Source organism: Streptomyces sp. NPDC031554, from assembly GCF_055580685.1.
The window spans coordinates 1-55,952 of the sequence record NZ_JBVIKX010000013.1 but is presented as its reverse complement, the minus strand read 5'-3'; the positions used below and the strand labels follow the sequence as shown (position 1 = coordinate 55,952).

55 protein-coding genes, 1 rRNA gene and 1 riboswitch (1 of these 57 running past the window's edge) are annotated in these 55,952 nt (G+C 72.3%); of the genes, 16 read left to right on the top strand and 40 right to left on the bottom strand.

Annotated features, from left to right (window positions below):
* Window positions 1–407: the 5' portion of an AI-2E family transporter gene (locus tag ACZ5FU_RS28575; RefSeq protein WP_451781450.1), read on the bottom strand. 709 nt of this gene lie to the left of the window's left edge; 407 of the gene's 1,116 nt are visible here — the first part of the coding sequence; its start codon is at window positions 405–407; its stop codon lies beyond the left edge, outside the window.
* Between the two features lie 200 nt (window positions 408–607).
* Here ACZ5FU_RS28575 and ACZ5FU_RS28570 point away from each other — a divergent pair, with 200 nt between their 5' ends.
* Window positions 608–1,084, top strand: coding sequence for a nuclear transport factor 2 family protein (locus ACZ5FU_RS28570; protein ID WP_469047341.1), 477 nt, complete (start codon window positions 608–610; stop codon window positions 1,082–1,084).
* Between the two features lie 91 nt (window positions 1,085–1,175).
* Window positions 1,176–2,741: an apolipoprotein N-acyltransferase gene (gene lnt, locus ACZ5FU_RS28565; protein WP_451529934.1), complete on the top strand. Its 1,566-nt coding sequence runs from the start codon at window positions 1,176–1,178 to the stop codon at window positions 2,739–2,741.
* On the opposite strand, the gene ACZ5FU_RS28560 is transcribed toward lnt, so the two are convergent.
* A complete protein-coding gene (locus ACZ5FU_RS28560; protein ID WP_469047413.1) occupies window positions 2,659–3,570 on the bottom strand; it encodes a Gfo/Idh/MocA family protein in 912 nt (303 codons plus the stop codon). The genes lnt and ACZ5FU_RS28560 overlap by 83 nt on opposite strands.
* Window positions 3,571–3,867: 297 nt before the next feature.
* Between ACZ5FU_RS28560 and ACZ5FU_RS28555 the strand changes: the two genes are divergently transcribed.
* Window positions 3,868–4,380, top strand: a complete 513-nt coding sequence (locus ACZ5FU_RS28555) for a DinB family protein (RefSeq protein ID WP_451529935.1) — start codon at window positions 3,868–3,870, stop codon at window positions 4,378–4,380.
* A gap of 617 nt (window positions 4,381–4,997) precedes the next feature.
* On the opposite strand, the gene ACZ5FU_RS28550 is transcribed toward ACZ5FU_RS28555, so the two are convergent.
* From ACZ5FU_RS28550 to ACZ5FU_RS28520, 7 genes are all read right to left on the bottom strand, one after another.
* Window positions 4,998–5,477: a hypothetical protein gene (locus tag ACZ5FU_RS28550; RefSeq protein ID WP_451529936.1), complete on the bottom strand. Its 480-nt coding sequence runs from the start codon at window positions 5,475–5,477 to the stop codon at window positions 4,998–5,000.
* A 99-nt stretch (window positions 5,478–5,576) separates the two neighbouring features.
* Window positions 5,577–6,260, bottom strand: a complete 684-nt coding sequence (ung, locus tag ACZ5FU_RS28545) for a uracil-DNA glycosylase (RefSeq protein ID WP_451529937.1) — start codon at window positions 6,258–6,260, stop codon at window positions 5,577–5,579.
* Between the two features lie 79 nt (window positions 6,261–6,339).
* On the bottom strand, window positions 6,340–7,920 hold the full coding sequence (locus ACZ5FU_RS28540) for an ABC transporter substrate-binding protein (RefSeq protein WP_451529938.1): 1,581 nt from the start codon (window positions 7,918–7,920) through the stop codon (window positions 6,340–6,342).
* 205 nt (window positions 7,921–8,125) lie between these two features.
* Window positions 8,126–8,887 carry an SDR family oxidoreductase gene (locus ACZ5FU_RS28535; RefSeq protein ID WP_451781460.1) on the bottom strand — a complete coding sequence of 254 codons (762 nt, stop codon included), beginning with the start codon at window positions 8,885–8,887 and terminating at the stop codon, window positions 8,126–8,128.
* A 19-nt stretch (window positions 8,888–8,906) separates the two neighbouring features.
* On the bottom strand, window positions 8,907–9,668 hold the full coding sequence (gene fabG / locus ACZ5FU_RS28530; protein ID WP_392242531.1) for a 3-oxoacyl-ACP reductase FabG: 762 nt from the start codon (window positions 9,666–9,668) through the stop codon (window positions 8,907–8,909).
* Window positions 9,669–9,837: 169 nt separating this feature from the next.
* Window positions 9,838–10,254 (bottom strand): DUF3037 domain-containing protein, encoded by a 417-nt coding sequence (locus ACZ5FU_RS28525; RefSeq protein ID WP_451529940.1) that lies wholly within the window; start codon window positions 10,252–10,254, stop codon window positions 9,838–9,840.
* Window positions 10,251–11,006: a HipA family kinase gene (locus ACZ5FU_RS28520; RefSeq protein ID WP_451529941.1), complete on the bottom strand. Its 756-nt coding sequence runs from the start codon at window positions 11,004–11,006 to the stop codon at window positions 10,251–10,253. The genes ACZ5FU_RS28525 and ACZ5FU_RS28520 overlap by 4 nt, the downstream gene beginning before the upstream one ends.
* A 197-nt stretch (window positions 11,007–11,203) precedes the next feature.
* Here ACZ5FU_RS28520 and ACZ5FU_RS28515 point away from each other — a divergent pair, with 197 nt between their 5' ends.
* Both ACZ5FU_RS28515 and ACZ5FU_RS28510 read left to right on the top strand, forming a co-directional pair.
* Window positions 11,204–11,692 (top strand): Rieske (2Fe-2S) protein, encoded by a 489-nt coding sequence (locus tag ACZ5FU_RS28515; RefSeq protein WP_451781462.1) that lies wholly within the window; start codon window positions 11,204–11,206, stop codon window positions 11,690–11,692.
* 151 nt (window positions 11,693–11,843) lie between these two features.
* Window positions 11,844–12,311 (top strand): pyridoxamine 5'-phosphate oxidase family protein, encoded by a 468-nt coding sequence (locus ACZ5FU_RS28510; RefSeq protein ID WP_451781463.1) that lies wholly within the window; start codon window positions 11,844–11,846, stop codon window positions 12,309–12,311.
* Window positions 12,312–12,386: 75 nt separating this feature from the next.
* Here the strand turns inward: ACZ5FU_RS28510 and ACZ5FU_RS28505 are convergent, their stop codons facing one another.
* A complete protein-coding gene (locus ACZ5FU_RS28505) occupies window positions 12,387–13,289 on the bottom strand; it encodes a LysR family transcriptional regulator (RefSeq protein WP_451529944.1) in 903 nt (300 codons plus the stop codon).
* A gap of 75 nt (window positions 13,290–13,364) precedes the next feature.
* Here ACZ5FU_RS28505 and ACZ5FU_RS28500 point away from each other — a divergent pair, with 75 nt between their 5' ends.
* Entirely contained in the window at window positions 13,365–14,372 is a 1,008-nt protein-coding gene (locus ACZ5FU_RS28500; RefSeq protein ID WP_451529945.1) for a DMT family transporter, read from the top strand.
* A gap of 205 nt (window positions 14,373–14,577) precedes the next feature.
* Here ACZ5FU_RS28500 and ACZ5FU_RS28495 read toward each other — a convergent pair whose 3' ends face one another.
* Window positions 14,578–15,909, bottom strand: a complete 1,332-nt coding sequence (locus tag ACZ5FU_RS28495; RefSeq protein ID WP_469047338.1) for an aminotransferase class I/II-fold pyridoxal phosphate-dependent enzyme — start codon at window positions 15,907–15,909, stop codon at window positions 14,578–14,580.
* Window positions 15,910–15,944: 35 nt separating this feature from the next.
* On the opposite strand from ACZ5FU_RS28495, the gene ACZ5FU_RS28490 reads away from it, so the two are divergent.
* On the top strand, window positions 15,945–16,646 hold the full coding sequence (locus tag ACZ5FU_RS28490; protein ID WP_451529947.1) for a pyridoxamine 5'-phosphate oxidase family protein: 702 nt from the start codon (window positions 15,945–15,947) through the stop codon (window positions 16,644–16,646).
* Window positions 16,646–17,281 carry an FMN-binding negative transcriptional regulator gene (locus tag ACZ5FU_RS28485; RefSeq protein ID WP_451529948.1) on the top strand — a complete coding sequence of 212 codons (636 nt, stop codon included), beginning with the start codon at window positions 16,646–16,648 and terminating at the stop codon, window positions 17,279–17,281. Before ACZ5FU_RS28490 ends, ACZ5FU_RS28485 begins: the two co-directional genes overlap by 1 nt.
* A gap of 82 nt (window positions 17,282–17,363) precedes the next feature.
* Here the strand turns inward: ACZ5FU_RS28485 and ACZ5FU_RS28480 are convergent, their stop codons facing one another.
* From ACZ5FU_RS28480 to ACZ5FU_RS28455, 6 genes are all read right to left on the bottom strand, one after another.
* A complete protein-coding gene (locus ACZ5FU_RS28480) occupies window positions 17,364–18,368 on the bottom strand; it encodes an EamA family transporter (RefSeq protein WP_451781488.1) in 1,005 nt (334 codons plus the stop codon).
* A gap of 76 nt (window positions 18,369–18,444) precedes the next feature.
* Window positions 18,445–19,068, bottom strand: coding sequence for a hypothetical protein (locus ACZ5FU_RS28475; RefSeq protein ID WP_469047336.1), 624 nt, complete (start codon window positions 19,066–19,068; stop codon window positions 18,445–18,447).
* Between the two features lie 242 nt (window positions 19,069–19,310).
* The gene (locus ACZ5FU_RS28470) at window positions 19,311–19,952 is read right to left on the bottom strand and encodes a PadR family transcriptional regulator (protein ID WP_468838878.1); all 642 of its coding nucleotides are present in this window, start codon (window positions 19,950–19,952) and stop codon (window positions 19,311–19,313) included.
* 126 nt (window positions 19,953–20,078) lie between these two features.
* Window positions 20,079–20,921, bottom strand: coding sequence for a class II glutamine amidotransferase (locus ACZ5FU_RS28465; protein ID WP_451529951.1), 843 nt, complete (start codon window positions 20,919–20,921; stop codon window positions 20,079–20,081).
* A 439-nt stretch (window positions 20,922–21,360) separates the two neighbouring features.
* Window positions 21,361–21,783 carry a DUF7144 family membrane protein gene (locus tag ACZ5FU_RS28460; RefSeq protein ID WP_451529952.1) on the bottom strand — a complete coding sequence of 141 codons (423 nt, stop codon included), beginning with the start codon at window positions 21,781–21,783 and terminating at the stop codon, window positions 21,361–21,363.
* Window positions 21,784–22,168: 385 nt separating this feature from the next.
* Window positions 22,169–23,098, bottom strand: a complete 930-nt coding sequence (locus ACZ5FU_RS28455) for an NAD-dependent epimerase/dehydratase family protein (protein WP_451529953.1) — start codon at window positions 23,096–23,098, stop codon at window positions 22,169–22,171.
* A 227-nt stretch (window positions 23,099–23,325) separates the two neighbouring features.
* On the opposite strand from ACZ5FU_RS28455, the gene ACZ5FU_RS28450 reads away from it, so the two are divergent.
* Window positions 23,326–24,135, top strand: a complete 810-nt coding sequence (locus ACZ5FU_RS28450) for a PhzF family phenazine biosynthesis protein (protein WP_469047334.1) — start codon at window positions 23,326–23,328, stop codon at window positions 24,133–24,135.
* A 33-nt stretch (window positions 24,136–24,168) separates the two neighbouring features.
* Here ACZ5FU_RS28450 and ACZ5FU_RS28445 read toward each other — a convergent pair whose 3' ends face one another.
* Window positions 24,169–24,957, bottom strand: coding sequence for a CPBP family intramembrane glutamic endopeptidase (locus ACZ5FU_RS28445; RefSeq protein WP_451529955.1), 789 nt, complete (start codon window positions 24,955–24,957; stop codon window positions 24,169–24,171).
* A 136-nt stretch (window positions 24,958–25,093) separates the two neighbouring features.
* A complete protein-coding gene (locus ACZ5FU_RS28440; RefSeq protein WP_451529956.1) occupies window positions 25,094–26,611 on the bottom strand; it encodes a glutamate-cysteine ligase family protein in 1,518 nt (505 codons plus the stop codon).
* Window positions 26,612–27,191: 580 nt separating this feature from the next.
* Here ACZ5FU_RS28440 and ACZ5FU_RS28435 point away from each other — a divergent pair.
* The gene (locus ACZ5FU_RS28435) at window positions 27,192–27,776 is read left to right on the top strand and encodes a hypothetical protein (protein WP_451529957.1); all 585 of its coding nucleotides are present in this window, start codon (window positions 27,192–27,194) and stop codon (window positions 27,774–27,776) included.
* Between the two features lie 360 nt (window positions 27,777–28,136).
* A complete protein-coding gene (locus tag ACZ5FU_RS28430; RefSeq protein ID WP_392242502.1) occupies window positions 28,137–28,343 on the top strand; it encodes a DUF5999 family protein in 207 nt (68 codons plus the stop codon).
* A 136-nt stretch (window positions 28,344–28,479) separates the two neighbouring features.
* Here ACZ5FU_RS28430 and ACZ5FU_RS28425 read toward each other — a convergent pair whose 3' ends face one another.
* The 8 genes from ACZ5FU_RS28425 to kdpF form a co-directional block, all read right to left on the bottom strand.
* Window positions 28,480–29,541: an endo-1,4-beta-xylanase gene (locus tag ACZ5FU_RS28425; RefSeq protein ID WP_451529958.1), complete on the bottom strand. Its 1,062-nt coding sequence runs from the start codon at window positions 29,539–29,541 to the stop codon at window positions 28,480–28,482.
* Window positions 29,542–29,599: 58 nt separating this feature from the next.
* Window positions 29,600–30,364, bottom strand: coding sequence for a carbohydrate ABC transporter permease (locus ACZ5FU_RS28420; RefSeq protein WP_363092998.1), 765 nt, complete (start codon window positions 30,362–30,364; stop codon window positions 29,600–29,602).
* A 62-nt stretch (window positions 30,365–30,426) separates the two neighbouring features.
* Window positions 30,427–31,425, bottom strand: coding sequence for a carbohydrate ABC transporter permease (locus ACZ5FU_RS28415; RefSeq protein ID WP_451529959.1), 999 nt, complete (start codon window positions 31,423–31,425; stop codon window positions 30,427–30,429).
* Between the two features lie 6 nt (window positions 31,426–31,431).
* Window positions 31,432–32,724, bottom strand: a complete 1,293-nt coding sequence (locus ACZ5FU_RS28410; protein WP_451529979.1) for an extracellular solute-binding protein — start codon at window positions 32,722–32,724, stop codon at window positions 31,432–31,434.
* A gap of 286 nt (window positions 32,725–33,010) precedes the next feature.
* The gene (kdpC, locus tag ACZ5FU_RS28405) at window positions 33,011–33,643 is read right to left on the bottom strand and encodes a potassium-transporting ATPase subunit KdpC (protein ID WP_451529960.1); all 633 of its coding nucleotides are present in this window, start codon (window positions 33,641–33,643) and stop codon (window positions 33,011–33,013) included.
* Between the two features lie 24 nt (window positions 33,644–33,667).
* Complete coding sequence (gene kdpB, locus ACZ5FU_RS28400) at window positions 33,668–35,749, bottom strand: potassium-transporting ATPase subunit KdpB (RefSeq protein WP_468646620.1); 2,082 nt, start codon at window positions 35,747–35,749, stop codon at window positions 33,668–33,670.
* Between the two features lie 32 nt (window positions 35,750–35,781).
* Window positions 35,782–37,443 carry a potassium-transporting ATPase subunit KdpA gene (gene kdpA, locus ACZ5FU_RS28395; RefSeq protein ID WP_468646621.1) on the bottom strand — a complete coding sequence of 554 codons (1,662 nt, stop codon included), beginning with the start codon at window positions 37,441–37,443 and terminating at the stop codon, window positions 35,782–35,784.
* Between the two features lie 8 nt (window positions 37,444–37,451).
* On the bottom strand, window positions 37,452–37,541 hold the full coding sequence (kdpF, locus tag ACZ5FU_RS28390) for a K(+)-transporting ATPase subunit F (RefSeq protein ID WP_451529963.1): 90 nt from the start codon (window positions 37,539–37,541) through the stop codon (window positions 37,452–37,454).
* A 381-nt stretch (window positions 37,542–37,922) separates the two neighbouring features.
* On the opposite strand from kdpF, the gene ACZ5FU_RS28385 reads away from it, so the two are divergent.
* From ACZ5FU_RS28385 to ACZ5FU_RS28370, 4 genes are all read left to right on the top strand, one after another.
* On the top strand, window positions 37,923–38,318 hold the full coding sequence (locus tag ACZ5FU_RS28385) for a TOBE domain-containing protein (RefSeq protein ID WP_451529964.1): 396 nt from the start codon (window positions 37,923–37,925) through the stop codon (window positions 38,316–38,318).
* Between the two features lie 141 nt (window positions 38,319–38,459).
* On the top strand, window positions 38,460–39,332 hold the full coding sequence (modA, locus tag ACZ5FU_RS28380) for a molybdate ABC transporter substrate-binding protein (protein ID WP_451529965.1): 873 nt from the start codon (window positions 38,460–38,462) through the stop codon (window positions 39,330–39,332).
* Window positions 39,329–40,162, top strand: coding sequence for an ABC transporter permease (locus tag ACZ5FU_RS28375; protein ID WP_451529966.1), 834 nt, complete (start codon window positions 39,329–39,331; stop codon window positions 40,160–40,162). Before modA ends, ACZ5FU_RS28375 begins: the two co-directional genes overlap by 4 nt.
* Complete coding sequence (locus tag ACZ5FU_RS28370) at window positions 40,159–41,331, top strand: ABC transporter ATP-binding protein (protein WP_468646623.1); 1,173 nt, start codon at window positions 40,159–40,161, stop codon at window positions 41,329–41,331. Before ACZ5FU_RS28375 ends, ACZ5FU_RS28370 begins: the two co-directional genes overlap by 4 nt.
* 64 nt (window positions 41,332–41,395) lie before the next feature.
* Here the strand turns inward: ACZ5FU_RS28370 and gcvP are convergent, their stop codons facing one another.
* A complete protein-coding gene (gene gcvP, locus ACZ5FU_RS28365) occupies window positions 41,396–44,281 on the bottom strand; it encodes an aminomethyl-transferring glycine dehydrogenase (protein WP_468646624.1) in 2,886 nt (961 codons plus the stop codon).
* A 181-nt stretch (window positions 44,282–44,462) separates the two neighbouring features.
* Window positions 44,463–44,558, bottom strand: a riboswitch (glycine riboswitch).
* A 117-nt stretch (window positions 44,559–44,675) separates the two neighbouring features.
* Here gcvP and ACZ5FU_RS28360 point away from each other — a divergent pair.
* Window positions 44,676–45,047 carry a PRC-barrel domain-containing protein gene (locus tag ACZ5FU_RS28360; RefSeq protein WP_398103323.1) on the top strand — a complete coding sequence of 124 codons (372 nt, stop codon included), beginning with the start codon at window positions 44,676–44,678 and terminating at the stop codon, window positions 45,045–45,047.
* Here the strand turns inward: ACZ5FU_RS28360 and ACZ5FU_RS28355 are convergent.
* From ACZ5FU_RS28355 to rrf, 12 genes are all read right to left on the bottom strand, one after another.
* On the bottom strand, window positions 44,969–45,442 hold the full coding sequence (locus ACZ5FU_RS28355) for a nucleotidyltransferase domain-containing protein (RefSeq protein WP_469047331.1): 474 nt from the start codon (window positions 45,440–45,442) through the stop codon (window positions 44,969–44,971). The two genes, ACZ5FU_RS28360 and ACZ5FU_RS28355, sit on opposite strands and share 79 nt — an antisense overlap.
* Before the next feature lie 93 nt (window positions 45,443–45,535).
* Window positions 45,536–46,957, bottom strand: coding sequence for a DNA polymerase IV (locus tag ACZ5FU_RS28350; protein WP_468838846.1), 1,422 nt, complete (start codon window positions 46,955–46,957; stop codon window positions 45,536–45,538).
* A gap of 55 nt (window positions 46,958–47,012) precedes the next feature.
* Window positions 47,013–47,696, bottom strand: coding sequence for a MerR family transcriptional regulator (locus ACZ5FU_RS28345; RefSeq protein WP_469047329.1), 684 nt, complete (start codon window positions 47,694–47,696; stop codon window positions 47,013–47,015).
* A 238-nt stretch (window positions 47,697–47,934) separates the two neighbouring features.
* Entirely contained in the window at window positions 47,935–48,408 is a 474-nt protein-coding gene (locus ACZ5FU_RS28340) for a bifunctional nuclease family protein (protein ID WP_073494403.1), read from the bottom strand.
* A gap of 85 nt (window positions 48,409–48,493) precedes the next feature.
* A complete protein-coding gene (ftsR, locus tag ACZ5FU_RS28335; RefSeq protein WP_451529972.1) occupies window positions 48,494–49,231 on the bottom strand; it encodes a transcriptional regulator FtsR in 738 nt (245 codons plus the stop codon).
* Window positions 49,232–49,274: 43 nt separating this feature from the next.
* Window positions 49,275–50,162 (bottom strand): FHA domain-containing protein, encoded by an 888-nt coding sequence (locus ACZ5FU_RS28330; protein ID WP_469047410.1) that lies wholly within the window; start codon window positions 50,160–50,162, stop codon window positions 49,275–49,277.
* Between the two features lie 82 nt (window positions 50,163–50,244).
* A complete protein-coding gene (locus tag ACZ5FU_RS28325; RefSeq protein WP_469047328.1) occupies window positions 50,245–51,186 on the bottom strand; it encodes a DUF881 domain-containing protein in 942 nt (313 codons plus the stop codon).
* A gap of 5 nt (window positions 51,187–51,191) precedes the next feature.
* Window positions 51,192–51,524, bottom strand: a complete 333-nt coding sequence (locus ACZ5FU_RS28320) for a small basic family protein (RefSeq protein ID WP_003988855.1) — start codon at window positions 51,522–51,524, stop codon at window positions 51,192–51,194.
* On the bottom strand, window positions 51,521–52,426 hold the full coding sequence (locus ACZ5FU_RS28315; RefSeq protein ID WP_451781485.1) for a DUF881 domain-containing protein: 906 nt from the start codon (window positions 52,424–52,426) through the stop codon (window positions 51,521–51,523). The genes ACZ5FU_RS28320 and ACZ5FU_RS28315 overlap by 4 nt, the downstream gene beginning before the upstream one ends.
* Window positions 52,427–52,524: 98 nt before the next feature.
* A complete protein-coding gene (locus tag ACZ5FU_RS28310; protein ID WP_451529975.1) occupies window positions 52,525–55,020 on the bottom strand; it encodes a sugar phosphate nucleotidyltransferase in 2,496 nt (831 codons plus the stop codon).
* Between the two features lie 119 nt (window positions 55,021–55,139).
* Window positions 55,140–55,748, bottom strand: coding sequence for a CDP-alcohol phosphatidyltransferase family protein (locus tag ACZ5FU_RS28305; protein ID WP_451529976.1), 609 nt, complete (start codon window positions 55,746–55,748; stop codon window positions 55,140–55,142).
* A gap of 109 nt (window positions 55,749–55,857) precedes the next feature.
* A 5S ribosomal RNA gene (gene rrf / locus ACZ5FU_RS28300) occupies window positions 55,858–55,952 on the bottom strand; the annotation flags it as partial.

Here is a 55,952-nt window from a genome sequence, read left to right as displayed (position 1 = left end):
AAGGCCTTGTCGATCTGGTCGTCGCCGATGTTCAGCGGCGGCCCGGAGGCCCATTCCCGCACCCTCTGCAGGCCTTCGACCACCCCGTCGGTCAACTCCCCGGACTGGGAGGCCACCGGCAGCGCGATCAGCGCCACGGTGCCCGCGGCGACCAGCAGGAACAGGACGGTCACCAGCGACGCGGCGAGGGCGGGCGGCCAGCCGCGCCGGCGCAGGTGGCGCGTCGGAGGCCAGGTCAGGGTGGTCAGGAACAGGCCGACGACGAGCGGCCACACGATCGACCACATCTGTCCCAGCAGCCACAGCGCGACCGCGAGCCCCACGAGGAGCAGCAACAACTCGGCGGATATGCGTGCCGACGCGCGGAGCGCGGCGCGGGTCCTCGTGGAACTCAACGTGTCAGACATGGGGTTCACCCTATGGGTACGCCGGCGGGAGGTACGCCGGTCAGGACCGTGCGGGACCGCGGACCCGCACGGTCCGGTTCCGGCACGGAAGGTGTCCGGCGCTTCGACGCGCGGGACCGGGGCGGTCGTGGCCGCACGGCTCCCGGTGTCGTACCCGCACGGCCCTTGGCGTCGCGCCCGCCGTGCCCAACACTCGGGGCATGACGCAGCGTGTGGAGCTCGCGGCCGTGATGGACCGCCTGGCCGTCGACGGTCTGATCACCGACTACGCGGTCGCCGTCGACGACGGCGACTGGGCGGCCTACCGGGCCTTGTTCACTCCCGACGGGCGGGCGGACTACCGCTCGGCCGGCGGCATCGAGGGAGGGGCGGGGGAGGTCGCCGACTGGCTCGAGGAGAGCATGCGGCCGTTCCCGACGCGTCAGCATCTGATCGTCAACCGCCGGCTGCGCTTCGGAATCCTGGAGCAGGACCGGGGCGACACCGCCCGGGTACAGGCCGACTACGTGAGCCCGATGCGGCTGGCGGACGGGGAGGAAACCGCCGGGGCGCCGGACCTGGTGTGCGGCGGCCGGTACGCCTTCGCGCTGCTGCGGACGGAGGACGGCTGGCGGGTGCGCGAGCTGGTGGTCCGGGAGAAGTGGCGCCGGCCGCCGGGCCGGCACGTCGCCGGCTGACCGGACGATCTCCGCCCGCGCCGAAGGCCGTCCGGCAGGAGATCGTCCCGGACGCGCACACTGGAGCGACCACGGGGTAGGGAGGTGCCGTATGAAGACGTTCGGTCACTGGCTCTCCTCCCCCTGGCGGCGCTCGGCCCTCGTGGCCGCGGCGGGCGCGCTGCCCGTCCCCGCCTTCCCGGCGCCCGGCCTGTGGTGGTGGGCGTACGCCGCGCTGGTCCCCTGGCTCCTGCTGGCGCGTTCGGCGCCCACCGGGAGGCGGGCCCTGTACGACGGCTGGGCCGGCGGATTCGGGTTCATGCTGTCGATGCACGTGTGGCTGCTGCCGAGCCTGCACGTCTTCACGCTGGTCCTCGCCGCCCTGCTGGGCGCGTTGTGGGCGCCGTGGGGCTGGCTGGCGCGCCGGTTCCTGGGCGGGGTGCCCTCACGGGGCCGGGCCGGAGCCGCGCTGCTGGTGCTGCCCTCGGGCTGGCTGGCCGTGGAGCTGGTCCGTTCCTGGCAGGGTCTGGGCGGGCCGTGGGGGGTGCTCGGGGCGAGCCAGTGGCAGGTGGAGCCGGCGCTGCGGCTGGCGTCCGTGGGCGGGGTGTGGCTGCTGAGCCTGCTGGTGGTGGCGGTGAACGTCGCCCTCGCCCTGCTCGTCGCCGTGCCGGCACACCGGGTGCCGGCCGTCGCCGCCCTGGTGGCGACGGCCGCCGCGACCTCCGCCGCATGGATGTGGTCGCCGCGGCCGGAGACCGGCGGGCGGGCCCGGGTGGCCGTCGTCCAGGCCGGTGTCGTCGACGGGCCCGAGCGGCGTTTCGACCGGGAGGAACAGCTGACCCGCCGACTCGTGGGGCAGGACGTCGATCTGATCGTCTGGGGCGAGAGCAGCGTCGGGCACGACCTGGCCGACCGGCCCGACCTGGCACGCCGGCTGACCGCGCTGTCGCGCGCGACCGGCGCCGGCATCCTGGTCAACGTGGACGCCCGCCGGTCCGACCGGCCCGGCATCTACAAGAGTTCGGTCCTGATCGGGCCGGACGGACCGACCGGCGACCGGTACGACAAGATGCGGCTGGTGCCGTTCGGTGAGTACGTCCCCGCCCGGTCGCTGCTGGGCTGGGCCACGTCCGTCGGCAAGGCGGCCGGCGAGGACCGGCGGCGCGGCACGGAGCAGGTCGTGATGGACGCCGGCGCGGGCCTGCGCGTCGGCCCGCTGGTGTGCTTCGAGACGGCCTTCCCCGACATGAGCCGCCGTCTCGTCGAGGACGGCACCGACGTCCTGGTCGGCGAGTCGTCGACGTCGACGTTCCAGAACAGCTGGGCCCCCGCGCAGCACGCCTCGCTGGGCGCCCTGCGGGCCGCGGAGACCGGCCGCCCCTTCGTGCACGCGACGCTGACGGGCGTCTCGGCGGTGTACGACGCGAGCGGCGGGCGGCTCGGCCCGCGGCTGGGGACGGACGCGAACACCGCCGCCGTCTACGAGGTGCCGCTCGCGGACGGCGTCACCCCGTACGTCCGCTTCGGCGACTGGGCGGTCCACGCCGCCCTGCTCGTCCTGCTCGGGCTCGCTCTGGTGGAGGGCGGGCGGGCGGTCAGGCCGCGCCGGAGCGCTCCCGCACCGCTCGGACCACCCGCTCGCACAGTTCGTGAGTCGCCAGCGCGTCCCGGGCGCTGAGCGTCCTTCCCCCGCGGACGGCGTCGAGGAAGGCCAGTACCGCCTGCTCGATGCCGCGCTGGCGGGCCACCGGCACCCAGTCGCCGCGCCGCCGCACGGTCGGCTGTCCCTTGTGGTCGACCACCTCGGCGAGGTTGACCACCTGCCGCTTGGTGTCCTGGCCGGACACCTCCAGGATCTCCTCGTTGGACCCGCTGAGCCGGTTCATCACCCCGAGCGCGGTGAATCCGTCACCGGAGAGCTGCAGGACGACGTGGTGCAGCAGCCCGTCCTCGGCACGGGCCCGCACCGTCACGTCCTCGACCGGTCCCGGGACGAGGAAGCGCAGGGTGTCGACGACGTGGATGAAGTCGTCGAGGATCATCGCCCGCGCCTCCTCGGGCAGGCCGACGCGGTTCTTCTGCATCAGGATCAGCTCGCGCGGGTGGTCGGCGCACTGCGCGTACCCGGGGGCGAACCGGCGGTTGAAGCCCACCGCGAGGCCGGTCCCGCGCTCCTCCGCGAGCGCGACGAGCCGCTCGGAGTCGGCGAGGTCGTACGCCAGCGGCTTGTCGACGTAGGTCGGGACACCCGCTTCCAGGAGCCGGGTGACGATCTCGGGGTGGACGGCGGTGGGGACGTGCACGAAGGCGGCGTCCAGGCCCCGGGCGAGCAGCGCGTCGAGGTCGCGGTGGCGCTGCCCGGCCGGCAGGCGCAGACCGTCGGCGACCCGGTCGAGGGTGGCCGGGGTGCGCGTCTGGAGATGGAGTTCGATCCCCGGCAGCGCGCCGAGCACCGGCAGGTACGCCTTCTGCGCGATGTCGCCGAGTCCGATGCAGCCGACCTTCAACGGGGGCTCCTTCACTGCTGGTCCGCACCTGCCCGCAGGGCAGCATACGGGGCCCGCGGCGGCGGCCGGCGGGCGCTCCCGTCGAAGGCCGCGGCAGGATCCCCGGCCGGGGCGCGGGGCACGCCGTCGCGTACGGCGCCGACGGCGGGGCGGACACGGAGCGTCCCGGCGGGCGGGGCCGCCGGTGCTGCGTCCGGCGGCGACCACGGCGTACCCGCCGGCCGGGACGCTCCCCCGCCGGCCTCCGCCCGGGAAAAGACGTGGTGGCGGCGGGGCCGGCCGGGCGACCATGGGGCCATGACGACCGAACGCAGCGAGCCCGACCGGAACGCCGACGAACGCACCATGCTGGAAGGCTGGCTGGACTACCACCGGCAGACCCTCGCGTGGAAGTGCGAGGGCCTGACCGACGCCCAGCTGCGCACCGCCTCCGTGCCGCCCTCCGCGCTGTCCCTGATGGGGCTGGTGCGGCACATGGCGGAGGTCGAGCGCGGCTGGTTCCGCAGGACCCTCGTGGGTGAGGAGGCCGGCCCGCTCCATTACGACGACGAGGACCCCGACGGCGAGTTCCACCTCACCGAGGAGGACACCTGGCAGGAGGCGTACGCCTCCTGGCAGGCCGAGATCACGATCGCCCGGCGGCACGCGGCCGGCTTCGGACTGGACGAACTCTCCCGCGGAAGGAGCCGGTTGACCGAGGAGCCGTTCAGCCTGCGCTGGATCTACACGCACATGATCGAGGAGTACGCGCGGCACAACGGCCACGCCGACCTGCTGCGCGAGCGGATCGACGGCGTCACCGGCGACTGACGCCACGTCACCCCCCGTCCTCCGCGCGCCCTCCACGGGAAGGACGGGATCACCCGTGCGGGGCATCCTCCGCCGGTCCGTCGTGCCTCGGCGGCCCGGAGGCAGCAGAGTGGCCCGGGTGCAGCGAACGACGACTACCGCAACGCTTCTGATGACCGTGGCCGTCACGGCACTCTCCGGGTGCGTGACCGTCCGGCACTCGCCCGTGCCCCACCCGCCCGCGGTGCCGGCCCAGTCGGCCGTGCCACGGCCCGACGGGAGGGCCGGGACGCCGCTGGTGCAGGCGCCGGCCCAGGAGGCACTGGAGAAGGTCGGGACGGATCCCGGGCGGGAGCCGGACGCCTCGGCGTCACCCCGGCGGGCCGCGTCCGCGGCGCCCGCCGGGCAGCCCCCGTCCGCCCGTCACCGCCCACCGGCCCCGGCGCGCCCCGGTCCGGCCCGGCCGGAGGGCCGTCGTCCCGCGTTGCCGCGTGTCGAGGTACCCGGCGGGAAGGAGGGGGCGCGGGGGAACGCCGACGTGTGCGGTCTGGGCAGGAAGTACGGGGGCTGGGGACTGGACAGCCCGGAGTCCGTGATCTGCGAGGGCGCCTACGGGCGCTGAGGCCGCGCCGGCCCGCCTACTCGGGCCGGGGGTGGTCCGGGCCGCCCTCCCCCAGCCGCAGCTCCATCCGGCTGATGGCCGCCCGCACGCCGTCGCCGTAGGTGTCGTCGCCGAGCCCCCGGGCCGCTCTGCGGGCCTTGCGCACATGGGTGCGGGCGGCTTCCGTACGGCCGAGTTTGACGTAGTCCGCCGCGAGGTTGAGGTGGAGCGAGGGGTACAGCGCCCGTACGGCGGGCGCCCGCTCGTGCTCCTCGGCCGCGGTCAGCGCCCTGAGGTCCCAGGCGAGTTCGTCGAAGGGGTCGTCCTGGGTGTCGGCGAGGTAGTGGGCGACGGTGCAGCGGTGCAGCGGGTCGCCGTCCTCGCCCAGCTCCTCCCACAGCTCCAGCAGGCGCCGTCCGGCCTCCTCCCGGTCTCCCCCGTGGTGCAGCATCACCAGCTGCCCGATCCGGGTCAGCACGGCGTCCGGCGCCGCCTGTCCCTGCCGATGCTCCGCCACGAACCCTCCTTGCGTTGTTGCGAAGACGCTAACCGCAGGCACCGGAGATCCCGGTCAGGCGGCACCGGGCCGGTCCGCCGGGGACCGGCCCGGTGGGGATCAGGCCAGGTCCGGCACCGTCCAGTCGATCGGGTCGTGGCCCTGCCGGGCCACCGCCTCGTTGATCTGCGTGAACGGGCGGGAGCCGAAGAACTTCTTCGCCGACAGCGGTGAGGGGTGCGCGCCCTTCACGACCGTGTGCCGGGTCTCGTCGATCAGGGGCAGCTTCTTCTGCGCGTAGTTCCCCCACAGGACGAAGACCGCCGGGTCGGGCCGCTCGGCCACGGCCCGGATCACCGCGTCGGTGAACCTCTCCCAGCCCTTGCCCTTGTGCGAGTTGGCCTCACCGGCGCGGACCGTGAGGACCGCGTTGAGCAGCAGCACGCCCTGCCGGGCCCACGGCATCAGATAGCCGTTGTCCGGGATCGGGGTGCCCAGCTCGGCGTGCATCTCCTTGTAGATGTTGCGCAGCGACGGCGGGATCCTCACCCCGGGCCGCACCGAGAAGCACAGGCCGTGTCCCTGGCCCTCGCCGTGGTAGGGGTCCTGGCCGAGGATCAGGACCTTCACCCGGTCGTAGGGCGTCGCGTCGAGCGCGGCGAAGACCTCCTCGCGCGGAGGGTAGACGGGCCCCTTCGCCCGCTCCTCCTCGACGAACTGCGTCAGCTCCTTGAAGTAGGGCTGTTCCAGCTCGTCGCCCAGGACCTTGCGCCAGGTCTCGGGCAGCATGGCGATGTCGGTCACGTCAACGTCCTCCGTCGTGCGATCACTTACCGGGCACAGAACCTACAGGTGACCACTGACAACGGCGTCCGCGACGTGTCTACCAGCTGGTCTTGCGGGACAGCTCCCACACCATCATGATCGTCGACGGGTCCAGCGCCCGCTCCCCGCCGGAGACGTCCTCGTTTGCGGCGATGTACTGCTTGCCCTGCCACAGCGGCAGCAGCCGGGCGTCGTCGACGAGGATCTGCTGGGCCTCCTGGAAGTCCTTCACCACGTTGGCGCGGTCGCTCTGCTCCCGGGAGCGGGGCAGCAGCACCTGGGTGATCTTCTTCGCCGGGTAGGGCGTGCCGAGCGCGTTCTGCTCGCCGACGAAGGGGGCGATGAAGTTGTCGGCGTCCGGGAAGTCGGGGGCCCAGCCGCGTCCGAACACCGGGTACTCGCCCTTCTGGTAGCCCACCACGTAGGTCTTCCAGGGGCGGTTCTTGAGGGTGACCTCGAACAGGCCCGAGGCCTCCAGCTGGGTTTTGATCTCCTTGAACTCCAGGGCGGTGTCGGAGCCGTAGCGGTCGCTGGTGTACCACAGGGTGAGCGGCACGGGACCGGTGATGCCGGCGTCGTCGAGGATCGAGCGGGCCTTGGCCGGGTCGGGGTCGCCGAAGTCGTCGAAGAAGCCGGTGGTGTGGCCGGTCAGGCCCTTGGGGACCATCGAGTACAGCGGGTCGACGGTGTCCTTGTAGACCTTGTGGGCGAGCGCGGCCCGGTCGACGACCTGGGCGACGGCCCGGCGCACGGCGAGCTTGTCGGCCCACTTGTCCTTGGGGTTGAACACCAGGTAGTTGATGTTGCTGGCGGCGCCCTCGACGAGCTGGAGGTCCTCGTTCTCCTCGTTCTTGTTCTCCAGGGCGACGATGTCGTCGGCGGCGAGACCCTGGTAGGTGATGTCGATCTGCTCGCCCCGCAGGGCCTTGACCATCTCGGCGGAGTCCTGGAAGTAGCGGATGGTCACGGCGTCGTTCTTGCGGTCGGCTGCGCCCTTGTAGCGGTCGTTGCGGACGAGTTCCGCCCGGTCGCCCTCCTTGTAGCTCTTGAGGTCGTACGGGCCGGAGCCGACGATGCCGCCGTCCTCGCGCACCGCCTCGGCCGGGTACTCGTCCGGGGCCACGAGGGACATGCCGGGGGTGGCGAGCACGAACGGGAAGGTGGCGTCGGCCTTGTTGAGCCGGAAGACGACCTCGCGGTCGCCGGCGGTCTCGATCCGGTCGAGGCTGCCGAGCAGCCCCGCGGGGCCGGTGGGCGCGTTGATCGCGAGGATCCGCTCGAAGGTGTGCTTCACGGCCTTCGCGTCGAGCGCGTCCCCGTTGGAGAAGGAGAGGCCCTCCCGCAGTTCGCAGCGGTACGTCCGGCTGGTGTTGTCGGTGAACTCGCAGGTGGCGGCGTCGGGCTGGGGCGTCGTCGCGCCGTTGGGGTACGACAGCAGCGTCTGGTAGACGTTGCGGAACAGCTCCCAGGAGCCGTCCCAGGAGGCCGCGGGGTCCAGCGTGCTGGGGGCGCTGGTGGTGCCCACGACGATCGGCCCGGCGTCGTCGGAGCCTTCCTCTCCCAGGAGGCCGCATCCGGCCACCAGGGATATGGACACGATCGCCGCGGCCTGCTGCAAGGATCGGTTCCGGTTGAACACGCGCACGCTCCTCGATCTGCCATGCCAAGGGTTGGCAGACCATACCGCAGCGCCACGCCGGCTGAACCCGCTCTAAACATCACGTTATGGATCACGGGAAATGACGACGTTGTCATGACTCTGCGCCATGTCCGTACGGCCGTACGGGCGCCGTTCCCGGGGGGGGGGGAGACGGCGCCCGTACGGCGGGTACGGCGGGGTCTCGTCAGGCCACGCCGGCGTTGAGGAACATGCCCCCGTCGACGACGAGGGTCTGACCGGTGACCCAGTCCGACTGCTCCGAGGTGAGGAACGCGGCGGCACCCCCGATGTCGGAGGGCACGCCGAGCCGGGCCAGCGGGTAGGCGGCGGCGGCCTCGGCCTCCCGGCCCTCGTAGAGGGCCTGCGCGAACCTGGTCTTCACCACGGCCGGGGCGATGGCGTTGACCCGCACCTTCGGCGCGAACTCGTGCGCCAGCTGCTGCGTCAGGTTGATCATCGCGGCCTTGCTCACGCCGTACGCCCCGATGAAGGGCGAGGGCGCGAGGCCCGCGACGGAGGCGATGTTGACAATGGCGCCGCCGTTGTCCTTCTGCCAGGCGTGCCAGGTGCGCTGGGCGAAGCCGAGCGCCGAGATCACGTTGGTCTCGAACACCTTGCGCGCCACGTTCAGGTCGAGGTCGGCGATCGGCCCGAACACCGGGTTCGTACCGGCGTTGTTGACCAGGTGGTCGACGCGGCCGAAGGCCTCCATCGTGCGCTCGACGGCGATCGCCTGGTGCGCCTCGTCGTGGGCCTTGCCGGCGACACCGATGACGCGGTCGGCGCCGAGCCTGTCGACGGCCTCCTTGAGGGCGTCCTCGTTGCGTCCGGTGATGCAGACCCGGTCGCCGCGGGCGACGAGCGCCTCGGCGACGCCGTAGCCGATGCCGCGGCTGGCGCCCGTGACGAGGGCGACCTTGCCGGAGAGTGCGGGCAGTTCAGTCATGTCCGTGATCCCTGGGGGTCTAGTTGAGCGGTCCGCCGGCGACGTACAGCACCTGGCCGGAGACGAAACCGGCGGCCTCGCCCGTGAAGAACGCGATCGCGTTGGCGATGTCGTCGGGCTCGCCGACGCGCGCCACCGGGATCTGGGTGGCGGCGGCGGCCTTGAACTCCTCGAAGCCCATGCCGACGCGGGCGGCGGTGGCGGCCGTCATGTCGGTGGCGATGAAGCCCGGGGCGACGGCGTTGGCGGTGACGCCGAACTTGCCCAGCTCGATGGCGAGGGTCTTGGTGAAGCCCTGCAGGCCGGCCTTGGCGGCGGAGTAGTTGGCCTGGCCCCGGTTGCCGAGCGCGGAGGACGAGGAGAGGTTGACGATGCGGCCGAAGCCTGCGTCGACCATGTGCTTCTGGACCGCCTTGGTCATCAGGAACGAGCCGCGCAGGTGCACGTTGAGCACCGTGTCCCAGTCACCGGCGCTCATCTTGAACAGCAGGTTGTCGCGGAGCACGCCCGCGTTGTTGACGAGGATCGTCGGGGCGCCCAGTTCCTCGACGACGCGGGCGACGGCCGCCTCGACCTGGGCCTCGTCGGAGACGTCGGCCCCGACCGCGATCGCCCGGCCGCCCGCCGCGGTGATCTTCTCGACGGTGTCCTTGCAGGCGGCCTCGTCGAGGTCGATCACCGCGACCGCGCGGCCCTCGGCGGCCAGCCGTACGGCGGTGGCGGCACCGATGCCGCGCGCCGCGCCCGTGACTACTGCGACCCGCTGCTCTGTGGTGGACATTGCTGCTTCTCCTCGCCCTCGAGAATGTACGTCCGTGTGGGGAGCGACCGTCCTGATCACCGTCGACTCGGTGAGCGACCGCTTAGTACCTTCGGCAGACGTGACGCTAGAAGCCTTGGCATCCGGTGTCAACGCCACACGGGGGCGGTGTGATCCATCACCCGGCCGGTCACCTCACCAGGAGGTCCAGCAGGCGGTCGGTCTCGGCCGCGGGATCGGTGGTGAGCCCGGTGTGCACGGGCCCCGGCCGGACGACCGTCGAGCGGGGCGCGATCAGCCAGCGGAACCGCCGTCCGGCGTCGTCGTGCGCCGCCTGTCCGGCCTCCTCGCCGCCGCCGCACACCTTCTCCACGGCGCGCAGCGCGGCGCGCACCCCGGCCACGTCCGCCTCCGGGTCCAGCGCCAGCAGCCGGGCCTCGTCGAGGTGGGTGCGGGCGCCGACGTAGCCCTGAGCCCGGCAGTAGACGAGCACGCCGGCGTTGATGCACTCGCCGCGCTCGACGCGGGGCACGATCCGCAGCAGGGCGTACTCGTAGACGTCCCGCTCATTGGCCTCGCTGGCCCTGATGATGTGGCGCTCGTTCACCGGTCCCTCTCGATGCGTTCGTGGATGACGGCGGCGCGCGCGAGGAGGGGTGCCGCGTAGGCACGCCGGAGCGCGTCCGGGGTGTCGAAGCCGGGTTCGTCGGCCAGCCAGACGTCGGGGACCTCGGCGGTGACCTCGGCGAGGAGGCCGGCGGTGATCAGGGGGGCCAGTTCGGCCGCGGCGGCCTCGACGTCCGGGCGGAAGCGGGCGAGGGCGTGGTCCGTGGCGTCGTAGGGGCGGGCCGCGGAGGCCTCGGCGGAGGGCCAGTTGTGGTGCCAGATCATGGTGGCGCCGTGGTCGACGAGCCACAGGTCGCCGCGGTGCACCAGCAGGTTGGGGTTGCGCCAGGAGCGGTCGACGTTGTTGACCAGCGCGTCGAACCAGACGATCCGCCCGGCTTCGACGGGGTCGACCGGGAAGGCGAGCGGGTCGAAGCCGAGGGCTCCGGACAGGAAGTCCATGCCCAGGTTGGTGCCGCCGCTGGACCGCAGGAGGTTCTGCACCTGCTGTTCGGGTTCACCGAGCCCCAGCACGGCGTCCAGCTCCACGGTGACCAGGCGCGGGACCCGCAGGCCCAGGCGGCGGGCGAGTTCTCCGCAGACGACCTCGGCGACGAGCGTCTTGCGGCCCTGCCCGGCGCCGGTGAACTTCAGGACGTAGGCGGCGAGGTCGTCGGCCTCGACGAGGCCCGGCAGCGAGCCGCCCTCACGCAGGGGCGTGATGAAACGGGTCGCGATGACTTCCTTGAGCATCGCCCCAGGCTACTGGGGTCGCGCGGGTCCGCGGAGCCCGGCCGACAGCTCCGCGACAGCTGTGGCTTACGCCCCGCTCATCCCGGACGGGTCAGGATCTCGGCACGGTCCGAACGGGCCCGGCCGCCGCTGAACGGGCGGCGCCCGTGGCCCGTACCTGTCGGCACACCGTCGAACCCGCCCGAAGGGAACCCAGCATGACCAGCGCATCGTTCCACCCCGCCTCGGGACCCGCACGCCGTACCGTCGTGGCGGCCGCCGGAGCCGCGGGGCTCGCCGTCGCGCTGACCGCGTGCGGAGGCTCCGACGACGACTCGTCCGGTTCGGTGGACTCCCCGGGGGCGGCCGGCGCCGCCGGCGGTTCCGGGTCCGCGAGCACCGGTGGCGGAGCCGCGGCGGGCGCGGCCCTGACGACGACCGCGGAGATCCCCGAGGGCGGCGGGAAGGTCTTCGCCGATCAGAAGGTGGTCGTCGTGCAGCCGACGGCGGGCGAGTACAAGGCCTACTCCGCGGTGTGCACGCACCAGGGCTGCGCGGTGAAGAGCATCGCCGACGGGGTCATCAACTGCCCCTGTCACAACAGCAACTTCTCCATCACCGACGGCAGCGTCAAGAGCGGCCCGGCGACGAAGTCCCTGCCCGAGGTGCCGATCAGCGTGAGCGGTGAGTCGATCACACTGGCCTGACGGGTCCGCCCCGCCAGGAGTGGCGGATCGTCGCGGGGATGCGGTACGACGGCATCCCCGCGACGGCGTCGGACGGGACGACGGCGGCGCGGCCGCGCCGCCGGAGCCGTCCGCGGCCGGCGTGGGAGAAGCGAAGAGAGAAGAGGGATGGATGACCGTCACCCAGCGCAGGGGCCGGAAGATCATGATGTCGCCGGGCGAGGTGAGCGCGTTCCTCACCACCCAGCGCACCTGCCGGGTGGCCACCGTGTCCGCCGACGGGGCCCCGCACGTGAGCGCCCTGTGGTTCCTGTGGGACGGCTCCGCGCTGTGGCTGTACTCCGTGGTGCGCAGCAGACGCTGGGCGGACCTGCGCCGGGACCCACGGGTCGCGATCGTGATCGACAGCGGCGAGGAGTACGAGTCGCTGCGGGGCGTGGAGCTGTCCGGCACCGTGGAGTTCGTGGGCGAGATCCCGCGCACCGGGGAACTGTGCGCCGAGCTCGACTCCGTGGAGACGCTGTTCGCCCGCAAGAACTTCGGTCTGGACGCCATCCCGCACGACGGACGGCACGCGTGGGCGCGGCTGCGCCCGGAGAAGACCGTGTCGTGGGACTTCCGCAAACTGGCCGACCTGTAGGGACGGAAGCCGGCCTCCGTCGCCCTGTCCGGTACCGGCCGGCCGGTACCGGACAGGGCCGTCGGCCGGCCGCCGTCAGCCGAGCCGGTCGGCGGCCGACTTCAGCGCCCGCACCGCCGCCCTGATCGAGGGGCGGCGGTCGGCGTCCGCCCGCCACAGGGCGTAGACGTGCCGCCGCAGCCGCTGCCGGAGCGGGACCATGACGATGCCCTCCGGCACCGGGTGGCGTCCGAGCAGCGGGGCGATGCACACCCCCAGTCCGGCGGCCACCAGGCCGAGTTGGGTGTGCGTCTCGGCCGCGCGGTGGCCGACGATCGGCTCGACGCCCCGTGAGCGGAGCGTGAACATCAGCCACTCGTGACAGAACTCGCCGTCCCCCCAGGTGATCCACTCGTCCCCGGCGAACTCCCCCAGGTCCACCTCGTCCCGTCCCGCGAGCGGATGCCCGGCCGGCATCGCCACGTCGGCGGGATCGTCCAGGATCGGCGCCTTGACCAGGCCGTCCGGCACCGGCATCGGCTTGTTGTACCAGTCCAGGACGACCGCGAGGTCGAGGTCGCCGCCGGTCACCCCGGCGATGCCGCGCTCCGGCTCCAGCTCGCAGGAGCGCACGCGGAGTCCGGGGTGCTCCGCGCGCAGAGCGGCGAGCGCGGTGGGGAACAGCCCGCGGGCGGCGGTCGGGAACGCCGACAGCCTCAGCTCCCCCACCACCTGGCCGCGCCGGGCCTCCAGGTCCGACTGGGCCAGCTCGACCTGGGACAGGATCCGGGCCGCGTGGTCGGCGAGCAGCCGGCCCGCGTCCGTGAGCCGGACGCCCCGCCCGTTCTTCGCGAGGAGCTGCTGGCCGACCTCGCGTTCCAGCTTGGCCATCTGCTGCGAGACGGCCGAGGTGGTGATGTGCAGCCCCGCGGCGGCGCCGCTGACCGAACCGTGCCGGGCGAGGGCGTCGAGGGCGCGCAGGCGCTCCAGATTCAACATGTAAGCGATGCTACGAGATATCGCTCGCCAATTCTCGCTTGTGCTAACAGGTTGTCATCGGGGACGGTGAGGACCATGACCACCGCCGCCACCACCACGGGTTCTCCGTCCCGGCCCGCGCCCCTCTCCTCCGGCCCCTCCGCCACCCCCGCCCCCTCCGCGCCCCCCTCAGCGTCCACAGACGTCCGGCCGTCCGCCCCGCCCCGCCGCACCCTGGACTGGCGGCTGCGCTTCGGGGTCCTCTCGCTGATCTGGGGCTTCAGCTTCCTGCTCATCAAGGTGGGCACGGGGAGCTACGCGCCGTTCCAGGTCACGCTCGGCCGGCTGGCGTTCGGAACGGCGGTGCTGGCGGTGGCCATCGCGGTCAAGCGGGACCGACTGCCGCGAGGGGCCCGCACCTGGGCGCACCTGACCGTCGCCGCGCTGCTCCTGAACGCGCTGCCGTTCTCGCTGTTCGCCTACGCGGAACTGACCATCCCGTCCACCCTGGCGGGCATCTGCAACGCGACCTCGCCGCTGTGGGGCATGGCCCTGTCGCTGGTGGCCCTCTCCGAGGACCGGCCCACCCGGATCAGGGTGGCGGGCCTGGGTCTCGGCTTCCTCGGGGTGCTGACGGTCCTGGGTGCCTGGCAGGGCTTCAGCGGGCTCGACGCCCGCGGCACGGCGCTGGCGCTGCTGGCCTCGCTGAGCTACCCGATCGGATGGATCTACGTCCGCCGCACCCTGGCCGGCACCGGCAGCTCGGCCCTGTCGATGACCGGCGCCCAGCTGTTCCTGGCCACCCTGCAACTCGCCGTGGTCACCCCGTTGTTCACCACGTTCCCGACACGCTTCCCGCTGCTGCCGCTGCTGGCCGTCGCCGCCCTGGGCGCCCTGGGCACCGGCCTGGCCCTCCTCATCCAGTACGGCCTGGTCACCGAGGTCGGCCCGACGACCGCCCAGATGGTCACGTACTTCATCCCGGTCATCGCGACGGCGGCGGGCGTGGCCCTGCTCGGCGAGCCCCTGACCTGGTCGACGCCGGTGGGAGCGGTGATCGTACTGGCGGGAGCGGCGCTGACACAGGTGCGGGGCAAGCCGTAGCGAGGGGGCGCGGGGCGCCGGAGGGGGCCGTGCGCGGGGGCGCGAAGAGCGGCGCGACCGGTGCGCGCGGACACGGCGGCCCGTCCGCGTCCCGGCCGCCCACCGGCGCGCGTGACGCGGCCGCTCGGGCCCCGCCGCCGGCTCCGCACCCGGGCGCCCCGCCCACGGGTCCCCCGCCGCACCGCACCGTGACCCCTGCCCCTCTCTACACGCCCCCCCGCCCGCTCCCCATCCGCAGCGCGGAGGCCACCGCGTCCGCCACCGCCTCCGTCTCCCCCTCCCCGAGCGTCGAGACGGTGATCCGGATGCCGGGCGGAGCCGCGAGCCGGAACCGCGCGCCGGGCGCGACCGCCCACCCCGCGTGCAGCAGCCGTGCCACCGCCCCGGTCTCGTCGGGGACCGGGATCCACACGTTCATCCCGCTGCGGCCCCGCGCCACGACCCCCCGCTCGGCCAGCGCGCCGATCAGCGCGTCCCGGCGTCTGCCGTACGCCCCGGCGACCGCCGCGGTGTCCACCGCGGCGTCGGTCCACAGCCGCACGACGGCCCGCTGGGTGATCATGCTGACCCAGCCGGGCCCCAGTTGCTGGCGCCCGCGGACCCGGTCGAGGGTGACCTCGTCACCGGTGAGGACGGCGAGCCGCAGGTCGGGGCCGTAGGCCTTGGCGACGGAGCGGACGAAGGCCCAGTGCCGGGTGACGCCCGCGAGGGGGTGCAGGGGCAGGTCGACGATCCGGTGACCGTGGTCGTCCTCGACGAGCAGGGTCCCCGGATGCCGGCGCAGCACGGCCCGCAGGGCACGAGCGCGGGCGGCGCCGAGCGCGGCGCCGGTCGGGTTCTGCGCCCGGTCGGTCACGATCAGGGCGCGCGCGCCGGCCTCCAGGGCGCGGTCCACGTCCTGCGGGAGCGGTCCGTCGTCGTCGAGGCCGACCGGGGCCGTGCGCAGTCCCAGCGCCGGGACGAGGTCGAGGAGCGAGCCCCAGCCGGGGTCCTCGACGGCCACCGTGTCGCCCGGTCTCAGGTGTGCGGCGAGCACCCGCTCGACGGCGTCGAGCGAGCCGGAGGTCACGGCCACCGGCCCGGCCGGGACCCCGTCGGCGTCCAGTTCGGCGCGGGCCGCGCGCGCCAGTTCGGGCTCGACCGGTTCCTGCCCGTAGAGGACCGGTTCCCGGTCGCCCCGCTCGGCGGCGCGGGCGAACGCGGGCCCGAGCGGCGGCAGCAGCGCGGGGTCCGGATTGCCCGCGGACACGTCCCGCACCCCCTCCGGCACGTCCACCCGGATGAACTCGCGGCCGGTGGTGGCCGGCTTGGACCGGACCCTGCTGCCCCGCCGGCCGTCGGTCTCGATCACCCCGCGCTCGCGCAGGGTGCGGTAGGCGGCCGCGACGGTGTTCGGGTTCACCCCGAGCCGCTCGGCCAACTCCCGCATCGGGGGCAGAAGCCGCCCGGGCTCCAGTTCGCCGGCACCCACCGCCCGCTCGACGCTCGCGGAGATGTCGACGGCACGCCGCCCTTTGATCGGATACTCTCCTAGCACAAAGACAATTATGAACTAGTGCAATGGAGAACGCCATGCAGGGGACCACGCAGCCGCAGGGGACCGCACCGTCGACGACGCCACCCGCCGCCTACACCCCGACCGACCGCACGGTCCCCACCCGGTCCGCCCAGAAGGCCTCCTACGACAAGGACCTGGTGCACGCGATACTCGACGAGGGGTACGTCTGCCACCTGGGCTTCGTCCGCGACGGCGCGCCGGTGGTGCTGCCCACGCTCTACGGCCGGGTCGGCGAGACGCTCTACCTGCACGGGTCGACGGGCTCGCGCCCGCTGCGGATGACGGGACAGGCCGACCCGGGACTGCCGGTGTGCGTGACGGTGACGCACGTCGACGGCCTGGTCCTGGCCCGCTCGGCCTTCCACCACTCGGTCAACTACCGCTCCGTCGTCGTGCACGGCCTCGCCCACGACGTGACCGACCGCGAGGAGAAGCTCATGGCCCTGGACGCCCTGGTGGACCACGTCGTCCCCGGCCGTGCCGCCGACTCCCGGCCCGCCGACAAGAAGGAACTGGCCGCCACCGCGGTCATCCGCATCGACCTGGACGAGGTCTCGGCCAAGACCCGCACCGGCGGCGTGAACGAGGAGCCCGAGGACCTCGCCCTCCCGCACTGGGCCGGCGTGATCCCCCTCCGCAAGGGCTACGGCCCCCCGGTCCCGGAGGCCGACCTGGCGCCCGGCACCGGACTCCCCGCCTACCTCAGGGCCCTGTGATGCTGATCCACCCCTGGGACGCGCCCCGTGACGACGCCGAGTGGCAGCGGTGGCTGGCCGCGCGCGACTTCGGCCAGCTCGCCGTCAACGGCCTCCCGGGCGACGCCCCATGGGTCCAGCCCCTGCACTTCGCCTACGACGCCGAGCGCGGCGAGGCCGTCACCCACCTCGCCCGGCCGAACCCCCTGTGGGCGGCCCTGGAGGCCGACCCCGAGGTCGTGCTCAGCGTGGTCGACGACCACGTGTACGTTCCCGGCCCCTGGCAGGCACCGCCGGAGGGGCCGGCCGAGCACGGCACCCCGACGAGTTTCTACACGGCGGTCCAGCTGCGCTGCACGGCGCACCCGGTCGACGACCCCGAGGCCAAGGCCGACCTGCTGAACCGGCAGATGGGCCACTTCCAGCCGGAGGGCGGCTCCGCACGGGTCGCGGTGGGCGAGGTGCCGTACGGCCGTCTGCTCTCCGGGATCCGCGGGATCCGGCTCGAGGTGACGGGCGTGCGGGCCAAGTTCAAGTACGCGAACCACCGGCCCGCCGGGACCCGGGAGCGCATCGCGGCGGGCCTCGCGGCGCGCGGCGGTCCGGGCGACGCGGCGGCACGCGAGCACCTGCTGCGCCGCGGGCCGGGGGGATGACCGCGGGGCGGCGGGGGCCGCTTCGGGCCGGCTTCCCGGCGCGCCGGGCGGCCGGCCGGCGTGGCGGGCCCCCGCCGCCCTCTCAGGTCGCCGTCCCGCGGGCGGACAGCTCCCGCTCGGGACCGCCGGCGGCCACCGGGTCCGGGGAGCCCTTGGCGGGAGCGGACGACTGGGCGATGAACGCGCCCAGCAGGACGACCGCGCCCCCGACGGTCTGCGGTGCGGAGAGGTGCTCGCCGAGCAGGACCCAGGCCAGCACGGTCGCGATGACCGCCTCCAGGCAGGCGACGACCCCCGCCACCTGCGGGGAGAGCCGGCGCACGGAGACCACGCCGGTGACGTACGCGACGACCGTGGCGATCAGCACGATCCAGCCGAGCAGCAGCCAGGCCGGGACCTCGGTGCCGTCCATGGCGACGGTGCCGGCCAGCACCGACCGGTCCATGCCCCACGGACGGGCCACCGCCGTCAGGACGACCGCGCCGACGAGGAGGCCGTAGGCGATCACGCCGAGCGGGTCGGGGGCGTCGTCGCCGGAGTCGCTGCCCTGGTCGGACAGGACGAAGTAGCCGACCTGGCAGCAGGCGGCGGCCAGCGCCAGGGCCAGGCCGAGGGCGTCGAAGCCGAGCCCCGCCCAGACCTCGACGACACAGGCGAGTCCGCCCACCGCGAGGACCACGCCGAGCGCGGCGGCCCGCGTCACCGGCCGCCGCTGCACGAACCGCACCCAGCCGAGCACGAGGGCGGGCGCCAGGTACTCGACGAGCAGGGCGACACCGACGGGGATGCGGGAGATGGAGGCGAAGTAGAACGCCTGGACACCGGCCACGCCGAGCAGGCCGAACCCGGCGAGCAGCGCGGGGCGGCGGCGTACCAGTGCGCGGTGGCGCACCGCCAGCGGCAGCATGACCAGGGCCGCGCCCGTCACCCGCAGCCACACCACGTGCAGCGGGTCGAGTCCCGCCTCGATCAGTGGCTTCGCCGCCACTCCGGACCCGCCGAAGGCGATGGCCGACCCGATCGCCAGAGAGAGCCCGATGCCCTTCCCGCGACTGCCCTGACTGCTCACAGACGTACGCACCGGCACATGATGACAGGCCACGACATGACCGTCACCTCGGTTGACACCTGTCTCATCCGCTGGACAGGGGAAGGGGCTCCGCTCAGGACGCGTCGCCGTCCCCGGCGTACTCGTCGAGGTCGCCGTCGATCCGGGCGCGCACCTCCAGGGGGTCGATGCCGGCCCGGCCCAGCACCTCGACGGCACGGGCCCGCGGGTCGGCCAGGACCGCGGCGAGCAGGTCGACGCCGCGGGCGGTGCCGTCCGTGCGGCAGGCCGACCCGGCGCCGGGGGCGCCGGGCCCGGGACGCCCCGCGGCACGGGCCCGCGCCTGCCACAGCGCGGCGGAGGCGAGGGGCGAGAACCCCTCGACAGCACCGACAGCACCGACAGCACCGCCGGCACCGCCGGCGGTGCCGGCGGGCAGGGCCCCGGGGCCCTCGACGCCGCCCTGCCAGCGCAGGCCGTAGCCGATGCTGCGCTGGACGAGATAGCCGAGGAGACGGGCGAGTCGCGGGCCCGCGCCGAGGACGGCGCGCACCTCGGGGTCGCTCTCCAGGAGGGAGTGCAGCAGGTGCGCGGTGTCGACCTGGCGGTCACCGTCCCGGACGGCCCGCCGTCGAGCGCTCCCGACCGCCGCCGCCAGTTCGGCACTGAGCCCGGCGTCGTCTTCCATGGCCCGGAACGCGTGGTCGCGGACCGGCTGCCGGGGGATACGGGGTTGCACGTCCTCCACCTCACCAGCCGCGGCCGGCCGCGTCATCCGCGGAGGGAACCATCTTCACGTCCCACGCAGAGCCGACGGCGGGCGCCGGAATCTCCTCCTTACGGATGAGATCAAGCCGTTCTCGTCCCGGCGGCGCGCCGCCTCCGGCGCCGGCCGCGCTCGACGGGCCGGTCGAGGGAGAAACCGGGGGCGCCCGGCGGATTCCTCCGCCGGGCGCCCTCACCCTCGTGGGGAACGGTCTGTCAGTCCTCGTCGGCGAGGATCAGGTACAGCTTCTTGCGGGCGTCGTTGATGACCGTGAGCGCCTTCTCGCGCTGTTCCTTGCTGCCGGTCTTCCAGACCTGGCCGAAGGCCTCCATCAGACCGAAACCGGCCTGCCGGATCTCACCGAGGGCCTCCCAGTCGACTCCGCGGGAGGCTTCCTCCCAGGGCGCCTCGGGCCCCTCCGCCGCCGCCGTGCGGCCCGCGTCGGTGAGCGAGAACAGCTTCTTGCCGCCCTCCGACGCACTGCTGATCAGGCCCTCGTCCTCCAGCAGCTGGAGCGTGGGGTACACCGAGCCGGGGCTCGGCTTCCACGCGCCGCCGCTGCGCTCGGCGATCTCCTGGATCATCTCGTAGCCGTGCATGGGCCGGTCCTTCAGCAACGCCAGGATCGAGGCCCGCACGTCACCGCGCCGCGCCCTTCCCCTGGGTCCGCCGCGTCCTCGACCGCCCCAGGGCCCCGGCCCGAAGCCGGGCCCGAAGCCCCCGCCGGGACCGCCCGGACCGAAGGGGCCGAAGGCCGCCCGACGGCCCTCGAAGCCGCCCTGACCGTCCCGGCCACCCCGGCCGCGCCGGGAGAAGCCGTCCTGTCCATGTCCACGCTCGTATCCGTGGGTACGCATCGCCATCACTCCGTTCATTCATTCGTTGATCGATCGCGATGCGTCAACGATATATCGGAACAGTTCGCATGACAAGGCCCGCCCAGGGACGATGCCGGTGCCGGCGCCGGTACCGGCACCGGCGGATCACGCCAGGGCCGGCTCCAGCGGAGCGAAGGGGAACATCTCGTCGCCGCCGGGCTGCACCACGCCGCCCGTGCCCTCGGGAACCGCGTTCCAGGCGCCGGGGAGGTCACCCAGGGGCTCGGACACGATGAGGCGCGTGGTGTCGGAGACCCCCTGCAGGAACCCCACATCGGGGTGGAGGGAACGCAGGGTGTCCACCCGGGTGCTGTAGAACAGCGAGCGCGAGGCCTTCTGGCTGGAGTAGCGGAACGCCCACAGCCGCTCCCCGTCCGTCACGGCCACCGTCATCTGCAGCGGGAACTCCGTCCCGTGCTCGTGGCCGGTCCGCTCCACCAGGCCCGCCATGCGCGCGACGGCGCTCGGCGGGTCCTGCTCCAGGCCGAGGGTGAGGGCCAGGTAGAACATCATCTCGGAGTCCGTGGAGCCCTCCATGTCGAGGAACAGCTCCGGGTCGACGGCCAGCGCCAGTTCCCGCCGTATGCGGTGGAAATCGGCGATCGCGCCGTTGTGCATCCACATCCACCGGCCGTGCCGGAAGGGATGGCAGTTGGTCTGCTGCACCGCGGACCCCGTCGAGGCCCGGATGTGGGCGAAGAAGAGCGAGGAGCGGACGTGGCCCGCGATCTCCCGCAGATTGCGGTTGCTCCAGGCCGGGCCGATGTCGTGGACGACCGCGGGAGTGCTCAGGTCCGGCCCGTACCACCCCACCCCGAAGCCGTCGCCGTTGGTCGTCTCGACGCCCATCCGGGAGTGCAGGCTCTGGTCGATCAGTGAGTGTGTCGGCTTGTAGAGGATCGTCTCGAGCAGGACGGGCGTACCCGAGTAGGCGAGCCATCGGCACATCGCGCGCCGCCTTCCTGGCCGTTCGGACGCGCGCGGACGGCTGTCGCCCCCGCGCGCGGGCGGATCGCCGGGTCGTGTCCGCGAAGTCCCGTCGTCCGCCCGGAGGGCGGGGTTCGCGGCGTGCCGGCGGGTGCTCCCGGCGTGCCGGGCGAAGGTCCTCGTACGGGACGCACCGGGGACTTCGCCCGGTGCGGCGGGAGGGCGTGCCGGGCGTCCCCTCCGGGGGAAGGACTTCGCGGACACGGCCCAGGGGGTGTCCGACCCTTCGCGTCGGATCCGCGCGCGGCGTCCGGTGCCGGGGGCACCTCCCACGCCGTTCGGGCAGTGGGGGAGCGTCGCACGGCGGAGGATCGCCTGTGCACCGGATGCACTCGGGTGGTCCGACGACGCGGGTGCCGTGCCGGGCGTCGCGCGCCCGACGGGAAGGGGCGGACACGGTCTAGCGCAGCGAGGCGGTGTCCGACCGCGACACGCACAGGCCCCAGATGACGAAGCCGGAGAAGGCGATCATCACGACGGACCAGACCGGGTAGTACGGCAGCGACAGGAAGTTGGCGATGATGATGAGTCCCGCGATGGCCACGCCGGCGACCCGTGCCCACGTCGATCCCCGGAAGAGTCCCATGCTGACGAGCACGGCCACCACGCCGAGCGCCAGGTGGATCCAGCCCCAGCCGGTGAGGTCGAACCGGAAGACGTAGCTGCGGGTCGTGACGAAGACGTCGTCCTCGGCGATCCCCATGATGCCGCGGAAGATGTCCAGGATGCCCGCGAGCATGAGCGTCACGGCGGCGAAGACCGTCAGGCCCTCGGCCCACTGCTGCTTTGCGGTCCCGGTGTGCGAAGAGTGCGTCGCGCTCATACCGTCGCCTCGATTCGGATGTCGTGGATGGCCGGCGGCCCGAGGCGGGGCGGAGGCCGCAGGACCGCGGCGGGGCGGCCGGGGCGGGCTCCCTCACGCGCTGCGGCGGACGCGGCACGCGATGAACCGGACCACCTTCCTCCAGCCCGGCACGGCGTTTTTCACCACTTCTCGTCAGGCCTCGGGCAACGCTCCCTCCAGCATCCCAGCGTGCCGGTGGGTCCGCGCGGTGGGGAGGCCTCGACCTCCCCGGGCCATCGCCGCGTGCCGCACGCCGCCGGCCCGGACGGTACGCACGGAACGCGCCGCGGGGCGGGTCGTCCGCCGGACGCGTCCGGTGTCCGCCCCGCGGGCCGCACGTCCCCGGTCCGTGCCCCGCGACACCTCAGGCGCTCCGTCCCAGCCGCTCCCGGTACCACTGGGCCGCGTCCGGGAGTCGGTGCAGCGGGCCGGGGCCCGGTGACTCGGCCGTCCGTTCCCAGATCTCGTCGGCCCGGTACCAGTGGTCGCGGCCGACCAGGGCGAACTGGCGTTCCGAGGCCCGGCCGGGAGTGGCCCGCAGGCGCTCCAGACAGGTGGCCCACGGCCAGTCGGCGTCCGGGCGGGGCGGCAGCACGCCGTACCGCGCGAGCACGGCCAGCAGGTCGCCGACGCGCACGGGATCGGGGTGCGCCGCGTGGTACACGCCGGGCGGCACCGGTCGGGGGCCGGTGGCGGCCGCGGCGATCAGGCGGGCGAGGTCGCCGACGTCGATCACCGACAGCAGGGCCCGGCCGCCGTCCCACTCGGCCGGCACCCGCTCGGCCAGTTCCCGCAGGCCCGGCACGACCCACCGGTCCCCGGCCCCGAGCACGAGACCCGGCCGCAGGACGACCGCGTCCGCCTCCCGGGCGGGCGCCTCCCCGGCCAGCCGGGTCCGGCTCACGGCGGAGACCGGCTCGGCCGGCGTCCCGTCCACGGCGATGCCCCGGTGCGGGCCGGCGCCGTACACCGCGGCCGTCGACAGGTGCACCACGCGGCGGGCGCCGGCCCGCCGGGCCTCCGTCATCAACGCGCGGGTGCCGCCGACGTTGACCGCCTCGCACAGCCGCTCGTCCGCGCCGACGTACGAGGCCAGGTGGACGACCGTCCGCGCGCCCTCGCACAGACCGCGCACCGCGTCCGGGTCGGTCAGGTCCCCGCGCACCCACTCGACGGCCCCGGCCCCCGCCCCGTCGTCGGGGACCGCGCGGACCAGGGCCCGCACACGGGCTCCCCGGTCCAGCAGCGCGCCGAGCACGCGGGACCCGATGAAGCCGGTCGCCCCCGTCAGCACGAGGGGACCCTCGTCGCTCCTTGCCGTGGTGCCGTTCAGGGCAGTGTCCTTCCGCCGGTCGCCGTGCCTGCCGGGGCCGTGCGCCCCACCGCGATCAACGTCCGGGCGCACACGCCCGGTTCCCCGGCCGGTCCACGACTCGTCGGCCGGTCCAGGACGCACCGACCGGTCCAGGACTCGCCGATTGGCCTTGGCCCCCCGCCGCTCCGGGCGTCTACCGTCGCCGCATGCGGATCCGTATCGTCGACGCCTTCACCGACCGTCCCTTCTCCGGGAACCCCGCCGGGGTCCTGCTGCTCGACGCCTTCCCCGGCGACGACCGGCTCCAGAACGTGGCCCTGGAGGTCAACCACGCCGAGACGGCCTTCGCGCACCCGCTGCCGGCGGGCGGCGGGGCCGACTGGGCGCTGCGCTGGTTCACCCCCGTCGCCGAGGTGGCGATGTGCGGTCACGCCACCCTGGCCACCGCCCACGTCCTGCACAGCACGGGCGCCCACGCGGGACCGGTGCGGTTCGCCACCCGCAGCGGGGTGCTCGTCGCGACGCCCGCCGAGGACGGCTCCGTCACCCTGGACTTCCCGACCGCCCCCCTCACCCGCGTGGAGGTCCCGGAGGGGGTCGCCGAGGCCCTGGGCGCCGAACCGCTCACGGCCTTCGACACCGGCCCGGACGTGGGCGACCTGCTGGTCGAACTCGCCGACGAGAGCACCGTCCGCGCCCTGCGCCCCGATCACCGGGCCCTGGGCGCCCACTCCGCGCGCGGTGTCATCGCCACCGCCCGTGCCGAACGCCCCGGCCTCGGCCACGACTTCGTCTCCCGCTGCTTCTTCCCCAACGTGGGCATCGACGAGGACCCGGTCACCGGCAGCGCCCACACGGCCCTGGCCCCCTTCTGGTCGGAGCGCCTCGGGCGCGCCGAGCTGACCGGCCTGCAGGCCTCACCGCGCTCCGGCCACGTCCGCACCGAGCTGCGCGGTCCGCGCACCCTGCTGCGCGGCCGCGCGGTCACCGTCATCGAGGGCGACCTGCTCGCCTGAGGCCTGCCCGGACCGGGGAGGTACGGCCCGCGCTCACGCCGTGGGCAGCCAGTCGACCCTGCCCGCCAGCAGCGCGTAGCCGACGAAGGCACCGATGTCGAGCAGGGAGTGCGCGACGACCAGGGGCCCCACCCGGCCCCACCGTCGGTAGAGGTACACGAACAGCACGCCCATCACCATGTTGCCGACGAACCCGCCGATGCCCTGGTAGAGGTGGTACGAGCCGCGCAGCACGGAACTGGCCGCCAGCGCCCCCACCGGCGTCCATCCGAGCTGCCCGAGGCGGCGCAGCAGATAGCCGACCACGATGACCTCTTCGAGGATCGCGTTCTGCAGCGCCGACAGGATCAGCACCGGGTACTTCCACCACACCTCCGGCAGGGCCTCGGGAACCACCGTGAGGTTGAAGCCGAACCCCCGGGCGGCCAGGTAGAAGGCGATGCCCGAGCTGCCGACGACCGCGGCGATCGCGGCGCCGCGGCCGAGGTCGGACCAGGGGCGGGTGCGGTCGAAGCCGAGGGTGCGCAGGCCCTGTCCCTCGCGCAGCAGCAGGTGCGCGACGAGCGCGACGGGGACGAGCGCACTGGCGATCCCGAACAGCTGCCAGGCGAGGTCGAGCCAGGGACGGCCCGGCGCGGCGGAGGCGTTGAGGGTCGCCGCCTGGTCCTTGAGGCCGCCCGGTCTCGTGACCGATCCGACGAAGCTGATCAGGGCGGACACTCCGCTCGCGCCCAGCGAGACGCCCAGGACGAGGAGCGTCTCGTCCCGGAGGAACCGCTCCTGCGGAAAAGAATCAGCCACCTGCGGGGCCTCCACGTTCACACCTGCCGCACCACCATCGGACGTCACAGCTTGCCCGATCCCCCCGGTGCGGCCGGAGGCGGCCCCGCGCCGCGGCGGCCGGCGCCCGCGGTCCCTCCACCGGGGGCGGTGCGGGATCGCGGGCGCCCCGGGCCCGTCACCTCGCGGGGACGGGCTCCGGCAGTCCCACCGGCCAGGTGTGCGCGGGCTCTCCGCGATGGCTCAGCTCGGCGTACCGCCGGGTCGTCGCCGCCAGGGCCGCGTCCCTGGGGAGCCCGGCCTCCAGGGCGGCGCGGAAGGTCGCCACCTGCCAGCTCGCGCCGTTGGTCCGCAGCCGGCACCGCTCCTCGACGACCCCCAGGTAGAAGTCGCGGTCGGCCGGCTCCACTCCCCACGCGTCCAGCCCGGCCTCGGCCAGCGGCAGCAGCTCGTCGCGTACGAGAGTGACCGCGTCGACCTCGGCGACGCCACCGAGGCGGCCGCGCCGGGGCCAGCGCAGGCGGGCGTCGATGCCGTAGCGGCAGGCCGCGTCGAAGTTGTCGGCGGCGGTCTCGAAGGGCATCCGGGTCCACACCGGCCGTGACTCCTCGGCCAGGGCACGGACCACGCCGTAGTAGAAGGCCGCGTTGGCGACGATGTCGGTGACGGTCGGGCCGGCGGGCAGGACGCGGTTCTCGACGCGCAGGTGCGGGACGCCGTCGGCGATGTCGTAGACGGGGCGGTTCCAGCGGTACACGGTGCCGTTGTGCAGGACCAGTTCGGCGAGCCTGGGGGTGCCGCCCGCCGCCAGGACCTGCTCGGGGTCCTCGTCGTCGCAGATGGGCAGCAGGGCGGGGAAGTAGCGCAGGTTCTCCTCGAACAGCTCGTAGGCGGAGCCGATCCAGCGTTCGCCGAACCAGGTCCGCGGGCGCACCCCCTGCGCCTGCAGTTCCGGCGGCCGGGTGTCGGTGGCCTGCTGGAACAGCGGTGGGCGGGACTCGCGCCACAGTTCGTGGCCGAAGAGGAACGGCGAGTTGGCGCCGACGGCGATCTGGGCGGCGGCGACGGCCTGCGCGGCGTTCCACACGTCAGCGAAGCGGTCCGGCGTGACCTGGAGGTGCAGTTGCACGGACGTGCAGGCGGCCTCGGGGACGATCGACTTCGAGGTGCAGGACAGATGCTCGACGCCGTCGATGTCGAGGGTGAACTCCTCGCCGCGGGCGGCCACGATCTGGTCGTTGAGGAGGGCGTAACGGTCGACGTCGGAAAGGTTGGAGGAGACCAGGTCGTCACGGCCGAGAGTCGGCAGAATACCGATCATCACGATTCCCGCGTCGACCTCCCCGGCCTTTCGGTGGGCATATGCCAGTGACGTACGGAGTTCCTCCGCGAGCCGGTCGAATACCCTCCCGCCCAGCCGGTGTGGGGCTATGTTCACTTCCAGATTGAACATGGCGAGTTCTGTTTGGAAGTCGCGGCTGGCGATCCGCTCCAGCACTTCCCCGTTCAGCATTTTCGGCAGGCCGTCCGCGCCTGCGAGATTCAGCTCGATCTCCAGCCCCATGAGATTCCTGGGGCGGTCGAAGCGCTGTCGGTCCAGCAGTCGCTCCAGCACCGACAGGCACTGGCGCAGCTTGTCCCGGTGGCGCCGGCGGTCGGACAGGTCGAACCCGCCCGCTACGACCTTCTCCCCCATCGGGCGTCCCTCCTCGCGTGGGCGGTCCGAGGATCCGGCCGCCGGTGTGCCGGGGTCAGGTGGGATGATGCCCAGCCCCGTCGATCGATAACGTCACCTACCCGGCATCGCACCCGCTACTCTGACGGGGTCACCCGGAGGTGACCGGAGGCACATTCACGGGGCATGGGACAAAGGGTCGATTCACGAACTCGGGATCTCGTGAAAAACGCCGACGAGAATAGGCCGACCGCTGTGTCCGCATATCCTCAGGTCATCGAGGCGCACCCCGTTCCGAATCGGGATGATTCACGCGTACCGCCGTCCGATTGGAATCTTGACGGGTATCCCGGGAGCGGCTAGGCGAAACACAGTCTGAACACGTGTCGTATAAACTCCGCGGACAAGGCAGAGAAGGTGGGCACCCGCGGTCGAAGAAGCCTGTCGTCCTCCACGAGAGGGGCGGCGGGCCGCAGGCGCAGCCTCCGTTCCCAGACCCCGGCTCCCTGCCTCTTTGACCTCACCCTGAGAGCTGACAGCGCCGTCCGCCCCACCCCACGCCCTCGTGCCACCGTGCCTGTCCAATGAGAGGCGACCCATCATGCCGCTGCATGTCCCCCCGGCTCCCGCGCCCGCCCTGCGCTCCGTCCTCACGGCACTGGGTTCTCCCACCGCGGTCCGCGAGGCGAGGACTCCCTCCCTGCGCGCCGCCCAGGGACCCGTCACCCCCGAACTCCCGCTGCCCGTGCACGTCCTGGACCGGATCGCCCCCGAGGGCGCGTCCGCGACCAGGCTGGCCGGCTGGCGCTTCCTGATCCGCTGCGGGGACCGGTCGCTGGCCGCGGCCGAGACCCGGCTGACCCCGGACGGCTGGGCCTTCTCGCACTTCTTCGAGGGCCCGTACCTCGCCTCCACCGAACTGGCCCTGCGCCAGGCCGAGTCGACGACACAGCCGTACCAGGCGCGGCTGTTGTCCCTGCCCAGTCTGTACATGCTCACCCTGTGGCTGCACGGCGACTGCGCCTCGGACGGCACCTCCGGGCATCCGGCGGCGACCGACCTCCTGGTGCCGCTGGCCCCGGCGCCGCCCGGCATCGCCGCGCACCGCCCGCACCGGGTCGCCGAGTTGCTGCCGGTGCTCAGCCTCCGGGTGACCCGGCCGCCGCTGCTCGGCTCGCCGGCCTGACCGTCCGCGGTACGCCGTGCCCCGCCACCACGGCCCCGGCGGCGGGGCACGGCGTCCCCTCCGGCCGGGCCGGAGGGTCCTGGTCCCCGCACAGGGCCCTGGTCTCTGCGGACTAGCCCCATCCGGCCGGCCGGAACCACCCGAACTGACGGTGTGGTGGGAATGAACCGCCCGCGCGGGTGACGCGTCATGAACCTGTGAGAAGCGGTGCCGCGAAATCCCTGCGGAACAACGCCCGCGGGGCAACACTGGGTTCCGACCGACTTGTCACAACGGGGGGCGGCCATGAACGACGTTTCACGCCGCGGGACAGACACGACGCACCTTCCACCCACCACGCCTGAGCGAGAGATCCCCTCCATGTGCCAGCACCAGCCACCGTGCCCGACAGCCGACTCCGCCGACCGGGAATCCGCCCGCCTCGTGGCGCACCACCCGGAACAGGGCTGGAGCCTGCTGTGCAACGGCGTCCTGCTCTTCGAGGACACCGGCGAGATCCTGCCGGACGGCCGGATCATCGCACCGCACCGCCCGCTGGCCGGCGGCCGCGTCGTCACCGCGGCCTGAGCACCACCGCCTGAGCACCACCGCCTGAGCACCACCGCACCGCCACCACCCGGACGGCGCCGTCGAGCGCCGTCCACCGGCTCCGGGGGCCGGACCGCGCCCGCCGCCGCGCTCCGGCCCCGTCGACACCGGCGCCCTACCTCAGCGCCGCCCGGATCGCGTGGTACGCCGGTTTCGGCGCGAGCCGCTCGTCCCACGGCAGGGCCGCCCCCTCGCCCGGGAAGAAGTCGGGAATCCACGAGTACTTGTCCGTGTAGTCCCAGACGGTCACCCCGGCGCACCGCCGCACCGCGAGGCACGCCTCGGTCAGGTCCCGGTACCAGTCGGCCTGCTGAGCGAGCTTCTCCTCGGTCGCGGGCAGCTGCATCCGTACGTCGACCTCGGTGAGCGCGGTGTCCAGCCCGAGGCGGCCGAAGCGGCGGAGGTTGTCCTCCAGGCTCGCCGGATAGCCGTACTGCAGGGCGAGGTGGGCCTGGAGGCCGAAGCCGTGCAGCGGGACCCCTTGCGCCTTGAGCTCCTTGGCGAGGGCGTGATAGGCGTCGCTCTTGGGGCCGACGGCCTCGACGTTGTAGTCGTTGAGGTAGAGCTTGGCCTTGGGGTCGGCCTGGTGGGCCCAGCGCAGGGCGTCGGCGATGTAGCCGGGGCCGAGCGTCCGGTAGAAGACCGTCTCGCGGTAGGTGCCGTCCTCGTTGAACGCCTCGTTGACGACGTCCCAGGAGTAGACCTTGCCGCGGTAGTGCCGCACCTCGGTCTGGATGTGGTTCTTCAGGACGGCCCGCAGCTCGGGGGCCGTCCACTCGCGCTCGGTGAGCCAGCCGGGCAGCTGGCTGTGCCAGACGAGGGTGTGGGCCCGGACCCGCTGGTGGTTCGCGCGGGCGAGGTCCACGATCTCGTCGCCGGCGGAGAAGTCGAAGACGCCTTGCTGCGGCTCGGTGGCGTACCACTTCATGCCGTTGCCGGGAGTGATCATGTCGAACTCGTCGCCGAGGATCTCCGTGTAGGCGGTGTCGGTGAGTTCGGGGTTGTCGGTGGCGCTGCCGAAGTAGCGGCCGTGGCGCTCGGCCAGGTCGGCGAGCGTGCGGTGGTGCCGGTGCTGCGGGTGCGCCTGTGCGGCCGGGCCGGTGACGGCACCGGCGCCGGTCAGGACGGCGGCGAGCACGGCGGCGAGTCCGAGCCGGGTGCGGGAGGTGCGGGGCATGGGGCGACTCCTGGGCGATCGGTGATGTCGTCGAGTCGTACGGCCGCGGGGGCGCGCGTCATCCCTTCGTGGCGCCGGCGGTGAGGCCGCCGACGAGCTGGCGCTCGGCGACGGAGTAGAAGGCCAGGGCGGGGACCATGGCGAGGACGAGGTACGCGAAGACACGGGCGTACTCGGCCGAGTACTGGCCCTGGAACTGCTGCACGCCGATGGGGATGGTCCACCAGGTGGAGTCGGTGAACACCAGCAGCGGCAGGAAGAAGTTGTTCCAGCTCCCCACCACCGCCAGCACGGAGACCGTGCCGAGGGCGGGGCGGGCCATGGGCAGCAGGATCCGCCAGAAGAAGCCGAGGGGGCCGCAGCCGTCGAGGGTGGCCGCCTCCTCCAGCTCGGCGGGGATCTCCCGGAAGAAGCCGCGCAGGATGACGATCGTCATCGGCAGCCCGAAGGCGGCCTGCGGCAGGATCACCCCGAGGGGGTTGTCCAGCAGGCCGATCTGGCGCAGCAGCAGGAACAGCGGCAGGGCCGCCACCGCGAAGGGGAACATCAGCCCCAGCGTGAACAGGGTGAACAGCGCCTCCCGGCCGCGGAAGGCGAACCGGGCGAAGGAGAACGCGGCGAGCGCGGACACCGCGACCACCACCACCGTCGTGCCGATCGCGATCAGGGTGCTGCTGCCGACCAGCTGCCAGAAGGAGCCGGAGCCCAGGATGTCGGTGTAGTTGGAGGTCACCCACGACTCGGGCAGGCCGATGGGGTTGCGGGACAGTTCGTCGGTCGACTTGAAGCCGGACAGGACGGCGTAGACGAGGGGGACGGCCATCGCCGCGCCGACGGCGACGAGGACGAGGTGCAGCGGGAAGGTGCGGCCTGTCCTGCGGGCGTTCACGAGCCGCCTCCTCTCAGGGTCGTGGTGGCCCCCTCCAGATCGCGGCGGAGCACGAACCTCTGGTAGGCGAGGGCGAAGACGAGGCTGATGACGAACATGGCCACGCTGATCGCGCTGGCGTAGCCGACCTGGTAGCGCTTGAAGCCGTACTGGAACAGGGTGACGGCCATCGTCTCGGAGTGGTGGTCGGGGCCGCCCGCGGTGGTGACCCAGACCAGGTCGAACAGCTGGACGGAGCCGATGACGGACAGGAAGACGCTGATCCGCAGGGTCGGTGCGAGCAGCGGCAGGGTGACGTGGCGGAAGCGCTGCCAGGGGCCGGCGCCGTCGATGAGGGCGGCCTCGGTCAACTCGGCCGGGATCGACTGGAGTCCGGCCAGGTAGAGCATCATGTGGAAACCGAAGTACTTCCACGTCATGACGAGGAACAGGGTGGCCATGACGGTGGAGGGGTCGGCGAACCACTCCCCGCCCAGGCCGTCCAGGCCGACCGCGCCGAGCACGTGGTCGGCGAGGCCCTGGTCGGGCGCGAAGATCATGGCGAACAGCACACCGGTGATCGCCTCGGAGAGGATGTACGGCGCGAAGAACAGCATCCGGTAGACGGCCCGTCCGCGGATGCGCTGGTTGAGCGCGACCGCGAGGGCGAGCGCGAACGGCAGCTGGATCACGAGCGAGAGCACGACCAGGAGCAGGCAGCGCCAGAGGTCGCCGAGGAAGACCGGGTCGTCGAGGAGCCGGGTGAAGTTGTCGCCGCCGATGTAGTCCTCGGGCATGCCGAAGCCGCCCCAGCGGAAGAACGAGGCGTACAGCGCGAACAGCATCGGCAGCAGCACCAGCACGCCGAACAGCACCAGGGCGGGGACCTGGAAGACGACGGCGGTGAGCCAGTGGCGCGCGCGCCGCCGGGCCCGCCCCCGGTCCGCTCCGGCGGCCGGGGGCGGGGAGGCGGCGGGCGGGCCGCTGCGCTTGTCCGGAAGGTAGGTCGAGGTCATCGCCGGCTACTGCTCTTCCTTCGCGACCTTGGTGATCGACTGGGCGACCTGTGCGGGTGACTTGGAGCCGGCGACGAGGGCGGCGACGCTGTCGTTGATCTCCTGGCCGAGGGCCGGCGCGTAGGCCTGGTCGAGGTAGAGCTGGAAGCCGGTGGCCGCCTTCAACTGGGTCTGCACGGCCTTGAGGTTGGGGTCGGTCAGCGCGCTCTCGGCGGCCGGCACCACGGGCAGCACACCGGTCTTCTTCACCAGCTCGGTGTCGGTGGCGGCGGAGGCGAAGAACTTCAGGAAGTCGACGGCGGCCTGCGGGGCGCCGGCGCGCAGGGCGTGTCCGCCGCCGCCGCCGAACACCTCGGTGAGCTTGCCCTGTCCGCCCTCGACCTCGGGGAACGGGAAGAACCCGAGGTCGGCGCCGAGTCCCTTGCCGGCGTCGGCCTCCACCACCGGGGCCCACTGGCCCATCAGTTCCATCGCGGCCTTGCCGTTGCCGACGGTGGCGGCCTGTCCGGTGGGGCTGGAGTAGGCGGCGCCGAGGAAGCCCTTCTGGAACGGCTGGAGGTCGACCAGGTCCTGGAGGTGCTGCCCCGCCTGCACGAGACCGTCCCCCGTGAAGTCCTTGTCCTCGTTCGCCTTCCGCAGGGCGTCGATCCCGGCGGTGCGCATCGCGAGGTAGGCCCAGTAGTACATCCCGGGCCACTTCTCCTTGCCGGCCAGGGCGAGCGGGGTGATCCCCGCGGACTTCAGCTTCCTGACGGCGTCGAGGAATCCGCTCCAGGTGGTGGGCGGCTCGCCGACGCCCGCCCGCTTGAAGAGGGCTTTGTTGTACCAGAAGCCGATCATGCCGATGTCGAACGGTATGCCGTAGGCCTTGTCGTCCACCAGGTACGGCTCCTTGGCGACCGACAGCATGCCGCCGGCCCAGTCCTCGGTGCGGTCGGTGAGGTCCTCGACGAGCCCGGCGTCGACCTGCTGCTTCAGGACGCCGCCGCCCCAGGTGTGGAAGATGTCCGGCAGCTTCCCGGAGGCGATCAGCGCGGTCATCTTCGACTTGTAGGCGTCGTTCTCCAGCTGGACGATCTTGACTTTCACCTTGGGGTTCTGGGCCTCGAACTGCTTGGCGAGGGCGGCCCAGACGTCCTTGGTCGGCTGCGTGGTGGAGATGTTCCACCATTCGATGGTGGTCGTCCCCGACGACCCTCCGTCCGAGTCGCCGCCGCAGGCGCTCAGTGCCGTCATGCCGAGGCCGGCCGCGGCGGAGGCCGCCAGGAAGCCTCGTCGGGAGAGTCCCGGGTCGCCCATCATGCGCTCCTTGGGGTGCGGAACGGCCGGAACCGGCCGTTCGGAAAGTCGAAAGTTTCGGTGACAATCCAGAAAGCTTCGCTGCTGCCGCACCCTAGAGACAGCCTCCGATGGGTGGCAACCCCTTGAACACAGAGAAATTTCCGCACGTCCGTCAGACAGGTGGCAGACCGAACCTTCCGAAACATTCGACTATTGCGGCGAACCTTACGAAGGGGACCGCGGAACGCCGTCCGGGCAGCGACAGGACGGCGTGTCGGCTGCCCGGACGGCGCGGGGGAACGCCTCACCCGCGGCCGGTCAGGCCCCTGAGCGCGACGTTGAGTTCGAGGACGTTGACGCGCGGCTCGCCGAGGAATCCGAGGGTGCGGCCCTCGGTGTGCTCCTCCACCAGCTTCTCGACACGGGCGACGGGCAGGCCGTTGCGCTCGGCGACCCGGTGGACCTGGAGGCGGGCGTACGCCGGGGAGATGTCGGGGTCGAGGCCGGAGGCGGAGGAGGTGACCGCGTCGGCGGGGATCCGGGAGGGGTCGACCGTGAAGTCGGCCGTGGAGTTCTGCTCGACGACCCTCGCCCGGGCCTTCGTCACCCACGCGACCAGCTCGGGGTTGTCGGCGGAGAGGTTGGTGGCGCCGGAGAGCAGCAGCCGGTACCGGGTGTTGACCGAGTTCTCGCCCAGGCCGTTCGCCGGCCGCGGCTGGAACCAGTCGGGACCGTGGTCACGCTGGCCGATGAGCGAGGAGCCCACGACCCTGCCGCCCGCCGTGAGCTCGGAGCCGTTCGCCCGGTCGCCGAACAGCGTCTGCGCGATGCCGGTGACGGCCAGCGGATACAGGACGCCCGTCAGGAGGGTGAGCACGAGGAGGGCGCGCAGGCCCGCCCCCAGCAGCCGGGCCGTGTGCGGAACGGAGGTCTTCATGGGGATCAGCACGCTTTCGGGAGGTCACGGCCCGGTGACGAGGGAGAGGAGCAGGTCGATGAGCTTGATGCCGGCGAACGGCGCGACGAGACCGCCGAGTCCGTAGATCGCGAGGTTGCGGCGGAGCAGCCGGTCGGCGCTGACCGGCCGGTAGCGCACCCCCCTCAGCGCGAGCGGGACCAGCGCGACGATGATCAGCGCGTTGAAGATCACCGCGGACAGGATCGCGGAGGACGGCGAGGACAGGTGCATGACGTCGAGCCGGTCCAGGCCCGGATGGACGGCCGCGAACAGCGCCGGGATGATCGCGAAGTACTTGGCGACGTCGTTGGCGATCGAGAAGGTCGTCAGCGCACCCCGGGTGATGAGGAGTTGTTTGCCGATCTCGACGATCTCGATGAGTTTGGTCGGGTCGGAGTCGAGGTCGACCATGTTGCCGGCCTCCTTGGCGGCCGACGTGCCGGTGTTCATCGCCACGCCGACGTCCGCCTGGGCCAGCGCGGGCGCGTCGTTGGTGCCGTCGCCGGTCATCGCGACGAGCTTGCCGCCCGCCTGCTCGCGCTCGATGAGGGCCATCTTGTCCTCGGGCGTGGCTTCGGCGAGGAAGTCGTCCACGCCCGCCTCCTCGGCGATCGCCCTGGCCGTCAGCGGGTTGTCGCCCGTGATCATGACGGTCCTGATGCCCATGCGGCGCAGTTCGGCGAACCGTTCGCGCATGCCCTCCTTGACGACGTCCTTGAGGTGGACGACGCCGAGCACCCGCGCGCCGCGGTCGTCGTCGACCGCCACCAGCAGGGGCGTACCGCCCGCCGCGGCGATCCGGTCGGCCAGTTCCCCGGCGTCCGCGGCGGCCTCGCCGCCCTGTTCGCGCACCCAGGCGACGACCGAGGCCGCAGCGCCCTTGCGCACCCGGCGCCCGTCGACGTCCACGCCCGACATCCGGGTGCGGGCGGTGAAGGCGATCCACTCGGCACCGGCCAGTTCGCCCTCGTGCCGCTCGCGCAGGCCGTACCGCTCCTTGGCGAGGACGACGACGGAGCGGCCCTCGGGCGTCTCGTCGGCCAGTGACGACAGCTGGGCGGCGTCGGCGACCTCGGCCTCCGTGGCACCGCGCACCGGCACGAACTCCGCGGCCCGGCGGTTGCCGAGGGTGATGGTGCCGGTCTTGTCGAGCAGCAGCGTGGAGACGTCGCCGGCGGCCTCGACCGCACGCCCCGACAGGGCGAGGACGTTGCGCTGGACCAGCCGGTCCATGCCCGCGATGCCGATCGCGGAGAGCAGTGCGCCGATGGTGGTCGGGATGAGGCAGACCAGCAGCGCCACCAGCACCACCAGCGTGAGGTGCGCGCCCGCCCCCGCCGCGAACGCCGGCAGCGTGGCGCAGGCCAGCAGGAAGACGATCGTCAGCGAGGCGAGCAGGATGTTCAGCGCGATCTCGTTCGGCGTCCGCTGCCGGGCGGCCCCCTCGACCAGGCCGATCATGCGGTCGATGAAGGTCTCGCCCGGCTTCGTCGTGATCCGGACGACGACGCGGTCGGAGAGGACCCTGGTGCCTCCGGTGACGGCGCAGCGGTCTCCGCCGGACTCCCGGATGACGGGCGCCGACTCGCCGGTGACCGCCGACTCGTCGACGGAGGCCACGCCCTCGACGACGTCGCCGTCGCCCGGTACGACGTCCCCCGCCTCGCAGACGACCAGGTCGCCGACCCTGAGTTCGGCGCCGGGCACCACGGTCCCGTCGGCCTTGCGGGCCACGGCGTCCGCCTTGGCCCTGCGCAGGGTGTCGGCCTGCGCCTTGCCGCGTCCCTCGGCGACCGCCTCGGCGAGGTTGGCGAAGACGACGGTCAGCCACAGCCAGGCGCTGATGGTCCAGCCGAACGGGTCGCCCGGGTCCTCGAAGGAGAAGACCGTCGTCAGGACGGAACCCACGAGGACCACGAACATCACGGGAGACTTGACCATCACCCGCGGATCGAGCTTGCGGAACGCGTCCGGCAGCGACCTCACCAGCTGTCCGGCGTCGAACAGGCCCGCGCCGGCACGGCCCTCGGGCGTCCTGTGTCCCGTCGGCGCGTTCCGGTGGGGCGTCAGGGTGGGAGTCGACATGGGGTCCTCCGACTTCTGTGTGCGGGCGGCCGTCACGCCAGTCCCTCGGCGAGCGGGCCCAGCGCGAGGGCGGGGAAGTACGTGAGACCGGTGACGACGAGGATCGCGCCCACCAGCAGACCGGTGAACAGCGGTTTCTCGGTGCGCAGGGTGCCGGCGGTGGCCGGGACGGGCTGCTGCCGGGCCAGCGAGCCCGCGAGTGCCAGCACGAACACCATCGGCAGGAAGCGGCCGAGCAACATCGCGAGGCCCAGCGTGCTGTTGAACCACCGGGTGTCCGCGTTCAGGCCGGCGAAGGCCGAGCCGTTGTTGTTCGCGGCGGACGTATAGGCGTACAGGATCTCCGAGAACCCGTGGGCGCCGCTGTTCGTCAGGGAGTTCGCCGGGGTCGGCAGCACCATGGCGAGGGCGGTGAACACCAGCACCAGCGCCGGGGTGACCAGGATGTACAGGGCCGCCGGCTTGATCTCGCGGATGCCGATCTTCTTGCCCAGGTACTCGGGGGTGCGGCCGACCATCAGGCCGGCGACGAACACCGCGACGACCGCCATGACCAGCATGCCGTAGAGACCGGAGCCGGTACCGCCGGGCGCGATCTCTCCCAGCATCATGCCGAGCAGGGTGAGGCCGCCGCCGAGACCGGTGAGGGAGGAGTGCGCGGAGTCGACCGCGCCGGTCGAGGTGAGCGTCGTCGACACCGCGAAGATCGACGAGGAACCGACGCCGAAGCGGACCTCCTTGCCCTCCATCGCCCCGCCGGCGAGCTGGAGCGCCGGGCCGTGGTGCGCGAACTCGGTCCACATCATCAGGCCGGTGAAGCCGGCCCAGATGACGCCCATGGCCGCGAGGACGGCGTGGCCCTGCCGCACCGAGCCGACCATGAGGCCGAAGGTCCGGGTCAGCGCGACCGGGATCACCAGCATCAGGAAGATCTCGAAGAGGTTGGTGAAGGGCGTCGGGTTCTCGAACGGGTGGGCGGCGTTGGCGTTGAAGTAGCCGCCCCCGTTGGTGCCCAGCACCTTGATGGCCTCCTGCGAGGCGACCGCGCCCCCGTTCCACTGCTGGGGGCCGCCGGTGAACTGACCGACCTCGTGGATGCCGGAGAAGTTCTGGATCACGCCGCACGCGGCCAGCACGACGGCGGCGACGAACGCCAGCGGCACCAGGACGCGCACGACACCGCGCACCAGGTCGGCCCAGAAGTTGCCCAGCTCACCGGAGCGGGACCGCGCGAAACCGCGCACGAGCGCGACGGCCACCGCGATGCCCACCGCGGCGGAGACGAAGTTCTGCACGGCCAGGCCGGCGGTCTGCACGACGTGGCCCATGGCCTGCTCGCCGTAGTACGACTGCCAGTTGGTGTTGGTCACGAACGACACGGCGGTGTTGAACGCCTGGTCCGGTTCGATCGACCGGAAGCCCAGCGACAGCGGCAGCACGCCCTGGATCCGCTGGAGGAGGTACAGGAACAGGACCCCGGCGGCCGAGAAGGCGAGCACACCGCGCAGGTACGCGGCCCAGCCCATCCGCGTGTCGGGATCGGCTCCGATGGCCCTGTAGATCCACTTCTCCACCCGCCAGTGGCGGTCGGAGGAGTAGACCCGGGCCAGGTGGGAGCCGAGGGGGACGTGGGCGAGCGCCAGCGCCGCGACGAGCGCGAGCAGTTGGAGCACGCCGGCGAGTACGGGACCCATGCGGCTTCTCAGAACCTCTCGGGGAAGAGCAGGGCGAGGACGAGATAGCCCAGCAGGGAGACGGCCGCGACGAGGCCGACGAGATTCTCGGCGGTCACAGCTTCGTCACCCCCTTGGCGACGAGGGCCACCAGCGCGAAGACCGCGAGCGTGATGGCGACGAAGGCCGGATCGGCCATCGTGAGCTCCTGGGGTGGGGATCCGGGGGTCGAGGCCCGGTCGGACAGGGACGATTACAGGAAACAGCCGCCGTGACCGGAACCGGCCGCCGTTGACGGCTCTCATACGCCGCCGCGCCCGGCCTTGACGGGTCCCTTACGCCACCCCCGGCGCCACCCCTTGCGTCACCCCGGCACCGCCCTGGCGCCGCCCTCGGCACCGCCTCTGACGCCACCGCGCGGTGACGGCCCTCCCCGCCACGTCCGTCCCCCGTGCCGCCCGGCCGCTCCCCCGGCCCCGCCTGCCCCTATCGTGACCGGCATGCAGTCCTACACCATCGGCCAGGCCGCGCGCCTGCTCGGCGTGAGCCCCGACACCGCACGCCGCTGGGCGGACGCGGGCCGGGTACCGACGCACCGCGACGACACCGGACGACGCCTCATCGACGGCGCCGATCTCGCCGCCTTCTCGGTGGAGCTCGCCGGGTCCGGCGGCGAGGAGGACGCCCCCTCCTACACCTCGGCCCGCAACGCGTTCCCCGGCATCGTCACCGCGATCAAGCTGGGCGACGTCGCCGCCCAGGTCGACATCCAGGCGGGCCCGCACCGGCTCGTCTCCCTCCTGACCCGCGAGGCCGTCGAGGAACTCGGCCTGGAGGTCGGCATGGAGGCCACGGCCCGCGTGAAGTCGACCAACGTCCACATCGACCGCACCTGACGCGCGCCCGCGCGTCCCGGCACCTTGCGCACCCTGGCGCCTCGCACATCACAGCGCCTCGCACATGCGAACCTCCGTCCCGCTTTGGCGCCGCTCGTACAAAGCGAAAGTCGACCCACTCCTCGCATCTGCGGCATTATCATGTCGGCACGCGCCCGTTCGAGGGACCGCGACGACACCGAGGAGCGCACCGTGACGACCCGAACCGCCCGCCGGGCCCGCCGCACGCTGCGCCTGACGGGCGCCGGGGCCGCCGCGCTGCTGGTGCTGAGCGCCTGCTCCTCCTCGGACGACACCTCCTCCGGGGCCGGCTCCTCCGCGTCGGGCCCGGCGAGGCTGTCCGGCACGGTGACCGTCTTCGCGGCGGCCTCCCTCCAGGAGAGCTTCACGGCCCTGGGCGAGGAGTTCGAGAAGACGCACCCCGGCATCGACGTCGCCCTCAGCTTCGGCGGCAGCGACACCCTGGCCGCGAGCATCACCGGCGGCGCCCCGGCCGACGTGTTCGCCGCCGCCAGCACCAAGACCATGGCGATCGTGACGGACGCCGGGGACAACGCCTCCGCCCCCGTCACCTTCGCCCGCAACCAGCTGGAGATCGCCACCCTGCCGGGCGACCCCGACAAGATCACCACCCTGAAGGACCTCACGAAGTCCGGCCTCAAGGTCGTCCTGTGCGACGAGACCGTCCCGTGCGGCGCCGCCGCCCGCAAGGTCCTCGACGCCGCCGGCCTCGACCTCACCCCGGTCTCCTACGAACAGGACGTCAAGAGCGCCCTGACCAAGGTGGAGCTGAAGGAGGCCGACGCCGCGGTGGTGTACCGGACCGATGTGCGGGCGGCGGGTGACAAGGTGAAGGGCGTGGACTTCCCCGAGTCGGCCGACGCCGTCAACGACTACCCCATCACCGTGCTCAAGGGCTCCCGGAACGCCGCGGCCGCCGAGGCCTTCGTCGCCCTCGTGCGCTCCGCGGAGGGCCGGAGGGCGCTGACCGGGGCCGGGTTCCTGAAGCCGTGACGCCCCACGCCTCTGACCACCACGAGGGCGACCGGCGGCCCGGCCGGATCCGCACCGGCGTCCCCTTCGCCCTGCTGCTGCCCGCCCTCCTGGGCCTGGCCTTCCTGCTGCTGCCCCTGGTCGCCCTGCTGGTCCGGGCGCCCTGGCACAGCCTGCCCGGGCAGCTGACCAGCCCCGAGGTGTGGCAGGCCCTGCGGCTGTCCCTGGTCTGCGCCACGTCGGCGACCACCCTGAGCCTCGTCGTCGGCGTACCGCTGGCCTGGCTGCTGGCCCGCACCGACTTCCCCGGCCGCGGTCTGGTGCGCGCCCTGGTGACGCTCCCGCTGGTGCTGCCGCCGGTCGTGGGCGGGGTGGCCCTGCTGCTCGCCCTGGGCCGCAACGGCGTGGTCGGACAGTGGCTGGACGCCTGGTTCGGCATCACCCTGCCGTTCACCACCACCGGCGTGGTGCTCGCGGAGACGTTCGTGGCGATGCCGTTCCTCGTCATCAGCGTCGAGGGCACGCTGCGCGCCGCCGACCCCCGCTACGAGGAGGCGGCCGCCACCCTGGGCGCCTCCCGCTTCACCGCGTTCCGCCGGGTCACGCTGCCCCTGATCGCGCCGGGCATCGCGGCGGGCGCCGTGCTGGCCTGGGCACGCGCGCTGGGCGAGTTCGGCGCGACGATCACCTTCGCGGGCAACTTCCCCGGCCGCACCCAGACCATGCCGCTCGCCGTCTACCTCGCCCTGCAGAACGACCCGGAGGCCGCCATCGCCCTCAGCCTCGTGCTGCTGGCCGTCTCCGTCGCCGTACTGGCGGGTCTGCGCGACCGCTGGATGACCGCCTCATGAGCACCCCCGACCACGCGTCCGACGGCCACCCGAAGGACGCCTCCGGCCCCCCGGCGGACACCGTCCCGTCCCGCTCCACGCCGGACACCCGCGACCACGGCAGCAGCACGAGGACGGGCACGGGCGCCGCCGAGGGTCTCGACGCCCGTCTCGTCGTCGACCGGGGCGGCTTCCGGCTCGACATCGCGCTGAGCGCCGCCCCCGGCGACGTCGTCGCCCTGCTCGGCCCGAACGGCGCCGGGAAGACGACGGCCCTGCGCGCCCTCGCCGGCCTCGTCCCGCTCACCGGCGGCCGGCTCCGCCTGGACGGCCGCGTGCTGGACCGTACGCCGCCGGAGGCCCGCCCGGTCGGCGTGGTCTTCCAGGACTACCTGCTGTTCCCCCATCTGAGCGCCCTGGACAACGTGGCGTTCGGTCCGCGCTGCCACGGCGCGAGCAAGGCCGAGGCGCGTGCCCTGGCGGCACGGTGGCTGGAGCGGATGGGCCTCGCCGAGCACGCAGGCACCAGACCCCGCCGGCTCTCCGGGGGCCAGGCCCAGCGGGTCGCCCTGGCGCGCGCCCTCGCCACCCGTCCCCGGCTGCTGCTGCTCGACGAGCCCCTCGCCGCCCTGGACGCCCGCACCCGCCTGGAGGTGCGCGCCCGGCTCCGCCGTCATCTCGCCGACTTCGAGGCGGTCGCCGTCCTCGTCACGCACGACCCGCTCGACGCCATGGTCCTCGCGGACCGCCTGGTCGTCGTCGAGAACGGCACGGTCGTCCAGGAAGGCGTCCCCTCCGACATCGCCCGCCACCCGCGCACGGACTACATCGCCCGGCTCGTCGGCCTGAACCTCTACCGCGGCCGGGCCGACGGCCACACCGTGCGCCTCGAGACGGGTCCCGCGCTCACCACCACGGAGGTGCTCACCGGGCCGGTCTTCGTCGCGTTCCCGCCCGGCGCGGTCACCCTCCACCGCGACCGCCCCACCGGGTCCAGTGCCCGCAACCTCTGGCGCTGCGAGGTCGCGGGCCTGGAGACCCACGGCGACCAGATCCGCGCCGACCTCACCGGTGAACTCCCCCTGGCCGCCGACCTCACCACGGTCGCCGCCGCGGAACTCGACCTGCGTCCCGGCGCCACCGTGTGGGCCACGGTCAAGGCGATCCAGACGCACGCCTACCCGGCCTGAACCGTCCCGGGCACGTCGAGGCCCCCGCCCTGCACGGACGGGGGCCTCGACGGCGACTGCCGGATCAGTCCTGGTACGCGTCCAGCGGCGGGCACGAGCAGACCAGGTTGCGGTCGCCGAAGGCCTGGTCGATCCGGCGCACCGGCGGCCAGTACTTGTCCGCGGCGGACACCCCGGCCGGGAAGACGGCCTCCTCGCGCGTGTAGGCGTGGTCCCACTCGCCGCCCAGCGCGGCCGCCGTGTGCGGGGCGCCCCGCAGCGGGTTGTCCTCGGCCGGCCACTCACCGGACCCGACCTTCTCGATCTCCGCGCGGATCGCGATCATCGCCTCGCAGAACCGGTCCAGCTCCGCCAGGTCCTCCGACTCGGTCGGCTCGATCATCAGCGTGCCGGCCACGGGGAACGACATCGTCGGCGCGTGGAAGCCGTAGTCGATGAGCCGCTTGGCCACGTCGTCCACGCTGACACCGGTCGCCTTCGTCAGCGGACGCAGGTCGATGATGCACTCGTGCGCCACCAGTCCGCCGGGACCGGTGTAGAGCACCGGGTAGTGCGGTTCGAGCCGCTTGGCGACGTAGTTGGCGGACAGCACGGCCACCTGCGTGGCCCGCTTCAGCCCTTCCCCGCCCATGAGCCGCACGTAGGCCCACGAGATCGGCAGGATCCCCGCGGAGCCCCACGGCGCGGCCGAGACGGGCCCCACCCCCGTCGCGGGCCCGGCCTCGGGCTGGAGCGGGTGGTTGGGCAGGTACGGCGCCAGGTGCGACCGCACGGCCACGGGGCCGACGCCCGGACCGCCGCCGCCGTGCGGGATGCAGAACGTCTTGTGCAGGTTCAGGTGCGAGACGTCGCCGCCGAAGTGCCCGGGCCTGGCGAGCCCCACCAGCGCGTTGAGGTTGGCACCGTCCACGTACACCTGACCGCCGGCCTCGTGCACCTGCGCGCAGATGTCGGCGACGTGCTCCTCGAACACCCCGTGCGTCGACGGGTAGGTGATCATCAGGACCGCCAGCTCGTCGCGGTGCTTGTCGATCTTCGCCCGCAGGTCCTCGACGTCGATCTCGCCGTCCTCGGCGGTGTTCACGACGACGACCCTCATCCCGGCCATCACGGCGCTCGCGGCGTTCGTGCCGTGCGCCGACGACGGGATCAGGCACACGGTCCGCTGCTCGTCCCCGTTGGCGCGGTGGTACCCGCGCACGGCGAGCAGTCCGGCGAACTCGCCCTGCGACCCGGCGTTCGGCTGGAGGGACACCTTGTCGTACCCGGTGACCTCGGCGAGCCGCTCCTCCAGCTCGTGGATGAGCGTGAGGTAGCCCCGCGCCTGCCCGGCGGGCGCGAAGGGGTGCAGCTGCCCGAACTCGGGCCAGGTGACCGGCTCCATCTCGGTGGTCGCGTTGAGCTTCATCGTGCAGGACCCCAGCGGGATCATGCCCCGGTCCAGCGCGTAGTCGCGGTCGGCCAGCCTGCGCAGGTAGCGCAGCATCGCGGTCTCGGAGCGGTACTGGTGGAAGACGGGGTGGGCGAGGATCTCGTCGCGGCGCAGCAGCCCGTCGGGGAGGGCGTCCTGCGCGGCCGCGTCGAGGGCCTCGATGTCGCCCTCGACCCCGAAGGCCCGCCACACGGCGTCGATCTGCGCCCGCCCGGTGGTCTCGTCGCAGGAGACCGCCACGTGGTCGGCGTCGACGAGGTGGAGGTTGACGCCGTTGTCCCGGGCGGCGGCGACGGCTTCGGCGGCCTTCGCGGGCACCCGCACGGTCAGCGTGTCGAAGTAGGAACCGTGCACGACCTCGACGCCGCCCGCGGTGAGCCCGGCGGCCAGGAGCGAGGCGTAGCGGTGGGTGCGCCGCGCGATCGCCCGCAGGCCCTCGGGACCGTGGTACACGGCGTACATGCCGGCCATGACGGCGAGCAGGACCTGCGCCGTGCAGATGTTGCTGGTCGCCTTCTCCCGGCGGATGTGCTGCTCACGGGTCTGCAGCGCCAGCCGGTACGCCCGGTTGCCGTCCACGTCGACGGACACGCCGACCAGCCGTCCGGGCAGGCTGCGCGCGAACTTCTCGTGGACGGCCATGTAACCGGCGTGCGGCCCGCCGAAGCCCATCGGCACCCCGAACCGCTGCGTCGTGCCGACGGCGATGTCCGCGCCCAGCTCACCGGGCGAGGTCAGCAGCGTCAGCGCGAGCAGATCGGCGGCGACGGTGACGAGCGCCCCCAGCTCGTGCGCCTGGTCGATGACCGGCTTGAGGTCGCGCACGGCACCGGAGGCCCCCGGGTACTGGACCAGCACGCCGTTGATCTCCCGCGCGGCGATGTCGGCCGGGATGCCCTCGCTCAGGTCGGCGACGACGACCTCGACACCGGTCGGCTCGGCACGCGTCTCGATCACGGCGATGGTCTGCGGCAGCGCGTCCGCGTCGATCAGGAAGAGGCCCTTCTTGTTCTTCCCCATCCGCCGGGACAGCGCCATCGCCTCGGCCGCGGCCGTGCCCTCGTCGAGCAGCGAGGCGCCGGAGGTGGGCAGCCCGGTCAGGTCGGCGACCGTCGTCTGGAAGTTCAGCAGCGCCTCGAGCCGGCCCTGCGAGATCTCCGGCTGGTACGGCGTGTAGGCCGTGTACCAGGCCGGGTTCTCCATGACGTTGCGCAGGATGACCGGCGGGGTGAAGGTGCCGTAGTAGCCGAGCCCGATCATGGAGTCCATGACCTGGTTGCGGTCGGCCAGCGAACGCAGCTCGGCCAGCACCTCGGCCTCGGTGCGCGCACCCGGCAGGTCCAGCGCGTCGGCGTTCTTGATCACGTCGGGGACCGCGGCGGCGGTCAGCTCGTCCAGGGAGCCGTAACCGACCTGCGCGAGCATCTTGGCCCGCGCCTCCTGGTCGGGTCCGATGTGACGCTGCTCGAAGGGGATTCCCTGTTCGAGGTCGGAGAGCGGAATGCGATGGGCGGTCATTGCGGAGGCCTCCTGGTCACACGACCTTCGAGGGGCACCACTGGCGGGTACCCGGACGGCCTCCCCCTCTGTCATCTCAACCTGAGAGCTTCACCGGACGCCCGAGGGCACCCGGCTTTCACCGTCGGTGAGGGCGGAAGCCGTCGACGCCGTCGGCACCCGCCCTGCTTTCCAGAGTGACCTCGTCCGTGCGGTACGTGGGCCTGAGAGATTCCGGGGAGGATTTGCTCCTTCGGCGCCTCCGGTGGTCTCCGGAGGACTCTCCCGCACGGGGTCAGCGGCCACGGCCAGACTACCAGCGGGGTCAACGAGGCCTCCTTCCGAGTGGCCGCGACCGCCGATGTGCTCTTTCGTAGTGCTGAGGGATGAGTTTGCGACCACGTGGAGGGGTTCCGTGCAGACCGACATCGATCCGCGCAACCTGATCGGCCGCAAGGCGTTCGACCGGAACGGCACCAAGATCGGCACCATCGACGAGATCTACCTCGACGACGCGACCGGCGTGCCGGAGTGGGCGGCCATACGCACCGGTCTGTTCAGCCGGGACGCCTTCGTCCCCCTGGAACCCAGCGAACTGGTCGAGGGCACCCTGCACGTCCCCTTCGACCGCGCCCTGATCAAGGACGCCCCCGACTTCGGTGTGGGCCGTCACCTCTCCCCCGACCAGGAACTCCAGCTCTATCACCACTACGGCCTCGACGTGGCCGCCCCGCCGCCCCTCCCGGACCGGGACTTCGGCAGGCTGGCGGGCTCGGAGGAGACCTGAGCGGACCGGCCGCACGCCCGGACCAGTGCCCCCAGGAGTCCCCACGGGTCGTGGAGCGGTCGCGCCCCGTCGGTGACGACGCGTCGCGTGCCCGCGTCGACGGGATCGGTACGCGCCCGGTCGGCGGGGCCGATGCCGGCCTCGACCTCCAGACCGCAGGCGGTGACACACCACCATGCGGTGAGGGGCCCTCGGGTCCGGTTGCGGACCACGTCGCCCAGGGCCGGCTCGCGCACCCGGGTGTCCTCGGCGGCGTACCGGCCCGGTTCGGCCGTCAGCACGACGAGATCGACGTCCGAGCCGGCTCGTCCGGCACCCCGCGCCCAGGACCCCACGAGCAGCACCCCGACGACGTCCTCGCGTCCCGCGGCCCATGCGGTGACCCACCGGACCACCGAACGCGCCTCGTCACGTCGCTCCGCCGGGAGCCCCGCGGGGTCCGTCCGTCGCTCCCCGTCCGCCACCGCACACCGCCTCGCTCGATCCCGTCACCGGCCGGTCCCCGGCTGCGGCCCCGCCGTCGGCACGTGAGCGGCCTCGTCCACGGCCGGTGCCCCGTCCGGTCCTCGCCGCACCAGCGGCAGCGGCTCCGCCGGTTCCAGCTGGGGGTCGTCGATGCGGAACGTCCGCACCCGGCCCACCTCCGACCCGGGCGTCTCGAACCGCACGGTCACCCGCCCCAGCCCGCTGCCCTGCACCCACCCGTGGCCGAGCCGGGCGTGCCGCACGTCGAGCCCCGGCCGCCACCGGTGCTCCACGGGCACCGCCTCGGCCACCGCGGGCTCCTCGGACGCCTCGTCCTCGGGGCCCGCGGCCCGCACGTCCGCCGCCCGCACCTCGGCCGCCTGCGCGAACAGGTCCTCCTGCGTGAAGTCGGCCAGCCCGCTGACCCCCACCCCGAGCAGCCGCACACCGCCCGTCGTGTCGACCGCCTCCAGCAGCCGCGCCGCCGCCTCCCGCACCACCGCCGGATCGTCCGTGGGCCCCCGCAGGGTCTCCGACCGGGTGAGCGTGGAGAAGTCGTACCGCCGCACCTTCAGCACGATGGTCCGCCCCGACAGGCCGGCCCCCCGCAGCCGCCGCACACACCGGTCGGCGAGCCGCTGCACCTCGAGGCCCACCCGCACCCGGTCGTGGATGTCGACGTCGTAGGTGTCCTCCACCGACACGGACTTGGTCTCCCGTTCGGCCACCACGGGCCGGTCGTCCCGGGCCAGCGCCATGGCGTACAGCGCGTGCCCGTGCGCCTTGCCCAGCAGCCGTACCAGCTCGTCCTCCCCCGCCTCGGCCATCTCCCCGACCGTGGTGATCCCGGCCCGCCTGAGATGGTCGCCGGTCGCCGGACCGACCCCCGGCAGCGTCCGCACCGGCATCGGCGCGAGCAGGGACCGCTCGGTGCCCGGCTCGATCAGCACCAGGCCGTCCGGCTTGGCCTGCTCGGAGGCGATCTTGGCGAGCATCTTCGAGGCGGCCAGCCCCACCGAACCGGTGAGCCCGGTGACCGCCCGGATGTCGGCGCGCAGCCGCACCCCGGCCAGCCGCGCCGACTCGCTGTCCCAGGCCGCCTCGCCGGCCTCCAGATCCACGAACGCCTCGTCCAGGCTGAGCGGCTCCACCAACGGCGACAGGGCCCGCAGCAGCGCCATGACCTGGTCGCTGATCCGGCGGTAGAAGGCGCCCCGCGGCACCAGGTAGGCGGCGTTCGGGGCGAGCCGGCGGGCCTGCGCCATGGGCATCGCCGAGTGCACGCCGAAGACCCGCGCCTCGTACGAGGCGGTCGCCACCACTCCTCGCGGTCCGAGACCCCCCACGACCACCGCCTTCCCGCGCAGACTCGGCTTGGACGCCTGCTCCGCCTGGGCGAAGAAGGCGTCCATGTCGAGATGCAGGACGGTGGGCGCGTTTCTCACATCTCCGATGCTGCACCACGCCACTGACAACGAGGCCGTACGGCCGCCGGGGCCGTCAGACCGCCCGGTTGCGCCGGCGGGCCAGCTCGTCCGCCGGGTTGGGCCCGACGAGTGTCTCCCCGGTGTCGACACGCTCTCCGTGCAGCTGGGACAGCGCGCTCTCGACATCCCGCCACACCACCCCGACGGCGATCCCGAAGATGCCCTGCCCGCCCTGGAGCAGCGCGTGGACCTCGTCCGGGGAGGTGCACTCGTAGACCGTGGCGCCGTCGCTCATCAGCGTCATCCGCTCGAGGTCGCTGAAGCCGCGCTCACGCAGGTGCTGGACGGCGGTGCGGATGTTCTGGAGCGAGACCCCGGTGTCGAGGAAACGCTTGACGATCTTCAGGACCACCACGTCCCGGAAGCTGTACAGGCGCTGCGTGCCGGACCCGTGGGCGGGCCGCACGCTCGGCTCGACCAGCCCCGTGCGCGCCCAGTAGTCCAGCTGCCGATAGGTGATGCCGGCGGCCGCACAGGCCGTCGGGCCCCGGTAGCCGATCTCCTCGGACGCCATGGACGCCGCCCCTCCGCTGCTCGGTACGGCCGCCGGCCGCTGCGGAGCGTGATCGGCCGCGCCTCCGTGATGGGGGTGGCCCCCGCCCGGGCGGAGCCGAGAGCTCGAGGGAGGGTACGGACCGCTCCCCCCGACACCGAGTCCGGGGGCACCCCCCACCGTACCGTCGCCGCTGCTTCTCACGCCGACCTCCGTCCTTGACCTGCCTTCTCGACGGTAGGCAGTCACCGGGGGTGCGTCAACGATCGCCACACTCGGCACGCCGAGTGATAATCACCCCAGGAGTGGTTTCCCGTACTCCACCGCGGGGAAAGGCTAGCCGAATGCGCTGAGCGGAAGCCGCAGGACGCTCTCACGGTCCGACGGCAATCGCCGCGGCCGAAGCCTTTGCGCCCACCCGACAGTCCATGTCTGCCGACGGCTACTGATTGCTGCTGCCGAAGTCCTCGGGGGAGATCTGGTCGAGGAACTCGCGGAACTTCTCGACCTCGTCCTCCTGCTCGTCCGGGATGGCGATCCCCGCGTCGTCGAGGACCGTGTCGCTGCCGTAGATCGGCGTCCCGGTGCGCAGGGCCAGCGCTATGGCGTCGGACGGCCGCGCGCTCACCTCCACCCCGCTGGCGAAGACCAGCTCGGCGTAGAAGACGCCTTCACGCAGGTCCGTGATGCGTACCTCGCTGAGCTCCTGGCCCACCGCCTCCAGCACGTCCTTGAACAGGTCGTGGGTCAGCGGCCGCGCCGGAGCCATGCCTTGCTGGGCGAAGGCGATCGCCGTCGCCTCACCCGGCCCGATCCAGATGGGGAGGTAACGGTCGCCTCCCACTTCACGCAGCAGGACGATCGGTTGGTTGGAGGGCATCTCGACCCGGACACCTACGACATCGAGCTCGTTCACACAGCAACCCTAGGCCGTGCTCGGGACGTTTGGGTAGTCGGGCCGGGAACGGGTGACCGATCCGGGCGGCCCGGACCGTCTCCCCTCAGGGCAGGCGCACCCCGAGCGCGGTCTGCACCAATGCCGCGTGCAGCCTGACCGTGAGCCCCGCCAGCTCCTTCGTGCGGGCCTCCGCATGCGCCCTCGTCTGCGGATTGCGGTGGCGCCGGAGCGGTGCGACCACCTGGTCCACGAGCCCCGCCTCACGATCGGCCGCGGCCTTCATCACCCGCAGGTGCCGGGGTTCGATCCCGAACCGCCCCAGCTCGGAGACGAGCGCGGCCACCGTGACCACCTCGGCGTCGTAGACCCCGTCCTCCAAGGGCGCGACGAGCCCGTAGGCCTCCCACTCCTGGAGTTCGCGCTCGTCGATCCCGGCGGCCGCCAGCAGCTCCGACCGCCCGATCCGGGCGGCGGTGGGCGCGTCGGACCGCTCCGGCACCGCCTCCCCGTCCCGCTGCCGGCCCACCGTCGGCAGCGGTGCCGCCTCACCACGCTCCATGGCGTCCAGATGTTCCCGGATCACCTTGAGCGGCAGATAGTGGTCCCGCTGCATCCTGAGGACATGGCCGAGGCGCTCGACGTCCCCCACACTGAACTTGCGGTACCCCGACGGGGTCCGCTGCGGCTCGACGAGCCCCTCCGACTCCAGGAAGCGGATCTTGGAGATGGTGACTTCGGGGAACTCGTCGCGCAGCACGTTCAGCACCGTGCCGATGCTCATCGCACCACCGTCCACTGCGGCGGCGCCGGGTTCGGTACCGCCCCTCGGTGTTCGCAGCATGGGCCTTCCCTGGGGGTTCCCCCGGACCGGGTCCGGGGGCGGGTCAGTAGCCTCGCTGGCTCGCGTAGAAGACCAGCCGGTACTTGCCGATCTGCACCTCGTCGCCGTTCGACAGCGGGACCTCGTCGATCCGCTCCCGGTTGACGTACGTACCGTTCAGGCTGCCGACGTCGGCCACCGCGAACGAGCCGTCCTGGCGACGCCGGAACTCCACGTGGCGGCGCGAGACCGTCACGTCGTCCAGGAAGATGTCGCTCTGCGGGTGCCGCCCGGCCGTCGTCAGGTCACCGTCCAGCAGGAAGCGGCTGCCCGAGTTGGGGCCACGCCGCACGACCAGCAGGGCGGAACCCAGCGGCAGCGCGTCGACCGCGGCCTGGGCCTCGGGCGAGAGCGCCGGCAACTGCGTCTGTCCGGTGGCCTCGGAGTCGTAGGCCTCGAGACCGGAGATGGAAATGGTGGACGTCGTCTCCGACGGGCGCTCGGGCGTCAGGCCCGGCCTCAGCGGCGCGCCGCAGTTCGAACAGAAGCGGCTGTTCTCCGCGTTGCGGTTACCGCACCTCGTACACACCAGGGCCGACATAGGGGAAAACCCTCCACCCGTACTTGAGGTTGACGGTTGTCCGAAACCTATGCCGCCGGACTGCGCAGGGTCAACCGACGCCCCGCCCTGGCCTCCGGAAAAATCACCGCCCGGACCAGCCACCTGGTCCCGGAACAGCGGCCGCTGGCCCTCCGCGTCAGGCTGTGCACGATGACGGGCGGTCGCGTTGTCGCCGCTGCCCTCTCGCGCGCTCTTGCCGAACAACTTCGCAAACAACTTCACGGGCGATTCCCCTTGACCGAAACAGACCCGCCCGTGGGGCAGGACGAACCCTGAATGATTAGACCGGCCGACCCGGACATCTTCACAACGTCCGTATCCACCAGACAGTTTCCACCACGCACCACCCGTTCGGTGCGCCGACCCCCCGCAACCTCATGCCCTTGCCGGACGGCCCCCATGCACCCCCGGTTCACTCCGAGGACGACCGAGCGTAGTCAGGCTGCTCCGCTGCTCGCAAGGCGTCCACGACGATCTTGGTGGATCGCTCCACGGACACCGTGGCCTGCTCCTTCTCAAGAGTCTGCACCACACCCCCAGGGATGTTGAGCGCCGGTTCGAGGTCCTGCGGCTTGCCGATGACCTTGAAACGATAGGGAGCGTTGATCTTGTTCCCGTCGACGCTCACGCTCTTGCCCGATTCCGTCAGATACGTGCCGGCGACGACCCGGACGCCGTTCACCTGGATCGCCTCGGCGCCCGCCGCACGCAGCTCCTGGACCGCGTCGAGCAGCATGTCGGCCTCGACCGTCCCGTTCGTGTCCTCGACCACCATGGTGATGCCGGGCCCCTGAGCGGCCACCGTGCCCGCCAGGATGCCGAGTTGCTTCTCCTTCTCGACCGTCTGCCTGCGGGCCTCCTCGGCCTGGTCGGAGCTGTTCTCCAGCTCCTGCCGCTGCTTCTCGAGACCCTGCTTCTCGTCCTCAAGACGCTGACTGCGGTCGTCGAGTTCATCGAGGATGCGCACGAGATCTTCCTGGCGCGCTCCGCGCAGGGCATTGCCGCTCTCGCTGTTGGAGGCCACCTGCACGGCCAGCCCGAAACCGAGGCCGAACAGCAGCAGGGCGACGATGAGTTGGGCCCGGCTCACCCTCGGCGGCCACAGTCCCTGCACCAGCCGCTGCCGGCCGGTCAGCGTGGGCTGCCCGCTCTCCTCGGGCTCGTCCGCGCGCGAAACGGCCGCGGGAACCTCCTGGGGCAGCTCCTTGCGCAGTCTGGTCGTGGGCGTCTCGTCCCGAGGCACCTCGACCTGACGAGGTACCTCGGGACGCTGCGCCTCGCCCCGTGGTGGCTCGTTTCGTGGTGCCCCGTTCCGGAAGGGACCGTCGGGCCGGTTCGCGTCGTGGTCGTTCATCGCCCTCACGCCCGGAAGACGTGCCGGCGGATCGCCGCGGCGTTGGAGAAGATCCGGATGCCGAGCACGACCACCACTCCCGTGGACAGCTGGGCGCCGACGCCCAGCTTGTCACCGAGGAACACGATCAGGGCGGCCACGACCACGTTCGACAGGAACGACACGACGAACACCTTGTCGTCGAAGATGCCGTCGAGCATGGCCCGCAGACCCCCGAAGACGGCGTCCAGCGCCGCCACGACGGCGATCGGCAGATAAGGCTCGACGACCGCCGGAACCTCGGGCCGGACCAAGAGGCCGGCCACGACTCCCACGACGAGGCCCAGTACGGCGATCACGATGTGCCCTTCTCAGTTCTCGGCTCTGCTGTACGTACGATCACACTCGGTGCCGCGGGCACCCGGACGTCCTTCTCCACCGAGATGGCGGTCCGGATGCCGAAGTTCTCCTGGAGGGCGTGCAGATACAGCCCGTCGGGGCTGTCCTGGAACCGGGTGCTCAGGTTCTTCCCGTCCCCCACCGCGAGCACCGTGTACGGCGGCACCAGCGGCTTGTTGTCGACCAGTATGGCCTCGCCCGCGGCCCTGATCGCCGACAGCGCCGTCAGCCGCTGGCCGTTGACGGACACCGCCTCGGCTCCCGACGCCCACAGCCCGTTGACGACGCGCTGCATGTCACGGTCGCGGACCCGCCCCGTGTCGGAGAAGCCGGAGGTCTCGCGCGGATCGCCATCGCCTCCGGCGGAGGCCTCCTCGGCGTCGTCCACGACCAGCTTCACACCGGGCCCGTGCACCTCGACGGCGCCCGCGAGGATGCCCACCAGTTCCGTCTGGTCGCCGCCGCCGCTCTCACGGAGAGCCTCGCGCTGCCGTGCGCTCACGTCGTCACGCAGTTCGTCGACGGTGTCCTCGAGCTTGTCGGCCGCCTCGGTCTCGCTGTCGATGCGGTCGATCAGCTCCTCGCGCTCCTTGGCCACGACCGGAGCGGCGATCCTCGCCTGGGCGGCTCCCACGGTCACGACGAGAGCGGCCAGCACCAGGCCCGCGGCCAGGCCCAGCTTCGAACGCAGCGTCCTGGGCAGTCCCCCGACACCTTCGGCCCGCTTCCGGGCGGCCGCTTCCGCGTACCCGTCGTCGAGACTGTGGTCCATGACGTTGGTGAGCAGCGACATGGACGCGTCCGGGCGCGACGCTCGCGCGGGTGTACTCCGAACGGGGGGCTGCTGCGGCATGCCGCACATCGTCGCACGCCGCGCCCGCTACCTCCGAACGGCCCCACCCACGTGCCGGACAGGTCCTCTTGGACACGCCTGTCCGGCACGCGCGCGTGGTAAGGGTGTCAGCGCCCGGCGCTGTCCACGACGGACGACCACTCGTCCAGCAGGGCCTGTGCGGAGGCGTCGTCCGGGCCCTCCGCCCACAGGTGCGTGACCGCCTCGGCCGGGTCCGGCAGCACCATCACCCAGCGTCCGTCGGCCTCCACCACCCGGACACCGTCCGTGATGTCCACGGAGCGGTCTCCGGCGGCCTCGACGACCCGCCGCATCACCAGGCCCTTGACGGCCCACGGCGTGGCCAGATCCCGCTTCAGGACGTGCGCCCGCGGAATCCGCGCATCGATCTGACTCAGCGTGAGCTGGGTCCGGGCCACGAGCCCGATCAGCCGCACGAATGCCGCCGTACCGTCGAAGACGCTGCTGAACTCGGGGACGATGAAGCCGCCCTTGCCGTCTCCGCCGAAGATCGTCGACTCGTCGCGGCCCACCCGGGTCAGGTCGTCGGGCGACGTCGTCGTCCACTCCACCTGGGTGCCGTGATAGGCCGCCACCTGCTCGGCGATCCGCGTCGTGGTCACCGGCAGGGCCACCCGCCCGCTGCGCCGCTCGGCGGCGACCAGGTCGAGCAGCACGAGCAGCGCCCGGTCGTCCTCGATGATCCGGCCCTTCTCGTCGACGAGGGAGAGCCTCTCCCCCACCGGGTCGAACCGCACACCGAACGCGGCCCGCGACGACGCCACGATCTCCCCGAGCCGCACGAGGCCGGAACGCCTCTGGTCGCTGCTCTCGGTCGGCCGGGCCTCGTTCAGACCGGGATTGACGGTCAGCGAGTCGACCCCGAGCTTTCCGAGCAGGCTGGGCAGGACGAGCCCGGCGCTGCCGTTCGAGGCGTCCACCACGACCTTCAACCCGGATTCGGCGATCCCGGTCGTGTCCACGTTCCGCAGCAGCGACCCCGTGTACGAGTCGAAGACGCTGGCGGGGAAGTGCAGGTCCCCGATCTCTCCGGGGAACGCCCGCCGGTACTCCTGCCGCGCGAACACCCGGTCCAGCTTCCGCTGACTGCCCTGCGACAGGTCGGCGCCCTGCCCGTCGAAGAACATGATGTCCACGGAGTCGGGCACTCCGGGCGACGTCCGGATCATGATCCCGCCGGCGCTGCCGCGCGCGGTCTGCTGCCGCGCCACGGGCAGCGGCACGTTCTCCAGATCCCGCACGTCGATGGCACTGGCCTGCAACGCGGAGATCACCGCTCGCTTCAGCGCACGGGCACCACGGGAGTGGTCACGGGCCGTGGTGACGGTGGACCCCTTCTTGAGCGTGGTCGCGTAGGCCCCTGCAAGGCGCACCGCGAGCTCCGGCGTGATCTCGACGTTCAGGATGCCGGAAACGCCCCGCGCGCCGAAGAGGTGCGCCTGCCCCCGCGACTCCCAGATCACCGAGGTGTTGACGAAGGCTCCGGCCTCGATGGTCTTGAACGGGTAGACCCGCACGTTGCCCTGCACGATCGATTCTTCACCGATCAGGCATTCGTCGCCGATGACGGCGCCGTCCTCGATCCGGGCAGCCCGCATGATGTCGGTGTTCTTTCCGACGACACAGCCTCGCAGATTGCTGTGCTGCCCGACGTACACGTTGTCGTGCACGACGGCCTTGTGCAGGAAGGCTCCGCTCTTGACGACGACGTTGGATCCGACGACCGTGTGTTCGCGGATCTCCGCGCCGGCCTCGACCTTGGCGTAGTCCCCGATGTAGAGAGGGCCGCGGAGCACGGCGTCCGGGTGCACTTCGGCGCCTTCGGCGACCCATACGCCCGGTGAGATCTCGAAGCCGTCGAGTTCGACGTCGACCTTGCCCTCGAGCACGTCGGCCTGGGCCTTCACGTAGCTCTCGTGCGTGCCGACGTCCTCCCAGTAGCCCTCGGCGACGTAGCCGTAGATCGGCTTGCCTTCCTTCATCAGCTGAGGGAAGACGTCACCGGACCAGTCGACGGGCACGTCGGCCTCGACGTAGTCGAAGACCTCGGGCTCCATCACGTAGATGCCGGTGTTCACCGTGTCGGAGAAGACCTGGCCCCAGGTCGGCTTCTCCAGGAAGCGCTCGACCTTGCCCTCCTCGTCGACGATGGTGATGCCGAATTCCAGGGGATTGGGCACACGCGTCAGACAGACGGTGACGAGCGCGCCCTTTTCCTTGTGGAAGTTGATCAGCTCGGTGAGGTCGAAGTCGGTGAGCGCGTCGCCGGAAATGACGAGGAAGGCGTCGTCCTTCAGCGCCTCCTCGGCGTTCTTGACGCTTCCCGCGGTACCGAGTGGCTTCTCCTCGTTGGCATAGCTGAGCTCCATGCCGAGCTCTTCACCGTCACCGAAGTAGTTCTTGACCAGTGAGGCCAGGAACTGCACGGTGACGACGGTCTCATTGAGCCCATGCCTTTTGAGCAGCCTCAGAACGTGCTCCATGATCGGCCGGTTGGCCACCGGCAGGAGCGGCTTGGGCATGCTCGAGGTCATGGGGCGAAGGCGCGTGCCTTCGCCTCCGGCCATCACGACGGCCTTCATGTCGGAAGCGTCCTCCTTGAAGAGACGACGGTCTAGCCGACTTCACCCGTCAAGATTGTCCCGCACTTTTCGTTGGCGGGCCATCGAGCCAGCGCTGAGTGCCAATCGCTTCGGCGAGATCAGTCGGCCACGGCGTCCGCACGGACCAGGCGGCGGACTTGTACCAGGTAGAGAACTCCTGCCCACCAATAGAGGGTTGTACCCCACCCTGCGAACGCCCATCCGAAAATAGCAGCGAGTGACGCGAGCCATCCGCTTCCGTCACTGAGCAGGAGGAGCGGGAAGGCGTACATCAGGTTGAAGGTGGCCGCCTTCCCGAGGAAGTTCACCTGGGGCGGCGGATAGCCGTGCCGCCTGAGGATGCCCACCATCACCAGCAGCATCAGTTCTCGCGCCAGAAGTGCAGCGGTCAACCAGAGGGGGAGGATCTCCCGCCAGGTGAGGCCGACCAGGGTCGAGAGAATGTAGAGCCGGTCCGCGGCCGGATCGAGGAGCCGGCCGAGGCTGCTGATCTGATTCCAGCGCCGGGCGAGCTTGCCGTCCAGGTAGTCGCTGATTCCGCTCAGAGCCAGCACGAGGAGGGCCCAGCCGTCGCTCTGCGGCCCTCCGAACTCGGGCCGGAGAATCAGCCACAGGAACAGCGGTACGCCGAGGAGACGCGCCATGCTGAGGATGTTGGGGATGGTGAGGACCCGGTCGGTCTGTACACGGGTCTCCTGGACCTCCACCCGGGGGCCTCCAGTAGAAAACGAGCCAACGATGCCCCCTGACCCTACCTCAACGCAAAAAAGCTCTGGCCCCCGGGCAGTATGCCTGGGGGCCAGAGCTGTAAAAGAAGTTCGGCGGCGTCCTACTCTCCCACAGGGTCCCCCCTGCAGTACCATCGGCGCTGTAAGGCTTAGCTTCCGGGTTCGGAATGTGACCGGGCGTTT

Excerpts from the sequence above, each read along its gene's own strand:
- ACZ5FU_RS28415 (WP_451529959.1), bottom strand. The coding sequence starts at position 31,425 with ATGACCTCGACCTACCTTCCGGACAAGCGCAGCGGCCCGCCCGCCGCC.
- ACZ5FU_RS28425 (WP_451529958.1), bottom strand. The coding sequence starts at position 29,541 with ATGCCCCGCACCTCCCGCACCCGGCTCGGACTCGCCGCCGTGCTCGCC.
- ACZ5FU_RS28515 (WP_451781462.1), top strand. The coding sequence starts at position 11,204 with ATGACCAGCGCATCGTTCCACCCCGCCTCGGGACCCGCACGCCGTACC.
- ftsR (WP_451529972.1), bottom strand. The coding sequence starts at position 49,231 with ATGCTGCGAACACCGAGGGGCGGTACCGAACCCGGCGCCGCCGCAGTG.
- ACZ5FU_RS28440 (WP_451529956.1), bottom strand. The coding sequence starts at position 26,611 with ATGGGGGAGAAGGTCGTAGCGGGCGGGTTCGACCTGTCCGACCGCCGG.
- ACZ5FU_RS28505 (WP_451529944.1), bottom strand. The coding sequence starts at position 13,289 with ATGTTGAATCTGGAGCGCCTGCGCGCCCTCGACGCCCTCGCCCGGCAC.
- ACZ5FU_RS28325 (WP_469047328.1), bottom strand. The coding sequence starts at position 51,186 with ATGAACGACCACGACGCGAACCGGCCCGACGGTCCCTTCCGGAACGGG.
- ACZ5FU_RS28500 (WP_451529945.1), top strand. The coding sequence starts at position 13,365 with ATGACCACCGCCGCCACCACCACGGGTTCTCCGTCCCGGCCCGCGCCC.
- fabG (WP_392242531.1), bottom strand. The coding sequence starts at position 9,668 with ATGTCCACCACAGAGCAGCGGGTCGCAGTAGTCACGGGCGCGGCGCGC.
- lnt (WP_451529934.1), top strand. The coding sequence starts at position 1,176 with ATGAAGACGTTCGGTCACTGGCTCTCCTCCCCCTGGCGGCGCTCGGCC.
- ACZ5FU_RS28460 (WP_451529952.1), bottom strand. The coding sequence starts at position 21,783 with ATGAGCGCGACGCACTCTTCGCACACCGGGACCGCAAAGCAGCAGTGG.
- gcvP (WP_468646624.1), bottom strand. The coding sequence starts at position 44,281 with ATGACCGCCCATCGCATTCCGCTCTCCGACCTCGAACAGGGAATCCCC.
- ACZ5FU_RS28470 (WP_468838878.1), bottom strand. The coding sequence starts at position 19,952 with ATGCGTACCCACGGATACGAGCGTGGACATGGACAGGACGGCTTCTCC.
- kdpC (WP_451529960.1), bottom strand. The coding sequence starts at position 33,643 with ATGAAGACCTCCGTTCCGCACACGGCCCGGCTGCTGGGGGCGGGCCTG.
- ACZ5FU_RS28420 (WP_363092998.1), bottom strand. The coding sequence starts at position 30,364 with ATGGCCGTCCCCCTCGTCTACGCCGTCCTGTCCGGCTTCAAGTCGACC.
- ACZ5FU_RS28370 (WP_468646623.1), top strand. The coding sequence starts at position 40,159 with ATGAGCACCCCCGACCACGCGTCCGACGGCCACCCGAAGGACGCCTCC.
- ACZ5FU_RS28430 (WP_392242502.1), top strand. The coding sequence starts at position 28,137 with ATGTGCCAGCACCAGCCACCGTGCCCGACAGCCGACTCCGCCGACCGG.
- ACZ5FU_RS28465 (WP_451529951.1), bottom strand. The coding sequence starts at position 20,921 with ATGTGCCGATGGCTCGCCTACTCGGGTACGCCCGTCCTGCTCGAGACG.
- ACZ5FU_RS28410 (WP_451529979.1), bottom strand. The coding sequence starts at position 32,724 with ATGGGCGACCCGGGACTCTCCCGACGAGGCTTCCTGGCGGCCTCCGCC.
- ACZ5FU_RS28450 (WP_469047334.1), top strand. The coding sequence starts at position 23,326 with ATGCGGATCCGTATCGTCGACGCCTTCACCGACCGTCCCTTCTCCGGG.
- ACZ5FU_RS28315 (WP_451781485.1), bottom strand. The coding sequence starts at position 52,426 with ATGTGCGGCATGCCGCAGCAGCCCCCCGTTCGGAGTACACCCGCGCGA.
- ACZ5FU_RS28385 (WP_451529964.1), top strand. The coding sequence starts at position 37,923 with ATGCAGTCCTACACCATCGGCCAGGCCGCGCGCCTGCTCGGCGTGAGC.
- ACZ5FU_RS28435 (WP_451529957.1), top strand. The coding sequence starts at position 27,192 with ATGCCGCTGCATGTCCCCCCGGCTCCCGCGCCCGCCCTGCGCTCCGTC.
- ACZ5FU_RS28570 (WP_469047341.1), top strand. The coding sequence starts at position 608 with ATGACGCAGCGTGTGGAGCTCGCGGCCGTGATGGACCGCCTGGCCGTC.
- ACZ5FU_RS28510 (WP_451781463.1), top strand. The coding sequence starts at position 11,844 with ATGACCGTCACCCAGCGCAGGGGCCGGAAGATCATGATGTCGCCGGGC.
- ACZ5FU_RS28490 (WP_451529947.1), top strand. The coding sequence starts at position 15,945 with ATGCAGGGGACCACGCAGCCGCAGGGGACCGCACCGTCGACGACGCCA.
- ACZ5FU_RS28520 (WP_451529941.1), bottom strand. The coding sequence starts at position 11,006 with ATGCTCAAGGAAGTCATCGCGACCCGTTTCATCACGCCCCTGCGTGAG.
- ACZ5FU_RS28555 (WP_451529935.1), top strand. The coding sequence starts at position 3,868 with ATGACGACCGAACGCAGCGAGCCCGACCGGAACGCCGACGAACGCACC.
- ACZ5FU_RS28535 (WP_451781460.1), bottom strand. The coding sequence starts at position 8,887 with ATGACTGAACTGCCCGCACTCTCCGGCAAGGTCGCCCTCGTCACGGGC.
- kdpA (WP_468646621.1), bottom strand. The coding sequence starts at position 37,443 with ATGGGTCCCGTACTCGCCGGCGTGCTCCAACTGCTCGCGCTCGTCGCG.
- ACZ5FU_RS28485 (WP_451529948.1), top strand. The coding sequence starts at position 16,646 with ATGCTGATCCACCCCTGGGACGCGCCCCGTGACGACGCCGAGTGGCAG.
- modA (WP_451529965.1), top strand. The coding sequence starts at position 38,460 with ATGTCGGCACGCGCCCGTTCGAGGGACCGCGACGACACCGAGGAGCGC.
- ACZ5FU_RS28310 (WP_451529975.1), bottom strand. The coding sequence starts at position 55,020 with ATGAAGGCCGTCGTGATGGCCGGAGGCGAAGGCACGCGCCTTCGCCCC.
- kdpB (WP_468646620.1), bottom strand. The coding sequence starts at position 35,749 with ATGTCGACTCCCACCCTGACGCCCCACCGGAACGCGCCGACGGGACAC.